This window comes from Sphingobium sufflavum, from assembly GCF_021403115.1.
Taxonomy (GTDB): Bacteria; Pseudomonadota; Alphaproteobacteria; order Sphingomonadales; family Sphingomonadaceae; genus Sphingobium; species Sphingobium sufflavum.
Genome location: NZ_JAJSSH010000003.1, coordinates 341,634 through 399,304 on the forward strand (window position 1 = coordinate 341,634; position 57,671 = coordinate 399,304).

General features: G+C 65.5%; 49 protein-coding genes (2 of these 49 cut by a window edge). 24 read left to right on the plus strand and 25 right to left on the minus strand.

The features are described from left to right. Both LWE61_RS07175 and LWE61_RS07180 read left to right on the plus strand, forming a co-directional pair. On the plus strand, positions 1-2,176 hold the 3' portion of the coding sequence (locus LWE61_RS07175) for a glycosyl hydrolase (RefSeq protein WP_234149355.1). The gene continues 1,223 nt to the left of window position 1, outside the view; the window shows 2,176 of its 3,399 coding nt (coding positions 1,224-3,399); its start codon lies beyond the left edge, outside the window; the stop codon is at positions 2,174-2,176. A gap of 371 nt (positions 2,177-2,547) precedes the next feature. Continuing rightward, entirely contained in the window at positions 2,548-4,143 is a 1,596-nt protein-coding gene (locus LWE61_RS07180; RefSeq protein WP_234149356.1) for a cytochrome P450, read from the plus strand. 22 nt (positions 4,144-4,165) lie between these two features. Here the strand turns inward: LWE61_RS07180 and LWE61_RS07185 are convergent, their stop codons facing one another. Next, positions 4,166-4,786, minus strand: a complete 621-nt coding sequence (locus LWE61_RS07185; RefSeq protein ID WP_234149357.1) for a hypothetical protein — start codon at positions 4,784-4,786, stop codon at positions 4,166-4,168. A gap of 243 nt (positions 4,787-5,029) precedes the next feature. Between LWE61_RS07185 and mtnB the strand changes: the two genes are divergently transcribed. From mtnB to mtnA, 6 genes are read left to right on the plus strand one after another with little or no spacing between them, the layout of a single operon-like run. Then, a complete protein-coding gene (gene mtnB, locus LWE61_RS07190) occupies positions 5,030-5,656 on the plus strand; it encodes a methylthioribulose 1-phosphate dehydratase (protein ID WP_234149358.1) in 627 nt (208 codons plus the stop codon). Then, on the plus strand, positions 5,653-6,204 hold the full coding sequence (locus LWE61_RS07195) for a 1,2-dihydroxy-3-keto-5-methylthiopentene dioxygenase (RefSeq protein WP_234149359.1): 552 nt from the start codon (positions 5,653-5,655) through the stop codon (positions 6,202-6,204). The genes mtnB and LWE61_RS07195 overlap by 4 nt, the downstream gene beginning before the upstream one ends. Then, complete coding sequence (locus LWE61_RS20785) at positions 6,201-6,383, plus strand: hypothetical protein (protein WP_326490615.1); 183 nt, start codon at positions 6,201-6,203, stop codon at positions 6,381-6,383. Before LWE61_RS07195 ends, LWE61_RS20785 begins: the two co-directional genes overlap by 4 nt. A gap of 12 nt (positions 6,384-6,395) precedes the next feature. Next, on the plus strand, positions 6,396-6,908 hold the full coding sequence (gene mtnC, locus LWE61_RS07200; RefSeq protein WP_326490616.1) for an acireductone synthase: 513 nt from the start codon (positions 6,396-6,398) through the stop codon (positions 6,906-6,908). Next, positions 6,905-8,146, plus strand: coding sequence for an S-methyl-5-thioribose kinase (gene mtnK / locus LWE61_RS07205; RefSeq protein WP_234149360.1), 1,242 nt, complete (start codon positions 6,905-6,907; stop codon positions 8,144-8,146). The genes mtnC and mtnK overlap by 4 nt, the downstream gene beginning before the upstream one ends. After that, a complete protein-coding gene (mtnA, locus tag LWE61_RS07210; RefSeq protein ID WP_234149361.1) occupies positions 8,143-9,228 on the plus strand; it encodes an S-methyl-5-thioribose-1-phosphate isomerase in 1,086 nt (361 codons plus the stop codon). Before mtnK ends, mtnA begins: the two co-directional genes overlap by 4 nt. Before the next feature lie 7 nt (positions 9,229-9,235). Here mtnA and LWE61_RS07215 read toward each other — a convergent pair whose 3' ends face one another. The 6 genes from LWE61_RS07215 to LWE61_RS07240 all read right to left on the minus strand — a co-directional run bounded on the left by LWE61_RS07215 (position 9,236) and on the right by LWE61_RS07240 (position 15,498). Continuing rightward, a complete protein-coding gene (locus LWE61_RS07215; RefSeq protein WP_234149362.1) occupies positions 9,236-10,642 on the minus strand; it encodes an efflux transporter outer membrane subunit in 1,407 nt (468 codons plus the stop codon). Next, complete coding sequence (locus tag LWE61_RS07220) at positions 10,635-11,528, minus strand: efflux RND transporter periplasmic adaptor subunit (RefSeq protein ID WP_234149363.1); 894 nt, start codon at positions 11,526-11,528, stop codon at positions 10,635-10,637. Before LWE61_RS07220 ends, LWE61_RS07215 begins: the two co-directional genes overlap by 8 nt. Then, on the minus strand, positions 11,525-11,740 hold the full coding sequence (locus tag LWE61_RS07225; protein ID WP_234149364.1) for a DUF1656 domain-containing protein: 216 nt from the start codon (positions 11,738-11,740) through the stop codon (positions 11,525-11,527). Before LWE61_RS07225 ends, LWE61_RS07220 begins: the two co-directional genes overlap by 4 nt. Next, entirely contained in the window at positions 11,737-13,782 is a 2,046-nt protein-coding gene (locus tag LWE61_RS07230; RefSeq protein WP_234149365.1) for an FUSC family protein, read from the minus strand. The genes LWE61_RS07225 and LWE61_RS07230 overlap by 4 nt, the downstream gene beginning before the upstream one ends. Before the next feature lies 1 nt (position 13,783). Beyond that, positions 13,784-14,227, minus strand: coding sequence for a MarR family winged helix-turn-helix transcriptional regulator (locus tag LWE61_RS07235; protein WP_234149366.1), 444 nt, complete (start codon positions 14,225-14,227; stop codon positions 13,784-13,786). Between the two features lie 137 nt (positions 14,228-14,364). Further along, positions 14,365-15,498: a GGDEF domain-containing protein gene (locus tag LWE61_RS07240; protein WP_234149367.1), complete on the minus strand. Its 1,134-nt coding sequence runs from the start codon at positions 15,496-15,498 to the stop codon at positions 14,365-14,367. Positions 15,499-15,687: 189 nt separating this feature from the next. Between LWE61_RS07240 and LWE61_RS07245 the strand changes: the two genes are divergently transcribed. Continuing rightward, entirely contained in the window at positions 15,688-16,101 is a 414-nt protein-coding gene (locus LWE61_RS07245; RefSeq protein WP_234149368.1) for an inhibitor of vertebrate lysozyme family protein, read from the plus strand. Positions 16,102-16,192: 91 nt separating this feature from the next. On the opposite strand, the gene LWE61_RS07250 is transcribed toward LWE61_RS07245, so the two are convergent. After that, positions 16,193-16,387 (minus strand): hypothetical protein, encoded by a 195-nt coding sequence (locus LWE61_RS07250; RefSeq protein ID WP_234149369.1) that lies wholly within the window; start codon positions 16,385-16,387, stop codon positions 16,193-16,195. A gap of 8 nt (positions 16,388-16,395) precedes the next feature. Beyond that, complete coding sequence (locus LWE61_RS07255) at positions 16,396-17,544, minus strand: glycosyltransferase family 4 protein (RefSeq protein ID WP_234149370.1); 1,149 nt, start codon at positions 17,542-17,544, stop codon at positions 16,396-16,398. 90 nt (positions 17,545-17,634) lie between these two features. On the opposite strand from LWE61_RS07255, the gene LWE61_RS07260 reads away from it, so the two are divergent. Further along, a complete protein-coding gene (locus LWE61_RS07260; RefSeq protein ID WP_234149371.1) occupies positions 17,635-17,853 on the plus strand; it encodes a hypervirulence associated TUDOR domain-containing protein in 219 nt (72 codons plus the stop codon). Between the two features lie 88 nt (positions 17,854-17,941). Next, positions 17,942-18,526 (plus strand): MOSC domain-containing protein, encoded by a 585-nt coding sequence (locus LWE61_RS07265; RefSeq protein WP_407696201.1) that lies wholly within the window; start codon positions 17,942-17,944, stop codon positions 18,524-18,526. A gap of 41 nt (positions 18,527-18,567) precedes the next feature. On the opposite strand, the gene LWE61_RS07270 is transcribed toward LWE61_RS07265, so the two are convergent. Both LWE61_RS07270 and LWE61_RS07275 read right to left on the minus strand, forming a co-directional pair. Then, the gene (locus LWE61_RS07270) at positions 18,568-19,221 is read right to left on the minus strand and encodes a TetR/AcrR family transcriptional regulator (protein ID WP_234149373.1); all 654 of its coding nucleotides are present in this window, start codon (positions 19,219-19,221) and stop codon (positions 18,568-18,570) included. Between the two features lie 302 nt (positions 19,222-19,523). Further along, on the minus strand, positions 19,524-19,748 hold the full coding sequence (locus LWE61_RS07275) for a hypothetical protein (RefSeq protein WP_234149374.1): 225 nt from the start codon (positions 19,746-19,748) through the stop codon (positions 19,524-19,526). 422 nt (positions 19,749-20,170) lie between these two features. Here LWE61_RS07275 and LWE61_RS07280 point away from each other — a divergent pair, with 422 nt between their 5' ends. From LWE61_RS07280 to LWE61_RS07290, 3 genes are read left to right on the plus strand one after another with little or no spacing between them, the layout of a single operon-like run. Next, positions 20,171-21,070, plus strand: a complete 900-nt coding sequence (locus LWE61_RS07280; protein ID WP_234149375.1) for an acyl-CoA dehydrogenase family protein — start codon at positions 20,171-20,173, stop codon at positions 21,068-21,070. A 17-nt stretch (positions 21,071-21,087) separates the two neighbouring features. Continuing rightward, positions 21,088-21,978, plus strand: coding sequence for an alpha/beta fold hydrolase (locus LWE61_RS07285; RefSeq protein ID WP_234149376.1), 891 nt, complete (start codon positions 21,088-21,090; stop codon positions 21,976-21,978). Next, positions 21,975-23,024, plus strand: a complete 1,050-nt coding sequence (locus tag LWE61_RS07290) for a 2-oxo acid dehydrogenase subunit E2 (RefSeq protein ID WP_234149377.1) — start codon at positions 21,975-21,977, stop codon at positions 23,022-23,024. The genes LWE61_RS07285 and LWE61_RS07290 overlap by 4 nt, the downstream gene beginning before the upstream one ends. Before the next feature lie 74 nt (positions 23,025-23,098). On the opposite strand, the gene LWE61_RS07295 is transcribed toward LWE61_RS07290, so the two are convergent. The 7 genes from LWE61_RS07295 to LWE61_RS07320 all read right to left on the minus strand — a co-directional run bounded on the left by LWE61_RS07295 (position 23,099) and on the right by LWE61_RS07320 (position 31,137). Then, on the minus strand, positions 23,099-24,415 hold the full coding sequence (locus tag LWE61_RS07295; RefSeq protein ID WP_234149378.1) for a hypothetical protein: 1,317 nt from the start codon (positions 24,413-24,415) through the stop codon (positions 23,099-23,101). A 23-nt stretch (positions 24,416-24,438) separates the two neighbouring features. Next, entirely contained in the window at positions 24,439-25,119 is a 681-nt protein-coding gene (locus LWE61_RS20915; RefSeq protein ID WP_407696202.1) for a class I SAM-dependent methyltransferase, read from the minus strand. 106 nt (positions 25,120-25,225) lie between these two features. Then, entirely contained in the window at positions 25,226-27,586 is a 2,361-nt protein-coding gene (locus LWE61_RS07300; RefSeq protein ID WP_234149379.1) for a TonB-dependent receptor, read from the minus strand. 133 nt (positions 27,587-27,719) lie between these two features. Beyond that, a complete protein-coding gene (locus tag LWE61_RS07305; RefSeq protein ID WP_234149380.1) occupies positions 27,720-28,724 on the minus strand; it encodes a FecR family protein in 1,005 nt (334 codons plus the stop codon). Next, positions 28,717-29,295, minus strand: coding sequence for an RNA polymerase sigma factor (locus tag LWE61_RS07310; RefSeq protein ID WP_234149381.1), 579 nt, complete (start codon positions 29,293-29,295; stop codon positions 28,717-28,719). Before LWE61_RS07310 ends, LWE61_RS07305 begins: the two co-directional genes overlap by 8 nt. Beyond that, a complete protein-coding gene (locus LWE61_RS07315; protein ID WP_234149382.1) occupies positions 29,292-30,239 on the minus strand; it encodes a ChbG/HpnK family deacetylase in 948 nt (315 codons plus the stop codon). Before LWE61_RS07315 ends, LWE61_RS07310 begins: the two co-directional genes overlap by 4 nt. Then, the gene (locus tag LWE61_RS07320; protein WP_234149383.1) at positions 30,205-31,137 is read right to left on the minus strand and encodes a glycosyltransferase; all 933 of its coding nucleotides are present in this window, start codon (positions 31,135-31,137) and stop codon (positions 30,205-30,207) included. Before LWE61_RS07320 ends, LWE61_RS07315 begins: the two co-directional genes overlap by 35 nt. A 503-nt stretch (positions 31,138-31,640) precedes the next feature. Between LWE61_RS07320 and LWE61_RS07325 the strand changes: the two genes are divergently transcribed. From LWE61_RS07325 to LWE61_RS07360, 8 genes are all read left to right on the plus strand, one after another. Beyond that, entirely contained in the window at positions 31,641-32,612 is a 972-nt protein-coding gene (locus LWE61_RS07325) for a hypothetical protein (protein ID WP_234149384.1), read from the plus strand. A gap of 139 nt (positions 32,613-32,751) precedes the next feature. Continuing rightward, on the plus strand, positions 32,752-34,272 hold the full coding sequence (locus LWE61_RS07330) for a patatin-like phospholipase family protein (protein ID WP_234149385.1): 1,521 nt from the start codon (positions 32,752-32,754) through the stop codon (positions 34,270-34,272). Between the two features lie 142 nt (positions 34,273-34,414). Continuing rightward, positions 34,415-36,253 (plus strand): di-heme-cytochrome C peroxidase, encoded by a 1,839-nt coding sequence (locus LWE61_RS07335; RefSeq protein WP_234149386.1) that lies wholly within the window; start codon positions 34,415-34,417, stop codon positions 36,251-36,253. Positions 36,254-36,265: 12 nt separating this feature from the next. Beyond that, on the plus strand, positions 36,266-37,498 hold the full coding sequence (locus LWE61_RS07340; protein ID WP_234149387.1) for a cytochrome P450: 1,233 nt from the start codon (positions 36,266-36,268) through the stop codon (positions 37,496-37,498). Positions 37,499-37,504: 6 nt separating this feature from the next. Further along, positions 37,505-39,274, plus strand: coding sequence for a trypsin-like serine peptidase (locus LWE61_RS07345; RefSeq protein WP_234149388.1), 1,770 nt, complete (start codon positions 37,505-37,507; stop codon positions 39,272-39,274). After that, positions 39,271-42,297: an ATP-binding protein gene (locus LWE61_RS07350; protein WP_234149389.1), complete on the plus strand. Its 3,027-nt coding sequence runs from the start codon at positions 39,271-39,273 to the stop codon at positions 42,295-42,297. The genes LWE61_RS07345 and LWE61_RS07350 overlap by 4 nt, the downstream gene beginning before the upstream one ends. Further along, positions 42,294-44,300 (plus strand): DNA/RNA non-specific endonuclease, encoded by a 2,007-nt coding sequence (locus LWE61_RS07355; protein WP_234149390.1) that lies wholly within the window; start codon positions 42,294-42,296, stop codon positions 44,298-44,300. Before LWE61_RS07350 ends, LWE61_RS07355 begins: the two co-directional genes overlap by 4 nt. Before the next feature lie 161 nt (positions 44,301-44,461). Beyond that, positions 44,462-44,905, plus strand: coding sequence for a hypothetical protein (locus LWE61_RS07360; RefSeq protein WP_234149391.1), 444 nt, complete (start codon positions 44,462-44,464; stop codon positions 44,903-44,905). A gap of 200 nt (positions 44,906-45,105) precedes the next feature. Here the strand turns inward: LWE61_RS07360 and LWE61_RS07365 are convergent, their stop codons facing one another. Further along, positions 45,106-46,563: a hypothetical protein gene (locus tag LWE61_RS07365; protein ID WP_234149392.1), complete on the minus strand. Its 1,458-nt coding sequence runs from the start codon at positions 46,561-46,563 to the stop codon at positions 45,106-45,108. Between the two features lie 763 nt (positions 46,564-47,326). Between LWE61_RS07365 and LWE61_RS07370 the strand changes: the two genes are divergently transcribed. Continuing rightward, positions 47,327-49,711, plus strand: coding sequence for a TonB-dependent receptor (locus LWE61_RS07370; RefSeq protein ID WP_234149393.1), 2,385 nt, complete (start codon positions 47,327-47,329; stop codon positions 49,709-49,711). Positions 49,712-50,221: 510 nt separating this feature from the next. Here LWE61_RS07370 and LWE61_RS07375 read toward each other — a convergent pair. The 6 genes from LWE61_RS07375 to LWE61_RS07400 form a co-directional block, all read right to left on the minus strand. Continuing rightward, positions 50,222-51,562 (minus strand): sensor histidine kinase, encoded by a 1,341-nt coding sequence (locus tag LWE61_RS07375; RefSeq protein WP_234149394.1) that lies wholly within the window; start codon positions 51,560-51,562, stop codon positions 50,222-50,224. Further along, the gene (locus LWE61_RS07380; RefSeq protein WP_326490617.1) at positions 51,559-52,239 is read right to left on the minus strand and encodes a response regulator transcription factor; all 681 of its coding nucleotides are present in this window, start codon (positions 52,237-52,239) and stop codon (positions 51,559-51,561) included. The genes LWE61_RS07375 and LWE61_RS07380 overlap by 4 nt, the downstream gene beginning before the upstream one ends. A gap of 421 nt (positions 52,240-52,660) precedes the next feature. Further along, positions 52,661-53,326, minus strand: a complete 666-nt coding sequence (locus LWE61_RS07385; protein WP_234149395.1) for an aquaporin — start codon at positions 53,324-53,326, stop codon at positions 52,661-52,663. Next, positions 53,323-53,754 (minus strand): arsenate reductase (glutaredoxin), encoded by a 432-nt coding sequence (gene arsC, locus LWE61_RS07390; protein WP_234149396.1) that lies wholly within the window; start codon positions 53,752-53,754, stop codon positions 53,323-53,325. Before arsC ends, LWE61_RS07385 begins: the two co-directional genes overlap by 4 nt. Positions 53,755-53,765: 11 nt before the next feature. Continuing rightward, positions 53,766-54,095 carry an ArsR/SmtB family transcription factor gene (locus LWE61_RS07395; protein ID WP_234149397.1) on the minus strand — a complete coding sequence of 110 codons (330 nt, stop codon included), beginning with the start codon at positions 54,093-54,095 and terminating at the stop codon, positions 53,766-53,768. An 89-nt stretch (positions 54,096-54,184) separates the two neighbouring features. Continuing rightward, complete coding sequence (locus LWE61_RS07400; RefSeq protein ID WP_234149398.1) at positions 54,185-57,160, minus strand: PAS domain-containing protein; 2,976 nt, start codon at positions 57,158-57,160, stop codon at positions 54,185-54,187. Positions 57,161-57,670: 510 nt separating this feature from the next. On the opposite strand from LWE61_RS07400, the gene LWE61_RS07405 reads away from it, so the two are divergent. After that, position 57,671, plus strand: a 1-nt sliver of a protein-coding gene (locus LWE61_RS07405) for a TonB-dependent receptor plug domain-containing protein (protein ID WP_234149399.1). 2,396 nt of this gene lie beyond the right edge of the window; only 1 of the gene's 2,397 nt is visible here; its start codon straddles the right edge of the window (only 1 of its three bases is visible, at position 57,671); its stop codon lies beyond the right edge, outside the window.

A 57,671-nucleotide genomic window follows, 5' to 3' on the forward strand; every position in this document is an offset into this window, starting at 1 on the left:
CAAGGTGGTCGACCTGACCGCGAAAATGCGCGCCGACGGCACGCTGGACTGGACTCCGCCCAAGGGCCGCTGGCGCGTGCTGCGACTGGGTTATTCGCTGCTGGGCACGGAGAATCATCCCGCGCCGCCAGAGGCGACGGGTCTGGAGGTCGACAAGTTCGACGGTGCTGCTGTGCGCCGCTACCTCGACCATTATATCGGCATGTACCGCGACGCAGCGGGCAAGGAGATGGTCGGCGCCAAGGGCGTGCAGGCGATCCTGACCGACAGTATTGAGGTGGGCGCGGCGAACTGGACCCCGCGCATGGTCGAGCAGTTCAAAGCACTGCGCGGTTATGACCCAACGCCCTGGATGCCCGCGCTGACCGGCGTGGTGATCGGGTCGCGCGCGGACAGCGACCGCTTCCTCTATGATTATCGCCGCACGTTGGCAGACCTGATGGCGTCGCAACATTATGGCACCGTCGCGGCGGTTGCGCATGAGAATGGCCTGAAGGTCTATGGCGAGGCGCTGGAGGATCATCGTCCCTCACTGGGCGACGATATGGCGATGCGCCGCTACACGGACATACCGATGGCGGCGATGTGGACCTATCGCAAGGAAACCGGGCCGAAGCTCTCCTATATCGCGGATATCAAGGGGGCGGCGTCGGTTGCCCATATCTATGGTCAAAATCTGGTGGCGGCTGAGTCGCTGACCTCCTCTCTCAGCTATTGGCGGCATGCGCCGGGCAACCTCAAGCCAGTGATCGACCTGGAGTTCGTGAATGGCGTCAACCGTCCGGTCATTCACACCAGCGTGCACCAGCCGGTGGACGACAAGGTGCCGGGACTCTCGCTGTTCATGTTCGGCCAATATTTTAACCGGCACGAAAGCTGGGCAGAAATGGCGAAGCCGTGGGTGGATTATATCAGCCGCAACTCACTGATGCTGCAACAGGGGCGCAATGTCGCGGACGTCGCCTATTTCTATGGCGAGGAAGCGCCGCTGACCGGCCTATATGGTGACAAGCTGGTGCCCGACGCGCCAAAGACCAGTGCCTATGACTTCATCAATGCCGATGCCTTGTCGGACGCAATCAGCAATGAGGGTGCGGAACTGGTCGCCAAGGGCGGTGCGCGGTATCGCCTGCTCTATCTGGGTGGGTCGTCGCATCGGATGACGCTGGCCACGTTGCGGCGGATCGCGGCGCTGGTAGAGGGCGGTGCGACCGTGGTGGGTAAGGCGCCGGAGGGTAATCCGGGGCTGGCGGGCGATGCGGCCGACTATGCGGCGCTGGTCAAGCGGCTGTGGTCTGGCGCAGCGGAGACGGTGGTCGGCAAGGGCCGGGTTATCGCCTCCAACGATGTCGAGGCGGCGCTGCGGAGCATTGGAATCGCGCCGGACTTCCGTTTCACTGGTGGGCAGGCGGACAGCGAGATTCCCTTCCTCCACCGCAAGCTGGCCGATGGCGACAGCTATTTCCTGGTCAACCGCAAGGAGCGAGCGGAGACGGTGGAGGCGCGTTTCCGTGTCACCGGCAAGGCGCCTGAACTGTGGCATGCGGAGACAGGCACATCCGAACCGGTCAGCTATCGCATCGAAAATGGCGAGACGATCGTGTCGTTGACGCTGGCGGCCGAGCAGTCAGTGCATGTCGTGTTCCGTAAGGCGGCCAAGGCGGAAGCACTGGCCATCAAGGCACTGGTTCCCGTTGAGCGTGGGCGGATCGAGAGTGCATGGACGGTGCATTTCCAGCCGGGCCGCAGTGCGCCGACCATTCCTGTCACCATGGCGACGCTGGCCCCTCTCAATGGGAATAAGGATCCGGCGATCAAATATTTCTCTGGCGTGGCGACCTATGCAAACAGCTTTGCAACCCCCGCAGGATGGAAGGCCGGGCAGCCGCTGTGGATTGATCTGGGCGCGGTGCATGAGCTGGCGGAAGTGTGGGTGAACGGCAAGTCGGCGGGAACGGTATGGCACGCGCCCTATCGCATCGACATCGGCGCGGTTGCCAAGGCCGGGCAGAATAAGATCGAGGTGAAGGTCGCCAATCTGTGGGTCAATCGCCTGATCGGCGATGCCCAGCCGGGTGCGAAGCCGGTGACATGGACTGCGCTGGCCAGCTACCGCAAGGATGCGCCGCTGGTGCCGTCGGGTCTCGTCGGTCCGGTGACGCTGCTGGGCCAGTAAGTCCGGCCCGGACGGCAAAAGCTGGTGGCGCTGGAAGCGGCGGGTCGGTGGGACGGCCCGCCGCTTTCTTTTTGCCTTGTGTGCGGAAGATACGAGATGGCTGGCGCAACAGGGATGGGTGTCTCACGCTGTCGCTTGACCGTCTGAACACTGCGTGCGAACTCACAGTGCATACATATGCGACAAAAAGTCGTTTATCGGAGGGATGTGAAAGCAATGCCTTTGCACCGTTACCGTACAGAGACGACCACGCAAGGCGGGTAGGCCAATGCGCCACGCCCCTTTCCCGATGCCTATCCGTCGTTTCATGCAACAGGATTATGCCTGACGAATGCCAGCCGTCGCAGAACGGACAACAGGAGAGAGTGAAGATGACCGCCCTTGTCGACCGCGATTATTTCAGCGACCATAGTATCCTGCGCGACCCCTATGCCTATTTCGAGGCGGTGCGGGAAAAGGGGCCGGTCTATCCCCTGCCCGGCCGGGACATCGTGATCGCCACCGGCTTTGAGGAATCGCTGGAGGTATTGCGGAATACGGAGGATTTCTCTTCTGTCATCGCACCGGGTGGACCGGCGGTGCCCTTGCCGTTTGAGCCGGTATCGGACGACCTCAGCGCACAGATAGAGGAATATCGCACGGCGTTTGTCGGCGGGGATCTGGTCGTGTCGCTCGACGGGGAAGCGCATGGCTTCTCCCGCTCCATCCTGAGCCGCCTGTTCACGCCCTCGCGTCTGAAGGCGAACGAGCAGTTCATCAGCGATTTCGCCGACCGGCTGGCGCGGGATGCGGTGGCGAAGGGCGGGTGCGAATTGATAAAGGAGATCGCCACACCGTTCGTCACGCTGGTCATTGCGGACCTGCTGGGCGTGCCGATTGACGACCGGCAAATCTTCATGGACGCAATCGAAGCCGGACCGCCGCCAGGCAGTCTGGACGCGGAGGATGCCTTTTCCGAACATCAGCCATTGGTGTTGATGGGGCTGTATTTCGCGCAATATGTGGTGGACCGCCGCGCCAATCCGCGCGACGATGTTTTGTCCGAACTATCCGCCAGCACCTTCCCGGACGGATCGACGCCGGATGCCATGGAGATCGTGCGCCTTGCGACATTCCTGTTCGGTGCGGGGCAGGATACCAGCGCCAAGCTGCTCGGCAACGCCATGCGGTTCATCGTCGACCGGCCGGATTTGCAACAGGTGTTGCGTGCCGATCCATCGCAGATTCCTGGCTTTCTGGAGGAGGTACTGCGCCTGGAGGGATCGACGAAGATGACCGCGCGGCTGGCCCGGCGGGATACGCAGGTCGCTGGAGTGCCGATCCCGATCGGTACGAAGGTCATGATCGCACTGGCTGCCGCCAACCGCGACCCGCGCCGTTGGGAAGCGCCGGACGAGTTCAGGATCGGTCGACCGAAGATCAAGGAGCATCTTGGCTTTGGCCGCGGCGCGCATGTTTGCATCGGCGCGCCTCTCGCCCGTGTCGAGGTGCAGGCGATATTGGAAAAGCTGCTGGCCTATACGGCGGACATCGACCTGGTCGGGGAAGAGCATGGCGAAAGGAGCGAGCGTCGCCTTGACTATGAGCCGAGCTTCATCATTCGTGGGTTGGCGAAGATGCATCTGAAGCTGACTCCGGCGGAGTCTTTCTCTCCTGCGTCCGATGCGCAGGTGGACGCGAAGGGCGGGCGAGGACTGTTCGGCTTCGGACGCAAAAAGGCAGGGGCGGTCCCGGCGGTTCCCTATGCGACTGCGCAGACCAAACTGGGCGTGCTGCTGGCAGACCCGGTGGCAAAGGCGTTGTTGGACAAGCATTTCCCCGGCGTCAGCGCGGACAAGCGCATCGGGTTGGGCAAGAGCATGACCCTGCGCGCGATACAGTCCTTCGCGGCGGACATGTTTACCGACGAGGCGCTGGATGCGCTGGACGCAGAGCTTACCGCGCTGGGGCCGCGCGGCGGGAGTTGAAGCGGTGACGCGGCGGCGGCGGTCAGCCGCTGGACGAGCCGTCGCCGGTGCGCTCGGCCCGTGCCTCCTCGATCAGGGCATAGGCACCACCCATCAGGCCTGTCACCTCTGCCTCGGCCAGCACATATTGCGGTTCATAGTGCAGGCCGCGTTGGCGCGACCGTTGCCACGCATCGACATATAGAGCCTGGTTCGGGCCAAAGAGCAAATCGATGTGCCGGGCAAGGCGGGGTGGACCGGCGGGGGAGTAGGCGGCGCGGAACAGCGCGATGTCGGCGACATAGGGGCCGACCATCACCCAGACATGGCCCTGCCAGGCTGGATGTGACTGGGCGAACGTCGCCGGGCCATCGAACGGGCGGTGGTCGCCAAGGACAGGCTCCCCCTCCATTGACAGCGTGCCCGCGACGACCTGAACCGGGGCGCTCAACACACGGTCGAGCTGTACGGCGAAGGCGGCGCTCATGAGGGCGCTGCTATCCGGTCGGGTGGGAAAGACGCGCAGCAGATCGACCGCGCAGGTGGCGAGAACTGCCCGGTCGGCGTCGCCCATTCGATAGGATTTGAACGCCTTTGCGGCGGCCCAGCCATGGGTTGCGGCGATTAGTTTGCCGAGGTGAACCAAGTCTTTTGCGGTCGTCATCGCGCCTCCTAGCGCCCGTCCGCCGGAGAGGCCAGAGCAATCCCTGTCAGAGAGCCACTGATATGGTTCCCTGCATCAAGGCGGTTGCGCCCGCCCGTCTCGCATCTATGGTCCCGTCCATCCCAAAGCCCGTTATCATCAAACCGTCATCAAACGCCGTCTAGGATGTAGGCACGTCCGACAAGGATGACCCGCCGTCCTGCGGCCCACTCTCCCCATTTCATATATGGATGAATTGCCCTCGTGCCCGACGCATCGACCGTTGCACTTTCGATCATCGAGACGGGTCGCCGCCTCGATTCCCGTGGGCTGGCACCTGCGACCGCCGGAAATTATTCGGCACGACTGGACAGCGGTGAGATACTCATCACCGCGTCTGGCACGCACAAGGGGCGGTTGACCGAGGCGCAACTGATGCGGGTCGCACCCGACGGCACGCCGATAGATGCTGGCAAGTCCTCCGCAGAGACGTTGCTGCACTGCCTCGTTTATGCGGTGGACGCGACGGTAGGCGCGGTGCTGCACACCCATTCGGTGGCCGGAACCGTGCTGACCCGCGCGCTGGCGGGTTCAGGCGGCATTGAATTGGAGGGTTATGAGCTGTTGAAGGTGTTTCCCGGTGTTGCCACGCATGATGCGCGGGTGGTCCTGCCGCTGGTCGACAATAGCCAGGACATGCTCGCGCTGGCGGCGGAATTGCGGCCGTTGCTGGAGGCGCAGGAACGCTTGCTGCCCGCCTTCTATATCGCGGGGCATGGCCTCTACGCCTGGGGACCAACCATCGAGGCGGCGGAGAATATCGTGGAAGGCTGCGAATTCCTGCTCGCCTGCGCCTGGGAGGAATGGAAGCTGAAAGGAGCGGGCCGATGACCGCGCTGGCCCTGTATGACGATCGGCCGCCCCATGCGCCGCACGGGACGATCATAGACCGGGATGCCATTGCCGTGGCTCTCGCCCCGGCGGGGGTACGGCTGGAGCAGTGGGACGCCTGCGCTATTCTGCCGTCGGACGCGGACGATGCCGCAATCTTGTCGGCCTATGGTGCTGATGTGGCGCGGCTGAAGGCGGCGGGCGGATACCAGAGCTGCGATGTCGTGCGTTTGACCCCCCACCATCCTCAACGAGTGGAAATGCGTGCCAAATTCCTCGCCGAGCATGTGCATGACGATGATGAAGTGCGCTTTTTTGTCGAGGGATCGGGTCTCTTCTACATCCGCGCGAACGGCGCGGTGATGGCGCTGGAATGTACCGCGGGCGACCTGATCGTGTTGCCAGCGGGCACGCATCACTGGTTCGATACGGGTGCAGAGCCGCATTTTACGGCCATCCGGCTGTTCACCACGCCCGATGGCTGGGTCGCGCGCTTCACCGGGGATGAGATCGCCAAGGCCATCCCCTTGTATGATGGCGCGCTGTGATCGCGCGCCGTACCCCGCCCTGGATGCCGCGCGCTATCGTCACTGACATTGAGGGGACGACGTCGAGCATCGCCTTTGTCCATGAGGTGCTGTTTCCCTATTCCCGTGAGCGGCTGGCGGACTTCGTAGCCGGGCATCCGCGCGAAGTTGCCCCGATACTGGATGCGGTACGGGTGTAAGCTGGCGAAAGGTTGGACGAGGCGGGTTGCATCGCGCGCCTGCTGGAATGGCATGACGCAGACCGCAAGATCGGCCCGCTCAAGCAGTTGCAGGGGCTGATCTGGGCGGAGGGTTATGCGAATCGCGCCTATACCGGTCATGTTTATGATGATGCGGCGGCGGGGTTGTGGCGCTGGCATGGAGCGGGCCTATCTCTCCATGTCTATTCCTCCGGCTCCGTGGCGGCGCAGAAGCTGTTGTTCGGCTGGAGCGATCATGGCGACCTGACCCCGTTATTCACTGGTCATTTCGACACGGCGATCGGCGGCAAGCGGGAGGAGCGCGCCTATCATGCCATCGCCGCCACGCTGGGCCTGCCGCCCCACGACATCCTGTTTTTGTCGGACACGCCGGAAGAACTGGCTGCGGCGCGCGGCGCTGGCCTGTCCGTGATCCTGCTGGCGCGGGATGGCCAGCCGGTGACCGATGCCTATCCGGTCGCGACCAGTTTTGACGACATCCTTCCTCTGGACATCGACGCATGAGCTATACCCCGCTGGACGAGGGGAGCGTTGCCTCCTTTCTCGCCACGATACCCACCATCGCCAAACGACTGGGCGGGTCGCCGGACCAGTGGACGGTGCGGGAAGTGGGTGACGGTAACCTCAACGTCGTCTTCCTCGTCACCGGGCAGGAGGGCGGCGTGGCGGCCAAGCAGGCGCTCCCCTATGTGCGGCTGGTCGGGGAAAGCTGGCCGCTGCCCCTGTCGCGCGCCTATTATGAGCGGCTGGCGCTGGCCGATCAGGCGCGGTGGGCGCCGGACCGCGTGCCCGCGCTGTTGCACCATGACGATGTCATGGCGCTGACCGTCATGGAACTGCTGCGGTCCCATCGCACTCTGCGCGGCGCGCTGGCCGAGGGGGAGCGATATCCGCTGCTTGCCGGGCATCTGGCGGAATTTCTGGCGGATACATTATTCTTTACATCGGACATCGCCATGCCGGTGGTCGAGAAGAAGGCGCGTATCGCCGCCTATCTGGGCAATACGGCGATGTGCCGGATCAGCGAAGACCTGATCTTCGACGAGCCTTTCTTCGATGCGCCAATGAACCATCATACGCCGGGACTGGAGGATGTGGTTGCGGCCTTTTGCGTGGACGTGCCGCTACGCTTGGCCGCGCAGGGGATGAAGGCACGCTTCCTCGCCGCGCCGGAAGCGTTGCTGCATGGCGACCTCCATACCGGTTCGGTCATGGTGACAGAAGCGGACACGAAGATTATTGACCCTGAGTTTGCCTTCTACGGTCCCATCGGTTTCGATGTCGGCATGCTATTGGCAAACCTGTGGATGGCCTGTCTCGCGCAACCCGGCCAACGGCCCGGCAGGAGCATGGATGGCTTGCTGCTCGATCAGGCAGCTACCCTTTGGAATGGTTTTGCGACCCGTTTTGCGGGGCATTGGCGCGCGTTGGAACGAGATGCGGATCATGGCTCGCTCCATGCGCTGGGCCGTGGGGACGCCGATCTGCGTGAAGCGGCGATAGCGGAGCGGCTGGCGGCGATCTGGCAGGATGCGCTGGGCTTTGCGGGGTGTGAGGTCATCCGCCGCATCCTCGGCCTTGCCCATGTTGCGGATTTCGAGACTATTGTGGACGAGGCAATGCGCGCAGTGTGCGAGCGGCGGGCGTTGCATCTTGGCTGGGCGCTGCTCGTCGAACGGGATGCCTTCCCGGACGCGGCGGCCGTGGCGCAGGCCATATTGCGGGAGTCGGCCGGCGCATGAAGATCGCGGGAGAAAGTAGCCGGTCGATCTGGCTGGAGGAGGACGGCTGGACAGTCGGAATCTTCGATCAGCGCCGCCTGCCCTGGGCGCTGGAAAGGATGTGCCTGCGCACCGCCGATGACGCTTTCTACGCCATTGCCGACATGGCGACGCGCGGGGCGCCGCTGATCGGGGCTGTGGCAGCCTATGGGCTGGCGCTGGCGTTGCGCGTGGACGGCGGCGATGCGGCGCTGGAGGCGGCCTTTGCACGGCTGGCGACGGCGCGGCCGACCGCTATCAATCTGTTCTGGGCGTTAGAGCGCGTGCGGCGCGTAGTCGCGCCTTTGGCGTCGGACGAACGCGCCGCCGCTGCCTACGCCGAAGCGGCGCGATTGTGCGATGAAGATGTGGCGGTCAACCGGGCCATCGGCGACGCGGGCCTGCCGCTGATCCGCGAGATTGCGCGAGCCAAGGGCGGTGCGCCCGTCAATATCCTGACCCATTGCAATGCGGGCTGGCTGGCGACGGTGGATTGGGGCACGGCGACCGCGCCCCTCTATCGCGCGCATGACGAGGGGATAGGCTTGCATGTGTGGGTGGATGAGACGCGCCCCCGAAATCAGGGCGCGCTGACCGCATTCGAACTGGCGGAGCATGGCGTGCCGCACAGTCTGATCGTGGATAATGCGGGCGGCCTGCTGATGCAGCAGGGACAGGTCGACATGGTGATTGTCGGCACCGACCGGGTGACCGCCAATGGCGATGTCTGCAACAAGATCGGCACCTATCTGAAGGCGCTGGCGGCACAGGCGCATGGCGTGCCTTTTTATGTTGCACTACCGTCCGGCACCTATGACCCCGCGACGCCGGATGGGGGGAGCGTGCCAATTGAGGAACGATCCGGCGACGAGGTGTGCTTCATCACCGGGCCGGACGATGCCGGTGTGCCAACGCGGGTCCGGGTGACGGGATCGCCTGCTCACAATCCGGCATTCGACATCACCCCGACTGCGCTGGTGACGGGTTATGTGACGGAGGCGGGCCTGCTGGCCGGACCGGCCGATCTGGCACGGATGTTTGCCCTGTCGACGGAAAAGGTCTGAACCTCGTTTAGCGTTGCCAGCCGCCGCCGAGCGCGAGGAAAAGGTTGATCTGGTCCTGCAAAAGCTGCGTCTTCGCGCCGGCGTTCTGCGCCTGTGCTGCGGCGAGGCTGCGTTGGGCGTCGAGCAGGGACAGGAAATCGCCGCGGCCGAAGCGGAACAGTCGCCCAGCCTGCGCGGCGGACAATGCGGCGCTGGTCTGCGCGCGCGAAAGGGCATCGGCGCGTTGGGCGTTGCGGCGATAGATTTCCAATGCGCTCTCCGTTTGGCGTAGCGCCTCCAGCACCGTGCCGTCGAAGGTGGCGAGATCGGCCTGTATCTGTGCATCGGCTCCGACGATTCGGGCGCGGACGATGGGGCGGTTGGGAAAGCTCCAGTTCAGCAAGGGACCGAAGCTGAACCCGACGGCGGTGCCCGAACCCAGTGTCCGTAGTGGTCCCGTCAACCCGACGGATCCGCCGATGCTGATTTGCGGATAAAGGTCTGCCATGGCGACGCCGAGCCGCGCGGTGTCCGCTGCGATGGCCCGCTCCGCTTGCCGGATGTCAGGACGGCGACGGATGAGCGCCGCGCCATCGCCCACCGGCAGCGGTTGCGCCAGCGACGGCAGGGTAGCGCAATCTGCGACGTCGGCGGGATAGTCAGCGGGAGGACGGCCAGTCAGTGTGGCGAGCAGGTATAGCCCGGTCTGTCGCTCCGTCGCGAAGGCGGGTAGGGTCGCCTCGCTGCTTTCCACTGCCGAGCGCGCGCGACTGACGTCGAAGGCGGTGCCGCGCCCGCCGTGTGCAAGGCGCTGCGTGGCGTCGAGCGTCCGGCGTTGCAGGGTGACGATCTGTCGGTTCACGCCCATCGCATAGTTGGCGGCGCAAACCTGCGCATAGGCTTTGGCGGTCGCGGCGGCGACGCCAACGCGCACATAGTCACGCGCTGCGACGCTGGCCTCCACATCCGCCGTGCTGGCCTGAATCGCGCGGCGGATACGGCCGTTGAGATCGAGCGGATAACTGGCGCCGAGGCCGAGATCATAGCCGACAGAGCCGGGCAAGGTCGCTCCGGTGGCGGAGGGACGGGCGAGGCTGACGTCGCCTTCGACAGACGTGTTGATCGTGCGGCCGGCTTCCGCCTCTCGAAGGATAGCCTGTGCGCGGACGATGGTGGCGTCGGCGACGCGCAGGTCGGTATTGGCGGAGAGTGCCTGCTCGACCAGCGCGTCAAGACGCGGGTCTTTATAGAGCCGCCACCAGTGGTCGGGGAGCGGTGCATCTATGGTAAGGGGTGATCCCTGCGCCGAGTGGAAAGCGTCCTGCGCTGCGGGCAGGGTGGCGGCAGACCGGGTCGACGGATGATAGTCCGGCCCCGCCGTCGCGCAGGCCGTGAGGGTCAGGGCGATCAGGGGTACGAGATGGCGGTTATGCATGGCGGCAGCGCCCCGCCGAGGTCATCGGTTCGACGCTGACCGTGGCTGTGCGGCCCGCGATCAGACGGATGTCCGATGGCACTGTGCCCAGCTTCACACGCACCGGGATACGCTGGGCCAGACGCACCCAGGAAAAGGTTGGCTCGACCGTCGGGAGCAGATTGCTGCTATCACTGCGGCTGCTGTCGTTGATGCCATAGGCGATGCTGTCCACCCGGCCATGCAGGTCCGTCGCCTCGCCCATCAGCCGCACCATTACCGGCGCGCCGATGCAGATGAGCGGCAGCTTCGTTTCCTCGAAATAGCCCTCGACGCGGAGGCTGTCCCGGTCGACCAGCGCCATTGCCTGCTTGCCCGCCGCGACATAGTCGCCGGGGTGGAGGTCGAGGTTGGTGACAGTGCCGTTCACGGAGGCAAGAACCCGCGTGCGGCGAAGGTCCAGCGCGGCACCCTCGCGAGCGGTGATGGCTTCGGCGAGGGCGGCCTGTGCGGTGGCGACGCGGGCGACATTCTGCTCATGCGCTTCCGCAGCGACCAGATCGCCCAGCGCGAGGTCGCGGGTCGCCTCCCGCCGTGCCTGGTTGAGCGTGGCGCGGGCGCTGGCAATGCGGGCGTTGGCCTGATCCAGAGCCAGCGCATAGCGGGGCCGGTCGATGATAAAGAGGAGATCGCCCGCCCGTACCGCCTGATTGTCCTGCACGGAGACGCTGGTGACGAGGCCGCCGATGTCGGGTGTCACCCGCACCACATCAGCGCGCACCCGGCCATCTCGCGTCCAGGGGCTTCGCTCATAATGGTTCCACATCCACAGCGCGACGAGGATGGCGAGGACCACGATCAGGATGGTGGCGGCGCTGCGGATCAGCGGGGCGATCAGGCGGTTCATAGACGATATCCCAGGAACGGAACGAGCCAGGCGAGGAGGCCAAAGACCAGAATGAACAGGCTGGGGTCGACCAGCGCGCGATAGGCGACGAAGCGGTAAAGGCCGAACGCGGCGACGATCCGCGTTAATCCGGCGGACAGGATCAGCGCCGCGATGGCGAGGAGGAGGAGGGTGGGCACGAAGACCCCACCGATAGCCGTTTCACCGATCATGCCGCCGCCTCCCGATAGCCCGGTGCAGCGGGGAAGAGGTTGCGGCGCAGGCTGACGAGGGCGAGGGTCGTCTCGCGCCGGATCGTGCCACGGGGGTTGAACGCGACATCGCGAATGGCGCTGTCGATATGGGCGAGAAGGGTGGGAGATGCGGGTGCCGGGTCTGCCGGATCGAGGCGGCCATAATGGAGGCCGACCTCGCGCAGAACGCCGGTCAGCGGCGCGGCTTGGTCCATCGGCATGGCGAGGCGAAGCTGGCGCAGTTCGCCGATGGCGACGCCGGTGCGCAGGTTACGCAACGCCTCATCAAGGATGTGGCCGCTGTCCTGCCCGGTCGCGGCGACACGCGGGGCGAGCAGCGCCACCCGATCCAGCATGCGATTGATCCAGCCGCGCACGTCGGGTGCACGCATCAGATTGCTGCGCGTGGCGATGTCACGCCAGCCCGCGCGCACCGTCCGCCGGATCGCCGCCTGCGCGCCCGCCGATTGCAGCAGTCCGACCATGACAAGGGCATACCAGATGCCGACGAGCTGTGCGATGGAGCCGTTGGCATAGGATGCAAAAGCGTTGATATAATGATCGGAGATCAGAGCGGGGCTGCCCAGCCCCAACATGGCGGCGAGGGCGATGCCGCCATAGCGGGGTGATGCGGATAGTGCCGCGCCAATCAGCACGACGGGTGCCATGACCGCGATGAACATCGCAAATCCATCGACTCTGGGCAGAATGGCGAAACCATAGAGAGCGCCGACAAGCACAGCAATCAATGTGCCGGTCATGAAGGCGCGTAGCGGTACGGCGGGGTTGTCGCTGGCCGAGAAAAGGGCCAGGAAGACGCCAGCCAGCATGACGGCGGTGCCGCCATCCTGCCAGCCGCTGTATATCCAGATGAGGCAGCCCAAAAACAGGGTGATGAAGGCACCGACCGCTCCACGCAGCGCGCCTGCATAATCGCGGTGCAATTCCCGGTTGCGGCGCCCCTCTAATAATTCGGCGACACGCATCGTCACGGGCTGGCGGCTATGGGTGACCATCTGGTCGTAAAGGTCACGGCAGTCGCGATGCGCGGCGATGAGCATGGCGAGGCGCGCGGTGAGACTGAGGCGCAGCATCTCCTGCCATGTTGTCGCAGGGCCAACCCTGGGTTCCAGGATAGTGCAGCGGGTGCGCAGATCCTCCGCCCTGGCGGTGCGCGCGGTAAGATCTTCTCCCGGCGTGGCGAGCCAGTCGCGCGTGTCGGCGATCAGCCCCGCGATCGCGGGGGGTACACCGCCATAATCGCGCAAGGAAGCGAGGCGATCCTGTAACGCTGCGCCCAAGGGTAGCAGCAGCGATACCTGGTCCTGCAAAGCTCGAACGGTGCGGACGCGCGGCGCGATCCGTGAAGTCTCGAAAGGAAGGTGGACGGAGAGTTGATGCAGTTCGGTCACGTCCTGCGCCAGCCGTCGCCGTTCAGCTTCTAGCCCCGCTGCCGGTTGCGGGGCAATGGCGTCGCGGGACCAGCGTTCCGCATCCAGCAACATGCCACGCACCCGGCCCAGCAGCATGTCGGTGATGGAGCCGGGCAGCACGAAGCCATGGACCAGCCCGGCGCAGGCGATGCCCACGCTGATTTCTTGCACGCGCAGCGCCGCGATGGTGAAGATCTGGTCGGGTGTGTCGACGCTCGGCAGGCCGATGATGCAGGCGCTATAGCCCGCAAGCACGAACATGTAGGAGCGTGGCGTGCGGTCGAGCAGCGAGACGAACACGCACAAGGCCAGCCAGAGGGCGAAGGCCAGTGAGAGCAACTCCGGCGCGTTGACCAGTGTCGGCACCATCGCCACCGCAGCGATGGCGCCCACGAATGTCCCAATGACGCGGAACATTGCCTTGGAGAGGACCGCGCTGGCCAACGGCTGTGCGACGATGAAGGATGTGAGGAACGCCCAATAGGGGCGCTCCAGCCCGATACTGAGCGAGACATAGAGGGCTAGCGCGGCAGCGGCCAGGCATTTGACCGCGAACAATGCTGTCGGGAGGCCGAACCGCGCGCCCATTTCAGGTCCGCCGTTCCGCGATGCGATCGGTCAGCAGGCTCATGACCCGCTGCACCGTTTCCAAGTCCCCGTCCGACAGGCCGTCTAGCAGACTGTGGCGCAATGTGCCCAGCTTTTCCTCTATCTGCCCCACCAGAGACTTGCCGGCAGGAGTCAGGATGAGCAGGTTGGAGCGACGGTCTTCTGGATGGGCTATGCGGTCGACAAGGCCCGCCGCCTCAAGCTGGTCGAGGGTGCGGACGAGCGAGGGCTGGCTGATGCCGATTTCGCGTGCAAGGTCGATCTGGCGCGCATCCGGGCCGAGTCGGTCGAGATAGATGAGGCACCAGCCGCTGGAGTTGGATACACGCAATTCCGCCAGCGCGGCATCGGCAAGCTGTCGCCACCCCTGCGCGACGGGAGCCATATAATGGGCAATCTGACGTTCGAGAAAAATGCGACTCATAATTATTAGATAGCTAACTAATTAATAATTCTCAAGTGAATCGAAGGGAGGGAGCCAAGGCTTGGAGAGACTAAGCGCATCGCTGGGCTGCCATCGTCAGCAAATGGGCTGGCGGTGGTTGGGCACCGTCCCGCCTGTCACCGCGCCATGATGAGCGCGCCAACGGGGCGTGGCTTGACCAGCCGGTGGCGTTGCTTGCCCAGATAGAGCGCCTCATCCGCCAGTCCGAGCAAATCCTCCAGTTCGGATCGGCGGTCGGTGACGACATAACCTACCGACGTCGAGATGGTGATCTGGTGTTCGCCGATCTCATAGGGAGTCGCAATGGCGTCCGTCAGTCGCTGCGCGAGCGCCTCTGCCTCATATTCCCGCGTGACGTCGAACTGGGCGACCACGAACTCGTCGCCGCCAAGACGGGCCGCAAGGTCGGTGTTGCGAATACAGGCCGATATACGCTGTGCGACTGCGACCAGCAGCGTGTCCCCGACGGGGTGACCATAATTGTCGTTGACCGGCTTGAAACCGTTGAGGTCCAGACAATGCAAGGCCGTCAGGTGTCGATCGTCGGTGCGGGCCATCCGTTCCTCGAAACATTCGCGCAGGGCGAGCCGGTTCGGCAGCTCGGTCAACACGTCCTGCCTTGCCATCTTCGCGCAACTGATCCGTAGGCTGACCTCCGCCGCGAATTTGGCGTGTCGACCTTTCAGGCTGTTGATCCCGCCGGCGAGGAAGGCTGTGGTGAGGCCCGCGAGCGCCCAGTAGATATGGTCATGGTAGGTAATGGCAGTAGCGATGGCGGGCGCTATGGCGACGATCATCGCGGGCACCGCTATCCACGGGCGTAGTCCCACGGTGGCCGCCACCCCGGCACCATAGCCGACCAGCAGGCAGATGGTGAGCATATGGACGTCAGAGGAGGACAGCATGAAGGCCCGTGCACCGAAAAGCCCAAGGCAAGTGGCAAAGGCCAGATAGGCAGCGGCAAACCGCTTCTCCAGCAACCGAGCCTTTTCGATGGTGAGATGGGCGTCAGACCCGGCCCCGGCAGCATGGATGGTCACCACCAGCCGCACCACCGACGCGCAGCAGCCCAGGATGAGGATGGTCATCAGGGGCAGGTCGCTATGGTGGGCGACGATCGTAATGCCGACAAGCGCAAAACCTGCCGACATGATGATCGTTGGGACTACCGCATCGAACAGGCTGCGGATCAACTCTATGTTCGTGGAATCGGAGATCGCGATGCGACCCTTCCGTGCGCCAAATTTCATCTACTCTCTAACCCTCGCCCGACGAAGGCGATGCGACCCGCCTTGGCATCGCTCTTAACCGTGCCCTGTATAAATCCCGTAAAACATGGTTGCACGGACGTACCGATCTCGAGGCGAACCGCATGAGACATCGCGTTTTTGTGCAAATTCTGGCATGATAATCGCTTCGTTCGTGACAGGGAGACCGCCATGGAATTCGCCCGGATGATCGCAATCGCCACCTGCCTTTCGGTAACGGGAGCGGCACAGGCCACAGGGCCTGCCACCCCCTTTCCGCCGGGTTATGAGAAAGCTTATGCCGCCTATATTGCCAGTCTGCCCACAGAGGCGCGCAAGCTGGTCTGGCTGGTGAAGCTTAACCAGGTGTCTAGCCAGCCCCGTTCGCTGAAGTTGGGCGCCACGACCGTCGTGTATCTGTTCGGATGCAAGAGTCATTATTGCGACACGGATCAGGCGAATGTCTTTCTGCTGCCCGACAGGAAGAGTGCCCTTGCGGTTATCAAGGTTAACGGTGTGCAACGGCTGGTCGGCGGTGCTGGTTCGCGAGAGGCTGCCTGTGTCGTCAAGCTGGATGCATCGGACGGTGTCGCTTCGGCCTGCTAGGCTGTCGATATGCATGACTCCGACCAGGTCCGGGTGGCGAGAGAATCTATCTTTTTGAAGGGTGGCTTTTCGTCATATGGATCTCTGGCCCCTACGCATCATTCCTGCCCCCAGTCGTCACTGGCAGTCGCCGTTTGCCCTTCGTGCGGCTGGTCAGGTGGAACTGTCGACAACGGTCGCAGCGATAGGGACGCAGGATGAGGCCGGATCGCTGGATCGCAGCCAATGCCTCCGCCGCCGATGCGTAGCGTGCCTTGCGCAGGCAGATACTCAGCCGGGTCCGCATGGGCGGCCCTACCGATTGCGGGCGGCGATCAGGCGGAGATAGGCGTCGACCACCGCCTGGTTGATCGGATCCCATTCATAACGGGACGCTTCCTGTGCTGCCGCTGTCGCATGGGAGGCACGTAAGGCGGGATCACGGACATAGGATTCCAGCCGGTTGGTAAATTCGGTGATCGAGCCTGGCTCGCACAGAAAGCCGGTGGTACCATGGTGGATGATGCTGGCGCTGCCTGTTGCCCGCGCACCCAGCGCGGGCACGGCGCAAGCCATCGCCTCCAGCGTGACATTGCCGAACGTTTCTGTTTCCGAAGGGTTGAACAACACGTCCATCGCCGCCACCGCGCGGGCGAGGTCGGCCCCCGCCTGAAATCCGGTGAAGACCGCGCCCGGCAGCCGCCGTTCGAACCACTCGCGGGCCGGACCATCGCCGACCACCAATATGCGATGGGGAACGCCCCGGCGGCGGAGTGCGTCGATGGTGTCGGAGAAGACGTCCAGCCCCTTCTCCATCACCAGTCGGCCGAGGAAGCCGACTACGACCTCCTCGTCGCCAAAACCCTGCGCGCTGCGCCATTCCGCGTCGCGGCGATCGGGATTGAAGACGGCCCGGTCGATGCCGCGCGACCAGATGGAGATGTCATAGTTCATCCGCTGTTCGCGCAGCACTTGCGCAAAACTCTCCGACGGAGCGACCAGCGCGTCGCAGCGGCGATAAAGGCGGCGCAGGATCGCCGCCATCACCGGCTCCAGGAAGGAGAGGTTGTAATAGCGGAAATAGGTTTCGAAATGGGTGTGGACCGACGCCAGGACCGGCAGGTCGCGGTCGCGCGCCCATGTTACGGCGCGATGTGCGGCAGGGTCCGGGCTTGAGATATGCACGATATTGGGCGCAAGGGCGCGAAGATCGCGGCGCACGCGTGGAGAGAGGCCCATAGGGATGCGATATTCGGCCCGACCGGGAATGGAAATACTGGGCAGGCCGATGAGGTCGCCCGTCGCCACAAAGGCCGGCTCTGCCACCACGGGCGAATAGATGCGTACCTGTGCCCCCTGTCGCAGCAGGTAGCCCACCAGCGAATTGAGCGCGCGATTGGCGCCGTCGCGAACATAATTATAGTTGCCGCTGAACAGGGCGATGCGAAGGTCTTTAACGTCCATCGCGACCCTATAGCGGCGGGGCGCCTCAAGTCCAAAGCGGAACCGCATGACGTGACAGAACGTCCATCCGGTGTGACAGGAGGGACGCATATGGCAAAGGAATTTCCTGAGGGCGCAAAGGTTACATGGCATTGGGGCGCGGGCACCGGCGAAGGTGTGGTATGCGAAAGATTTGAGCGAAGGGTGCAGCGCACGATCAAAGGCACGCGCATCGTGCGCAACGGCACGGGAGACAATCCCGCCTATCTGGTCGAGACGGACGATGGTGGGCATGTCCTGAAACGTGGATCGGAATTGTCGGCGAGCTGAGACGACGCTATGGCCGGTCATGGCCTCTCTCGATCTTCGCGTCGACGCATTGTTGACCGGTACGCCTCGCCCGATTGGCGGAGGTGTGATGAGCGCGATGGGCAAAGTGCCGGTGGCGGGGCCTGTGCGGATCGACTGGTTTGGACTGGCGGGAGATGCGGTCGCCGATCCGATCCATCATGGTGGGCATGACAAAGCCATCCACCTGTACCCTACGGACCATTATGGCTGGTGGCGCGAGCGGTTGGGCGATCATCCGCTGCTGGATACGCCGGGGGCGTTCGGAGAGAATATCGCGGTGTCAGGTGCGCTGGATGCGGACTTTTGCCTGGGCGATCGTTTTGCGCTGGGCAGCGCTCTGCTGGAAGTCAGCCACGGTCGCCAGCCCTGTTCCAAGCTCAACCACCGCTTTGGCAAGCAGGATATATTGGCAACAGTAGTCAAGACGGCGCGGGCAGGATTTTATCTGCGCGTGATCCGCACGGGGGAAGCCAAGGCAGGCGACCGGATGACCCTGACCGAGCGCCCCTTGCCGGACTGGCCGATGACCCGCCTGTTCGACCTGCTGATCGCGGGCGGGCACAAACGCGACCCACGAGGCGTTGCGGCACTGGCGCGGATGGCGGTGCTGGCGGAAGCCTGGGCGAGCCGGGCACGGCAATTGGCGGGGTAGGAAACGATTCGGCCATAGTAATGGCTGCTTGCACGGGTGATTTACTGTTCGGCGGTTTTTTTCCTGCGCGGTTTTGGTGCGGGCGCGCTGCTTTCAACGATTTCCGGCTTGTCGATAAGCAGGTGCGCGCGCCCCATGGCTTCGTGGAAGAGTTCCACGCAGACGCTGATGACGCCTTCTTCAGAGACTTCGGGATTCTCGATCCATGCGAGGATCAACTCATCCATGAGGTCCAGCCATGCTCGGCAAACGAGTTTGTGGACGGAGGGTGGCGGAGACGATGAGAAAAAGCTGAGGATCAGCAGCACGCCGTCGAGCCGTGATTCTTCGGAAACCGCGACGATCCTGGCATGCAGGCCGCCCCTTGCATGATTGGTGTGCGCTTCGCCGCGCTGTCGGAACACCTGCATATGCACTTTTATAAACTTGCGCAGTCGCTGCTCCGGAGAGCCGGAAGCCGTCGCGGCAACCCGTTGCTCGTGCAATTCCGCGACGAACCGCGAATATACTTCGACGTAAAAGTCGAGCTTCGTGTTGAAGTAATGAAACAGAAGCCCGCGAGCTACCCCCGCCAGGTTGCTGATCTCATCGACCGAAACGCTATCAAAACTATGGTCGAAAAACAGCGAGGCGCCTGCTTCCAGAAGTTTGGTGCGCGCTATGACGGATTTTGAGCTGCTGGCTTTTTTTGACATGACCAAGGGTCAATAAACAAGCCTTTGGCTGGTGGCTAGATAAAAGTCACGATCAGTGACCTGTACCAGATGACGCTTGCTGATGGGCGAGATGCAGGAATGGCGAGCTGCGTGGAGGGCAGGCGCATCCGCAGCACAGGATTTTATTTGTTAACTGATAGTCAATTTATAGATAGCAGGGATCAACAACTGGATTGGATCCTGACGCAAATGCTCCCGGATAGCGGAGAAGACAGGCCAAGGCTGGAAAGAGTTTTAAGAAAGGAGAATCGCGGCTCGCAAGTAAACGTCTCCTAGAATTTCTAGAAGGCTCGGCCTCCAAGGAATTCCATCGGGTTGAAAGCGAAGGCTGCCTTCTCTCGGGCGATGATGGAGAGGAAAATGATGTTGCTGACGACAGTGGCCCACTGATTTCCTGTCCTGCGGCCTCGACCGTTTGACAGCTTCTCCAGCGTGCTGACCTGCCAGAATTCATCTTCGCGAAGTGGTGGCCTTTCGAGGCGTCGCCGGTTGCCGGGCTTGTCCATGCTGCCGGTCCTGATCTTTCAAAACGCATCATCCGCGACTGGCCTCGGCGGAGCCTTCGGTCTCGCCTGTCTGCGGCGTGCCGGCACGCCTGCAAGGGATATAATGACATGGAGAGAAACGGAATGAACATTATCCACGTACCGCAAAGTTCGGCGACGAGCTTTGTTGACGTGGCACGTTCGCTGCAACCCTTGCTTGCAGAGCATGCTGCCCAGACAGAGCGCGACCCCAAGGTGCCGAATCTCGTAATAGACGCCATCGCTGATGCGGGGCTTTTTCAGATGGTAAAGCCCCGGCGATCCGGCGGTGTGCGGCAACGCAGATCGAAATGTTGGAAGTGCTGGCTGAACTCGCGAAGGGTTGCATGTCGACGGCGTGGGTCGTGGGCCTGATCGCTGGTGTAACAGGGCTGGCAGGAAGCATGCCGCCGGCCATCCGCGATACGATCTTCGTCACCGGGAACGAGCGGGTTTTCGGCGTCACCACTCCGACTGGCATCGCGACGCCCGTTGATGGCGGTTATCGGGTGTCCGGGCAATGGGGTTACGCCTCCGGTTGCCTTCACGCTGATTGGGGCGTCCTGGGCGTACGCTTTGCAGAGGGTAGTGAAGGAACGCCGAAGGCGGCGTTCATCTTCTTCCCGCTGGATGCGGAGGGCGTGTCCATCATCGACACCTGGTATGTCGCCGGTGTTCAGGGGTCGGGCAGCAATACTGTGCGGCTGGACGATGTCTTCATCCCTGCCCACATGATCTTCGATCCGACGGATGAGGCGCGCAACGATTGGCTTGGCGCCGATCTTATCGAGCCGCGCGACCGCTGGATTGACGAGGTGCTCGTCCCGCTCGGTGTGATCGGTCCCTCCATCGGTGCAGTCGAGGCGATGGCTGACATCGTCACGGCTAATATCAACCGCAAGAATGTGACGCATTGGAAATATCCGATGCAGAGCGACTCTGAGGTTCTGTTGGAACAGCTGGGCTTGGCGCGCATGGAGGTGGAGGCGGCCTGGCTTCACTTGGGACGTGCTGCGGCGATCAACGACGTCGTGGCGCAGGAGCGCGCGGTGACGGGGCATGAAAAGGCCCGTGCGCAGGCGGACTGCGGCTATGCGACGATCCTCATGCGGTCCGCAGCGGACCGGCTGATGGACATTGCGGGGTCGTCCGCCTTTGCCTCAGCCAGCCCGCTTCAGCGTTTCTGGCGGGATGTCAGCGTTGGTACGCGCCATGCATTCCTGAACGCCCATGCATCGCTGGAACTCTATGGCCGGATCCACGCCGGAAAAGAATCGAACAACATTCAGTTCAATTACGCATAAGCAATAAAGGATAACTTATGTCTTCCGCGCATTGGCATTCCAAGGACAATTACCGCAGCATCTGGATGTATCTCTACGATGTTCCGCATGAGATAGCCTATGTCGATGCGGGCGGCATCCGTACCCGTTATCTCACCGCAGGCGACAAAGGCGCGCCCCCGCTGATCCTGCTGCACGGCACCGCGTCGAGCTTCGAGACCTTCTGTGCGAATATTGAGGCGCATGCGAAGCATTTCCGGGTTTATGCGGTGGACATGATCGGTAACGGTTTCACCGACAAGCCGGATCATCTCAATTTCGCGCCGGTCTATGTCCAGCACGTCAAGGACTTCATGGCCGCGGTGGGGATCGCCCGCGCCTCGTTCTTGGGCGTCTCGCTCGGCTCGTTCGTCGCTGCGAAGCTGGCACTCGATACGCCGGCTCTGGTCGATAAGATCGTCATGGCCTCACCCTTCGGCCGCACGCTGCCCGAACCCACCGGGGAACCGACCAAGCTCGACGAGATGCGCGCCGCGCGTATGCGGATCGTCGACAATCCGACGTTCAAGGACGTCAAAGCATTGCTGATTCCGCTGATCGAAGACGAGATCGACCGCATCAACGATCTCGCTGCCATCCGGCAGGCAATATATCTGCAGCCCAACATCGCCAAGGCCATGGCGAATATCTGGGACACGTATGAGCCTACGGTATTTAATCGCCATGCGCTCGACGAGGTGTCGTTGCGCGCGATCCAGGCGGAAACGCTGATCATCTCGTGCAGCGACAGTGCCGACGAGTTCCTCGTCAATTCCGCGCTCTATGACGAACTGATCCCCAATTCTCACTTGGTCGACATCAAGAAGGCATCGCACTGGCCGCATTGGGAGCAGTCCGGCGAGTTCAATGCGATTCCCTGCCCGACGTGATCCAGCGCGAGGAGGGGCAGAAGGTCGTTGCCGTGACGGTCGCGGCGCCAACTCCTGCGCAGGATGTTGCGCCTATCATCGTATCCGTTCCGCCGCCGGCCAGCGATCCGGTCCAGGTGGCGTCAGTCGCGGCTCCCGCGCCATGGGGACGTCTGGAGGATAAGATCAAGATCAGTCCCCTCGCCGCACGGATCGCCAGGACCAGAAATATCGACCTTGGCCCGAGCAAGGGGACTGGCCCGGCAGCAGGCCGGATCGTTCGCGCGGATCTGGGCATAACGCCGCGCACAACGGTAGCTCCGGTGACGATCGCTGCACCCGTGGAAGCCGTTGCGGTGGTCGAGCCGGTTGCGGATGTACCGCACGAAATGCTCAAACTGTCGGGCATGCGCAAGACTATTGCCCGGCGGCTGACGCAGTCGAAGCAGCAGGTGCCGCATATCTATCTGAGTGTCGATGTTCGTATCGAGGCCCTGCTCCCGCTGCGTGCCGATATCAACGCTGGGCTGGCCGCGCGGGAGATAAATGTGTCGGTCAACGACATGGTGATAAAGGCGCTGGCCCTCTCCCTGATCGAAGTGCCTGCCTGTAATGTGCAGTTTGCGGGCGACCAGATGGCCCAGTTCAAGCGGGCCGATATTTCAGTCGCCGTTTCCATTCCCAACGGCTTGATAACCCCGATCGTCAAGGGTGCGGACACGAGAAGCATCTCCGGCATCGCCAGCGAGATGAAGGATCTGGCCGCGCGCGCCCGCGACGGTAAACTCCAGCCACAGGAATATCAGGGCGGCACAGCCTCCCTGTCCAGTCTGGGCATGTTCGGCATCAAACAGTGCCAGGCCGTGATCAATCCGCCGCAGGCCATGATCATGGTGGTGGGCAGTGGAGAACTTCGCCCGATGGTCACCGCAGGTGGCAGCGAGAACCAGACGATATTGGCCGCCACGGGCAACTTCGATCACCGTGCGATCATTGGAGCGTATGCCGCGCGCCTGATGCAGGCGTTCCGTCAATTCATCGAGGAGCCTCTCACTCTTGTGGCATGATTGTGGTCGGTGGGAGGTGGCCACTGGGCTGGCATCGCCGGGAGTTTATCATCCGGCGATGCCAGCCGCTGGCTTTACCACAAAGGGCGTTGCTGGAGTGCCGCCCGCCGGTCCCGCAACAGCCGGTCCCGTTCCTGCGCGGTGATGGTCGGTGTATCCTTGGGTAGGGATTTGCGCACGTCGGCGACCTTGACCTTGCGCACGGTCGGCACCGGCTGGCTGGAGCAATCCGTCCATCGCCCCTGAATGGCGCCGGTGGCGAAACCGGCCGTGTCGAGCCAGTTGGGCACGCCCGGATCGCGTGCGGACACGATGATGCGCAATATGCCGTCCTTGTCGGCGGGGGCCTGCGCTGCATTCAGGCTGCTATGGTTGTTGTACCAATCGGTTGTCTCGTAAATATCGTTGGTCAGAATCAGCGAGCGGTAGCCGCACCGTTCCGGCAGCGGGGCTTCCACGATCAGCGCCTCATCATCCTTCAGCGCATAGGCGCCTTCATAATAAAACTGCCCTTTCAGGCCGCCGAGTTGCGTCATGTCCGCGCCGCGCAAGCTGTTGACGATGCCGTCGGCGCGCAATTTCTCGACCCGGTCCACCAGCAGGGGAGCGATAAAGCCTGCCGATACGGGAATGGAACGTAGCTTCTCCTCCAGCACTGCCGCAGACGGGCGGGGACGCGGTGCGGGAATGTCCAGCCTCTCAATGGAAAGTGTCGGCTCGATCTCCTTGCCCCATTCGGATCCTACCATGCGGACCAGCAGCATGGTGGATGAGGGGTCGAGTTGCCACCAATCCCCCTTATAGCCTTCCGGCTTGGTCGGGCTGAGGATCACGTTATAGCGCCCCTCTGCATCGACGGGCAGCGCATTGAGGTCATGGACCGGCCGGATGCCACCCAGATTGACCTGTCCCGCGACCTGCTTGGGGCGCGGGCCGCCCTCCGCAATGCGAACCAGGTTCATCGACCCGCGCCGCCCACGCAGGCGATAGGTGCCGCCGGGTGCGATCTTGGCGGAGCGGTAATTGGTGTCGGCATTGGGCTGGCCGGTCGTGATATAATTGCTGATCTGCGGAATGAAGACCGGATGGTTGGGGTCCGCCGCGAGTGCGTCGATGCTGGCCGCCGCGACCGCGGACAGGGCGAGGCGGCCCACCTCCTGCCGGATTTGCGGATCATTGCGCTGTTCGACCGGCAGGCGGGCGAGGATTGCGTCTGGCAAGCCGCGCAGGCCATCAAGGAAATCGGTCCAGCCCGGCACGGAAGCGGTGGATGATGGGATGGGAGCGGGAGATGGCGGAGTTGCGCGCGCGCTCCAACTGGCGGGGAGAAGAACGGCGCCAAGCGCCATCAGGGCCGCGCCCTTGAGGACAGGACGGATATGCATCGTCATTCTCTCCCATCAATTTCTGGCGATCATGCGGTAGCTGCCATGACCCTACGCCGGATACCCATTAAAGACCTTGTGGGCGTGAGGTTTATTGCTTTGACTACTCTATCGGTTGAGATTGACAAGGTGACACTGGAACGCGGGATGTGAGAGTGGCTGGACGCTCGGAAAATTGCCTGATGTCGATAATTTTGCGGGAGAGTGCGGGTCAGCCTTGGGGGCCTGTAGCTTGCGGTCCAGTGATAGACTCTCCAGCGTTTCGAACGGACGGCGATGACGGGTAATTCCCGCCATCCCTGAACGGCGAACGGGGGTGCCAGCCGTGCGGCCTGCGGTTCGTAGATGGTGACGACCACAGTGTCGGCGCAATCCTGCGCCTGAGCGAGGGTGGTGGCGGGATCGTCGAGATAATAGAGCATTTCGCACAGGGTGGCGACGTCATAGCGAGGCAGGGGAAGCGCGGTGCGAAGGCGGGTGAGGTCGCCCTCCCGATAGGTTGCGCCGGGCGCCTGGATCGCGGCGCGGCGCAGGGCGTTGGCGGATATGTCGATGCCGGTGACATGGCGAGCGAGGGTGAGGAAATGGCGGTCTGGTGGCCCTCGCCGCAGCCGATTTCCAGCAGCGTGTCGATGGCGGGGCAGTGGGTGGCGATGATGGCGTTGGTCGCGGTGAAGCGGATCTGTTCCGTTTCGCCTGCCAGATTCCACGGGTCCGCTTCATTATAAAGAGCGTCCAGAACCGCCGCGCCGCCGCGATATTGGCGGTGGCGGAGGGACCAGCGGCGGAGTTTCTGGAGAATCGTTTTTTTCAACATTACCAACCAAAACCGATGGCGGCGCGCAGGGTCAGGGGGCGCAGGGGGACGGCCTGGTCGCGGTTGGCGAAGCTGATCGGATTGCCGAAGGCGAAGCGATTGGCGCGGGTGTTCAGCACATTCTCCACCGACAGGGACAGGTCAAGTCGTTGAAAACGAACGCCCCCCTGAATATCCGCCACCATATAGTCGCCCTGTTCCACGTCGATCAGCATACCGGGGCCAAGGGTCGAGCGGCCCACATAGCGGACAAGCCCGCCAACGCGATGCCGCACGCGATCGCTGTCCCCCCAGCCATAATCGGCGTGAATCGTGCCCGACCAGAGCGGCGTATCGGGCAAACGACGGTCAGGAAGCGCCGAAACCGCCGTCAACGGACCCGAAAGACGGCTGTCGGTGTAGAGCAGCATCCCACCCAGCGTCAGGCCGGACAGCGGCACCCAGTCCGCCGTCGCCTCCACCGCCAGAATATGCGCGTTGCCGATGTTGGCGGTGTAGGGCAGGCCGCGCCGGGTGAGCAGGTCCGCCTGAATATCCGACCAGTCGGTGTAGGACACGGCGGCGGAAGCGGACAGGCCCCGCGCGCCCGACCGCAGGCGGCGCACGCCCACTTCCCCCATGACCACCGAATCGGAATCGAAATTGGCGACCCGGCCCACGCCCCGCGCGACCGCCATGCCGCCGTTGCGATAGCCGGTCTGGGCGCGGCCATAAAGCAGGGTGCGCGGCGCGACACGCCATGCCAGCGCGACGGTGGGATCGGTCCGCCGCGCCTCCACGCCGCGGATGAGGGGGCTGCGGTTGCGCGACGGCTCGCTGTCCGTGCGCGCCGCCGTCCAGCGCAGGCCCAGCGTCATGTCGAAACGGGAGGCCAGCGCAACGGTCGCCTGCCCGAAGGCGGACGCCGCATAGGTGGTGTTGGTGACTTCATCCAGCTCCGCCGGGGCATCGGGCACGCCCAGCGAGCGGGTCAAGCCATCGCGGATACTCTGGTAGGTCGCGCCGACCACCCAGGACAGGCCATGGTCGCTGCGCCGCGCCAGCCGGGCTTCCTGGGCGAAGAGGCGGGATGACCGGTCGATCTGATAGGCCAGCGGCGGGGCGGTGGGGCGCGGGGTGGAATCGAAAGAGTCGAAGGAGGAGCGGTTGCCCAGACTGGTCACGCTGGTCAGTTGCAGGCCGCCCGCCCATGATTTTTCCAGCACCAGATAACCGAGCAAAAGGTCGCTGGCATAGGGTTCCTCGATCCGCGCGCGCCGTTGCAAGGCACCGTCCTGCGCCCGTGCATAGGGCGCGTCATGGCCGTCGGTCGCCTGATACACGAGGCCGAGATTGAGGCGGAGCCCGGCGACATCGGCGGCCATCATCAGCCGGCCACCGCTGACGTTCACGCTGTTATTGTCGCGGCCCGCCGCCGGATTGTCGATATAGCCGCCCTGATGCTCATGATAGCCCACGACGCGCAGGCCGACGCGGGAGGCGACCAGCGGGACATTGACCATGCCGCTGAGATCCCACCCCGGCTGGCCACCGACGGTCGCGCTGGCGCCCAGCGCGGTGGAGGCGGCCACCCGGTCCAGATCGACCGCATTGGGCGAGATATGGATGACGCCGCCCAGCGACCCCGATCCATACAGCGTGCCCTGCGGCCCCTCCAGCACCTCCACATTCGCTATGTCATAGAGTTTCAGGCTGGGGCTGGGGCTGCCGAAGCCGAGCAGGGCGTCACCGAAATAGATGCTGGCGGTGGATTGGGTCGAGCCGTTGAAGCTGCTGTCCGCGATGCCCCGGATGAAGGTCTTGTTGCGCCCCTCGCCCAGTTCGGTGCGTTGCAGGACGGGCAGGCGGGCGGCGACCGTATCCATGGAACCGCCGCGCGTGGAGGGCGGGGCGTCGTTCGCGCCGATCATCTGCACCACGCTGCCCGGATAGCGGGCGAGGGGGACGGGAAATTTGCTGGCGGTGACGATGATGTCGGCGGCGGGCGGCGGGGCCGGGGGCTGGCGACGGACGCGGCCGGGCGATCCGTGCCGCTCGACCCGGAAACTGTCGGCGGCGATGCGGACCGCGCGAAAACCGGTGCCGCGCAGCAACCGGTCCAGCATGGCCTGCCCGTCGCCGGTCAGGCGCTGCGCCGGGAGGGCGATGGCGGACAGGCCGGGTTCCAGGCTGATGATTTCGGTGCCGCGATCCGCCGCGATCCGGCGCAGCCCCTCCGGCAGCGATCCAGCGGGCAGGGTCAGCGCCCCGGACGCCCGCGACGCCGTTCGCGCCATGGCGGGCGCGGCGGGCAAGGCCATGCCCAGCAGGGCGATGGTGAGCAGGCCGCTCGTGCGGGACGGGGCGGGTCGCATCGCCATTCAGCCCTGACGGCCTGCATGGGGCGCGTTGCCGGGTTTGCTGTGCCCGCCTGTCTTCGGCACGCTTTGGAAAATCGCCCGTCCTGTCACGCCATTTGGGGCCGTCACGCCATCCGGGGGCTGTCGAGATGGGTCAGGGCGTGCCGGGTGGCGAAGACAATAACCATTTTTCGCCGTCACGATGCACATCCGCCCCAACCAGATCGGCCAGATGCCGCGCATCCGCCCCGGCCTTCCCCGAAACATGGATGTTGCCGGTAAATGGCGTCCGCGACAAGGGGGCGGCGATGACGATCCGTGTCCCCGTGGCACGATGGATAGCGGAGGCGACATCGGCCAGCGGCACGTCGGTGAACTCCATGTCGCCGCTCTGCCAGCCGCCGACCCGTTTTGCGATGCTGCGCGTCACCATATTCTGCGCCTCGTCCACCGTCACGGCGTCGCCGGGGCCGAGGGTCAGCCGCGCGCCGTCCGGGTCGAACAGCACGCGCCCCTCCGCCACGGAAACGGACAGGCGGCCCCGGTCGCGCACGATGTTGAAGACGGTGCCCAGATCCTCCACCCGGAAGCGGCCGACCATGACGGTAAAGGGGCGGGCGGCGTCATGGCGCACGGTGAACAGCGCCTCGCCCTGTTCCAGCCGGGCGAGGCGGGGATTGTCGCGGTCGAGGGCGATGCGGGTCGCGCCGTTCAGCGCGACCGTGCTGCCGTCGTCCATGGCGATGGTGCGCGATGTCCCGGCGGGCGTGGCGACGGCGTAGCGGGCGTCCGGCGCGCCATGGGGCAGGGTGGTGACGAGGAGCAGCGCGGCGATGGAGGCGGCGCAGGCCGCGCCGATCCACAGTGGCCGCCGGGCGAGACGGGCGAAGCGCGCGCGTGCGAAGGCGGGGTGCCTCTCGTTCCCGATGTGTCGACCGGGTGCGGGGCTGGCCGCGACGGATGCGAGGCGCGGGGCGGCCTGCGCAAGGCGGCGGTCGGCCAGCGCCACGGCGTCATAGGCCGCGGCATGGGCCGGGTCGGCCTCCAGCCATGTCGTGAACGCCAGCCAGCGTTCGGCATCCATCGTCGCGGCGGCGAGATGCCATGCGACGGCGTCGTCCCGCAGATCGGGGCGCGGATCGGGTCTGGCGTCAGTCATCGGGCAAGCTCCCTTCATCATCCAGACGACACGGCGACGCCCTATCCGCACTGCCGTCCGCCATGCGGTCGACAAGCTGGCGATAGCCGCGGCGCAGCAGCTTCTCCACCCCGCTGACGGTGATGCCGAACGTCTCCGCAATGGTGCGGTGCGGCTGTTGCTCCACGCGGAAGAGGATGAGCGCGCGGCGCATACGGTCGGGCATGTCGTGCAGGATCGTCTCCACCCGGCGCAATTCGTCGGCGGCGAGCAGTTGGCGCTCGCTGTCGGGATAGTCGTGGTCGCCCGGCTGCATCTCCATCCACGCGCCCTCCCGCCGGTCGCGGCGCAGGGCGGACAGGCGGCGGTCGGTGGCGAGGTTGGCGGCCATGCGGAACAGATAGGCCCCCGGATCGGCGATGGGGCCGGTGGGGGTGCGCTCCAGCTTGAACCACATGTCCTGCACCACGTCCTCCGCCTCGTCCGCATGGCCCAGCCGGGCGGTGAGCAGGCGGATGAGGGCGGGGCGATGCGCCAGGAAATGGGCGGCGAGACCGGAGGGCGGGCCGGGGGGTAGGGGCGATGCGGTCATGGGGCGGGTGGTGTGGGGGCGTGGCGAGGGGCGGGGTGGCGGGCGCGGTGGGCGTCCGGCGTGCGGCCGGGCTTGAGACCGGGCGTGCGGCCGGGCGTCAGGGTGAGGGCGGCGATCCGCTCCGCCAGCGGCATTGCGCCCAGCACCGCCGCCTCCACGATGCGGGCGTCCGCGATGGAATCGTCGGCCAGCCGCCCGTCGCCGGGATGGCACATGATGAGGTGGCGCCGCCCCGCCGCCCGGAAGAAGGCCGGCAATAGCGCCTCATAATCGCCGCGATAGTCGTAATGGCCCGCGAAACTGTCGTTGGAGGCGATGCCATGGCGGGCGAAGGCGCGGGCGAGACCGATGGCGTGGAGGTTGGAGCCGATCGCCTTGCCCGCGAAGGGACGGCGCAGCGCCGCCGCCAGCCGGTCCGCCGGGTTGCGCATCCAGGCGCCGGGCGCATGACGCAGCGTTGCGGCGATCACCCGTTCGCGGACGCCGGGGAAGACATGCATATGCTGGTGCGCGTCCACGAAATCCGGTGCGCGGCCCATGGCGGTGGCAAAGGCCGCGAACTGCGCGTCGACCTCCGCCGACAATTCGTCGAGGTCGAGGCGACGGGCATGGGCGAGGAGCATGGTGGCGTCCGCGCTGGGCAATCGCCCGTCCGCCCCCTGCCGCGCCATGCGGGTGATCGGCCGCTCCCCCGCCAGGACGAGATGGAGGCCGACCTGCACGTTAGCGGGATCGCCACCACCACCACCACCACCGCCAGCATCACCCGTTCCCGCACCGCCAAGAGGCGTGAGCAGCCGGGCGTCGCGCCGCCAGCCGGGAAAAACCGCCATGCAACTGATCGCGTTGATGCAGCCCCTGCGCGCTAGATCGGCGATCGTCTCGCTGATCTGCGGCGACAGGGCGAAATCATCCGCGCACAGGGTATAGGATGGCAGGGTCATGCGGTTCCGGGCGATGACGGGCCTCTCTTCTCAAACATGCGCTGGTCAGCGCCCTTTCGCGCAGGCGCGGCGCCAGAAATTCCCGAAAGAAGGCGATGCGACTGGCGGGCGTGGAGGCATGATAGCGCAATTGTTCGGTCAGCTTCCACCCCACCGTGCTGACGGTGCGCGGACGGGTGATGGGCAGGCAGAGGAAGTCCCGGTCATAGGCGATGCGGCCCTGCTGCTCCACACGGGCCATGATCTCATGATCCTCCAGTACCCAGTTCCACAACCGGGGGTCGAATCCGCCCGCGTCGCGCAGGGCGCGGGTGCGAAAGACCTGTCCCGCGCCGCCGTTCAGACACTGTTGCGGCAGCAGGCGCGCGGTGAGGGCGAGACGCAGGCCCGCGACTTTCCGGGCGAAGGTGGAGGATTCGGGCGGCGCGGTGGCCGCCACCGCCGCGACCGCATCCGCCCCGTCGAGCAGGGCGGCGGCGCGCGCCAGATAATCATGGGGATAGATGGTGTCCGCATCGCAGGTTGCGACCAGTTCGGTCGCAACTCTCCCCACCCCCGCGTGCAATGCGGACACCTTGCCGGGCCTGCGTTCGTTCAGCAGCGTCGCCGCCAGTCCGATCGTCCTGCACAGACCCATGGCAATCTCTGCGCTGCCGTCGGTCGAGCCATTGTCGACCAGAATCAGCCGGAAGGGCACCGACTGCACCGCCAGGCACCCCAGCGTGATGGGCAGATAATCCCGTTCATTGTGGAAGGGCAGGACGACCGTCCAGCGGGGCAGCGGGGCCGAGCGCCCGCGCACGGAAGCGTGATGGTCCTGTTCCTGATCCTGTCCCTGGTCCGGGCCGTCGTCCCGGCCATCGCCATCCACGCTATAATCGCCCCGGTCCAGCAACATGCCGACATCCTCCCAGCCCACTGCCCACAGACGGTGCAGGAGCGCGCGACCCGCACCCGGTTCCGGCCAACACGATAAATATTTTTCAAGGACGTGCGGATTGCCAGCGACCGCGTGGTCTGGGAGGGACGTGTGCGGGCCTGTCACGGTCGGCGCATGGCGGCAGGGATGGTGCGCGCAGGCAGGTCGGGCAGGCAGGTAGGCGGATGGCATGGGTGCGAAAGGCCCGTGCCCCGGCAAAGCGTTGGCGGGTCGCGGAACGACGGGCTGCCGTCATGGTTGGGCAGGTCGGGTGTGGGTCGCTCGGAACTGGGCCATTCGGGAGTGCGGTGGTTCGCGGCCTGGGCCATTGGGGCTGGGCATTGGGACCGGGGTTACGTCGGGACGGTGCAGGCCGGGCGGAACAGAGCCGGGCTGTGCCGGCGGCTCGCAGGACATGCGCCGCGCAGGGCCTGTGCGTTGAACAAGACACAAGCCGGGCGGCACAGGTCGGGCAGGAACGGATGAACGTACGGATGGCGGGTATCGACAGCATGGCCATGGCGGGGTTCGGGCGGCGCGCGTTCGCCCGGCTGCACGCGATGCAATCGGTCATCGTCCTGATATTGGGCGTGGGCGGCACGTTGCTGGCGCTGGGCCTGGTCGTCCATGAGTTGTGGGACCGGGAACTGACGCCGCTGGTCGCGCTGGCGCGCAGTGGCATGGCCTTCTGGGCCGCGTTCATCGCCATGCTGCTGATCGAGCCGGTCTGCGACTATGCCATATTGCGCCGCCTGCTGGGCACGGGGGCGGAGACGCTGGCGCCGCTGGTGCGCAAGCAGTCGCTCAACGCGCTGCTGTTCGGCTATGCCGGGGACACCTATTTCCTGACATGGTTGCAGAAGCGCACCGGCGATGCCCGCGCGGCCTTTGCACTGGTGTGCGACATGACCATCGGGTCGGCGCTGGTCAACAACCTCGCCACGCTGGTCATGCTGGTGGTGATGTGGCGGCCGGTCACGGCGCTGGCCGGGGGGCGGATCGACGGGTGGACGCTGGCGGTGGCGGTCGCGCTGGTCGGCGTGCCGATCCTGCTGATCGGGGTGCGGCGCAGGGCGTTGCCCAGCGAAGGGCTGCCCACCATCCTGGCGTTCCAGACGCTGCGCACGGTGCTGGCCACGGTGCTGGCGGCGGCGACATGGCATTTCGCGCTGCCCAGCGTGCCGATGCTGTCCTGGCTGTTGCTGCTGACCGGGCGCATGATCGTGTCGCGCCTGCCGATCATCCCGAACAAGGATCTGGCGTTCGCGGGCATCGTCGCGATCATGCTCGGCCCCAATGAGCAGGTGGTGCCGGTGATCGCGGGCGTCGCGCTGATGACGCTGGTGGCGCAGGCGGTCATGATCGCCGTCGCGGCGTTGCCGGGTGTCGGCGGGTCGTGGGGTGCGCGCGGCGCGGTGGCCAAGGCGGATGGCGCGCCGCGCACGGAACCCTGATCGTCCGTTGCGCGGGCGCGGCGCTTCTCCCGCCGGTCGAAGCATGATATGCCGCGCGTAACGACCAGAAAACAAAGGGGTCGCTCCCATGTCTGTCCGGTAAACGGGGGAGCGAATGATGCTATTTCGGAACGTAGTCATGGCCACGTCGGCCCTGATGCTGGTGAGTGCGTGCCAGACGCCCCATTCGATCCGATGCGATCCGAGGAAGGTCGTCGCCTATCGGCTGGATGTGCCGACGCCGGTCTCCGATGGCTATCGGTCCGGGGCGGCGGGGGCGCAGGGCGGGGCGCCGGGTGAACCGGGGCAGGCCCCATCGGAACAGGCCCCATCGGAACAGGACCGCCCGGCCCAGGCCCGCCTGTCGGATGTCATCCGCGACGCGGTGCGGATCGCGGCCAATCGTGCCGCGCCGGGGACGCGCACGCCCGCCAGCCTGCTGATGATGTCCGGCGGCAGCCAGAATGGCGCGTTCAGCGCGGGGCTGCTGGATGAATGGCGGCACCGGTCGGTCGCGGGCAAGCTGCCCGACTTTGCGGTGGTGACGGGGGTGTCGACGGGGTCGTTGCTGGCCACCTTTGCCTTTACCGGGCGGACCGAGGGGCTGATCGACGCCTATTCGCCCAGGGATGAGCGGGACGTGCTGACCCCGCTGGCGCGCGGCAATTCGATCGGCGCCTATGTCAATCTGGTGCGCAAGGGCGCGCGCGGCGACCTGTCGCCGTTGCGGGGCAAGCTGGACCGGCTGCTGACCCCGGAGATTTTGACGGCGGTGGCGGACCGATATGACGATGGCGCGCGCATGGTGGTGGGCGTGGTCGATATCGACGATGGCAACGCCTATGCCTATGACCTGTCGCAGGTGGCGGCGCACTGGCGCGATGCGTGGGTGGCGGAGGGGGGCGCTGGTGCGGCTCCTGTCAGTTCGGGCGTCAGTCCGGGGCCAAAGCCAGGTCCGGGCGCGAGTGCGGCGGAGTTGAAGGCCTGCTATGTCGAGCTGCTGGTCGCCTCCTCCTCCGCGCCGCTGTCCGCCCGTCCGGTGTTCATCAACGATCATATGCTGGTCGATGGCGGCGCGCGCTTCGGCATGTTCTTCGTCGCGGCGGACGAGGCGCTGAAGCCCGCGACGGTGGAGGCGGTGCCGACGCCCGTGCCGCCCGCGCAAACCTATCTGATCGTCAACGGCACGCTGGAGATTGCCAAGGAGTGCCCGCGCGCGGAGGCGGCGGACGGCCATTGCCCGGCGAGCGGGGCGCACAAGAAATGGAACCTGCTGGAACTGGGCATCCGCACGTCCGACCTGCTCCAGAACCAGGGCTATCGCTACTCCGCCGACTATATCGAGCGGCGCAACGCGGAGGTGGTGCCGGAGGGCGGGATGACGCCGCTGCCCTTTCGCTTTGCCCGGATCGAGCCGGACCTGTGGACGCATGAGGCCAGCATCCAGCGGCTGGATAACGGCGCGGTGGAAAAGCATAGCTGCCGCGAATGGCAGAAGCGGGACATCGACCCTAAAGCCTATGGCCTGCCGGGCAAGCCGCCGGTGCAGTTCCAGAAATATTATATGCGCTGCCTGATCGATTATGGCCGCGCCCGCGCCCGGTTGCTGGGCCGCACGTCGGATCAGGCGCCGGACGGCAAATGGTATGACGCGCGCTGACCGGAGGGGGCGGACAGCGGCGCGCGGGCCGTCATGAAGTTGGTACAAGTTAATGCATTTGCAAAATGCTGTTTTACAAGCATAGTCAGGAACAAAGAACACAGAGTCGCATCAGTCTTGAACTAAAAAAGGGGTTCGGACCATGTCGACATCCAGTGTCTCCGTGCGTCAATTATTGTCCGCCAGCGTCGCGATACTGACGCTATCCCTGACGGCCTGCCTTGGCGGGAAGTCGGAGGAGCCTGCGCTTGGCTGGCAGGGGTGGAGCGCCACACAGCAGGACGAATGGTATGCGGGGACGCAGGGGTCGCGGCTGATGCCGCTGGCCTGGCTGCGCGCGCTGGAGCAGGCGGACGCCGCAAAGCCCTTTACCGACCCCGATCATCTGAGCCGTTTCCGGCTGCTGCTGCGCCCCGGCGGCGCGTTGCCGGTGGGGTTCGCCATCGACGATAATGACGACACCGACCTGAGCGTATCGAAGTTGCGCTGGTTCGACGGGCAGGGATCGAAGGAGCAGTGGGTCGGCCTGAACTGTTCCGCCTGCCATACCGGCGAGATCCGCTATCAGGGTGAGACGCTGCGCGTGGACGGCGGGCCGGCGCTGTTCGACTATCAAATATTCGTGGAGGCGGTCGACGCCGCGCTGAAGGCGACGGCGGCCAGCGGAAAGGCGGGGGACGCGGCGGGGCAGGCGAAATGGCGGCGCTTTGCGGCGCGGGCGCTGGCCTGCACCGACGACCGGCATGAGGGCTGCACCCAGTTGCCGGACAAGAGCTGGACACGGGACACGGCGGTGAACCGGGGCCGGTTGCTGGACGCGCTGGGCCGGCTGATCGCGTGGGAGGACCGGGTCGAGGATCTGAACAAGACGCCGCTGCGCTATGGCTATGGCCGGGTCGATGCGTTCGGCCATATCTTCAACAAGGTGTCGCTGTTCACTGGAGCGGCGAACCCGACGCCCAATCCGGCGGATGCGCCGGTCAGCTATCCCTTCCTGTGGGACATATACCGGCACGACAAGCTGCAATGGAACGGCATCGTCGAAAGCGCGCGGGTCAAGCTGGGCGGCGGTTATCTCGACGTGGGCGCGCTGGGGCGCAACAGCGGTGAGGTGATCGGTGTGTTCGGCGACGTGGTGGTGCGCAAGGACGCGGGGCTGGGCGGATACAAGTCCAGCATCTGGGCCGATAATCTCGACAATCTGGAGCATCAGTTGCGCAGCCTGAAGGCCCCGGCCTGGCCCGCGACGCTGTTTGGCAAGGTCGGGGACACCAGCGCGGGGCAGAAGGTCTTTGCCGCCCATTGCGCGTCCTGCCACCAGCCGCAGCCGGGAACCCAGCCCTATAAGGTGCATATGGAGCCGCAGACGCGCGGTAACGCCAACAACACCGACCCGTGGATGGCGTGCAACGCGATCACCTTCCAGAGTTCGCCGGGCAATCTGGCGGGGACGCGGATCGACTATTTCAGCGGGACGGCCCGGTACACGCAGGAGCCGGCGCCGATCGCCAAGATGCTGGCCACCACCGTCAAGGGCGCCATGGCGGCCAAGAAGGGCCAGATCGTCCAGCAGGCGGGCAAGATCTTCCTCGGCCTCGACCAGTCGCCGCGCGTGGTGACGCAGGAGGCGCCGGACCTGCGCCCGCTGATCCTGAACGCCTGCTATGACGCGAAAAGCCCGTTGATGGCATACAAGGCGCGGCCGCTGGACGGCATATGGGCGACCGGTCCCTACCTCCACAACGGGTCGGTGCCGACGTTGCGCGCCCTGTTGCTGCCCGCGGCGCAGCGGCCGACCAGCTTTCTGGTGGGGACGCGCGAATATGACCCGGCCAATGTCGGATATTCGACCAGCGCGACCGCGCCGGGCAACAGTTTCCGCTACGACACCAGCCTGCCCGGCAACAGCAACCGGGGGCATGAATATGGCGTGAAGCCGGAAGATGTGCCCGCGCTGCTGGACTATCTGAAGACGCTGTAGGGGAGATAGGCGGTGACGGACTATCTCGAACGGGTCGATGCGGCGCCGGATGCGGAGAAATGGGCGCTGGTGCAGGGCTTCATGCGGGACGCGCCGCAGCCCTTCTTTGCCGAGATGCGCGAACGGCGGCCCGTGCTGCCCCTGCCGGAAGTGACGCTGGCGTTCCGCTTTGCCGACTGCGCGATGATCCTGCGGCGGCATGAGGATTTCGGCGTCGACCTCTACAAGCCCAAGCAGGGCGATTATTTCATGGCGCAGGACGACACCGCCGACCATTGGCGCGACAAGTCGATCATGCGCGCCATCCTGGATTTCGAGCGCATCCCGGAGATACGGACGTTCGTCGCGGAGCGGGCGGCCGACATACTGGACGGGGCGGGGGGTGAGATCGACCTGCCCGCAAAGCTGACCCGCGCGGTGCCGGTGGCGGTGGTGCAGCGGTTTTTCGGCCTGAACCAGCGCGACCCGGATGCGCTGGTCGAATGGTCCTACTGGAACCAGCAGGACGCCTTTCACAACCAGCCGTTCCAGCATCGGCCCGATGCGGACGAGGTGGTGCGGCAGCGCAACCGGGCCAATATCCGGCTGGCGCTGTATATCGGGCGGCTGGTGCTGCAACGGTCGATCGCCACGAAACTGGGCGCGAAGGGGGACGATCCCATCTCCCGCCTGCTGCGCATCAGCTTTTCCAAGGGGGTGAAATTCCCGCTGAAGAAGGTGCTGTCCAATGCGGGCGGATTGTTGATCGGGGCGGTGGAGACGACATCCCATTGCGCCAATAATGTGCTGGCCGAACTGTTCGCCCGGCCCGATGCCCTGGCCGAGGCGGTGGCGCTGGGCGCGGGCGCGGCGCCGGAGCGGTTCGACGCCATCGCGCTGGAGGCGCTGCGCTTTCGCCCGGCCTTCCCCTATTATTTCCGCACCTGCCACCGCACGACGCAGATCGCGGGCGGCACAGCCTTTGCGCGGGATGTGCAGCCGGGGACGACGGTGCTGGCCATCACGCACAGCGCGATGCTGGACCCCGCCAATTTCCCCGACCCGGAGCGGTTCGACCCCACCCGGTCGCAGGCGGACAATTTCACGTTCGGGCAGGGGCTGCACGAATGTCTGGGCGTGCATGTGGCCCGGCCCATGCTGGGCGAGATCGTGCGGCAACTGCTGCTGCGCCCCGGCCTGCGTCCGCTGTCGCCGGTCCGGCTGCGCCATGGCGTGCCGGAGGAGTATCGGGTCGGTTGGGGCTGATGCGCGATGTGGACGCCGGACGATATTGCCAACGCCATCGTCGACCATCCGCAGGAGGCGACCGACGTGCTGGCCGCGCTGCAACTGGAGGATCATGGCCCGCCGCTGGAGGCGGAGGGGCTGAACGCCGCCGCGCGGATGCTGGGCCGGGAGGTCGGGCAATTCTGGGTCGAGCAGATCGAGGGACGCGGCGCGCTGGCCGGGTTCGCGGCGGGGCTGGCGACGCGGGGCGTGGCGATCGATTTCGGGCAGGTGGACCTGGAGGCGACGCATGTGAACAGCGGCGGCCTGAACGCCTTTACGGAGCGGGCGCGCGGTTTTCGCTGCCGGATCATCCGGGACAGCGAGGTGGCGGGGTCGGGCGTGCTGATCGGGCCGACGACGGTGCTGACCGCCTGGCATGTCGTCTCCCCGCGCGAACCGGGGCAGCCGCCCGACCCCCGGCCGCGCATCATGGTATCGCTGTCGGACGGGCGGACGGTGGGGGCGTTGCCGATGCCCCTGTTCGAATCCCCCTGCTCCCCGCGCGAATTCGCGGGCTTTGCGCCGAAGGATGACGCCGAGACGGCCAATGCCTGCGACGTGGCGGTGATCCGGCTGGAACGGCCGGTCGGCGCGCTGCTGGGCGCGGCGGCGCTGCCGGGCACGCCCGCGTCCTATCGCCCCAATGCGTCGATGTTCCTGATCCATTATCCCGACGGGGCGGAGGCGGGTGCGGCGGCGGACGACGGCGTGGGGGTGGGCGCCATATCGCGCCTGCGCCGGGTCCGGTCGCGCTGGTCGCACAGCATCGGCACGCGCAAGGGATCGTCGGGCGGCGGCTGCTTCGACGCCAGCTTCACCATCGCGGGCGTGCATCAGGGCAAGGACAACCAGGTGCAGGGCCGCCTGATCCCCACCGCGCAATTCCATGCGCAGGTGCGCGAGGTGATGGTGCAGGATCAGGCGCCCGACCGCATGTGGTCGCTGGACGGCACGGCGGAGGGGGAGTTCGTCATCAACCGGCAAGCCTTTTTCGAAGGCTTTGCGGCGGCGCGCAGGCCGGGGCGGGTGCGGGGCATCTGGATACGGCGGGCCAATGCCGCGGGCGACCTGAGCGGCCTGCCCTTCTCCTTTCGTATGCTCGACCGGATGGTCGCGCGCTCGCCCGACACGCGCCAGTGCCGGATCAGTTTCGAGGCGCTGGTCCCCGACATCGCGGACGAGATCGCCCGGCGGGTGCATGACAGCGGCATCGCGGTGGAGCCGATCGCGCCGCGCGCGGGTGTGTCGACGGGCGAGTCCGCGCCGGAGGCGGTGGGCGCGGATCGCGGGCGGCGGGTGGCGGAGATGATCGACCGCAGCGCCGCCGCGCTGGGCGTGCAACTGTGGCTGTTCATCGACCATCCCATGGTGGCGTTCGGCGACGATGCCCGTGCCGCGCTGGAGGGGTTCATCGACCAGGCGATGCGGTTGCCCAACCTGCGGCTGGTGATTGCGGGGTTCGAGGCGGTGAGCCTGCCCGGACTGGGCTTTACCAGCGCGCCCTTTCCCATCGACGTGGGCGCGCCGGGCCTGATGCTGGACATTATCGCGGGCTTTACCGCCAACAGCGTGCGCCTGTTCCTGTTGGATGCGGCGGCGGCGGCGGGCAAGGCGCTGTCCACCACGGAGGTCGACGGCCTGATCGCGCAGGCGCTGGACGGACTGCCGCAGGTGAACGGCGTGTATGAACCATGGCTGGCGGCGGATGTGGGCGTCCGGTTGCGGCCCGCCATCCGGGGCTGGTTCACATGATGCCCGACGCCGCCCCGCCGCTGGTCGCGCAGGCCAAGCGGTTCGCGGCATTGTCCGCCATATTCGATCCGGTGGACGCGGTGCCAGAGGCGGCGCGGGAGAGCGCGGAACTGGCGTCCGTCGTCGCGTCCGCGCTGGCGGTGGCGAGCGACACCAATCCCCGGCAGGGCACCGGATGGCTGATCCGCATGGCGGAGCGGCGCTATATTCTCGACGACCTGTATGCCCATGGCGCGCTGGACGCGGCAATTGCGGAGCGGCGGGCGCTGGCGATGGACCAGCCCGCCCACGACCTGCTCGACGCGCTGTCGGCCAGGGCGCCGTTCGAGGCGGAGGGGGTACGCGCCGCCATCGAACATCCCGATACGCCGCAGGAGATGATCGAGCGGATCGTGACGGCGCTGGACCGGGCGGGGCCGATCGCGGCGGCGCATCCGCATATCGTCGCCGCGCGGCTGCGGCTGGCGCAGTTCGGGGACAGCGCGCGCTGGGCGGCGGTGCGGGCGCGGGGTTTCGTGGGCCGGGCGCGGGAAACGGCGGAACTGCGCGACTGGTTGCAATCGCCCGTCACCGCGCCGCCGTCGCGCGCCGCGCTGCTGACCGGATGCCCCGGCATCGGCAAGTCGGCGCTGCTGGACGCGATGACGCAGGTGGCCGTCGCGGATTATGGCGCGCTGGTCATCCGGCTGGATTTCGACCGGGCGGGGCTGGACGTGCTGGACCAGACCGGCCTGACGATGGAGGTGGCGCGGCAACTGGTCGACCGGATCGGGGATGCGGCGACGTCGCTGCTGGATGCGCGGCTGGAGGCGGCGAAGAGCGAGGGCGGGCCGTCCGGCACCACCCGGTCGCTGCGGTCCGACCTGCCGGGCGCGCTGGCCGACAGTATCGGCATGGCGGTGGCCAAGGCGAACCGGCCGGTGCTGCTGATCCTCGACACGATGGAGGTGTTGCGCGCGCGCGGGGAAACGCACCCGGCCATGCTGTTCGACTGGATCGACCGGCTGGTGACGCGGGGCCTGCAACCGTTGTGGATCATGGCGGCGGGGCGGGGCGACGTGCTGGACCGCATCCCCGACCGGCGCGGGCCGCATATTCCGCTGGAGGGGCTGGACGGGGCGGCGGCGGCCTCCCTGCTGAAAGACAGCGGTTTGACGGAGGCGGCGCAGGCGGCGGTGCTGGCCATTGCGGGGGGCAATCCGCTGGTCCTGCGGCTGGCGGCGAAGGTGGTGGCGGCGCATGGCACGGCGGCGCTGCCGCAGGCGCAACTGACCGGGGACGTGACCGCCGGTTTCCTCTATCGCTTCCTGCTGTCGCGTATCAACGATCCCGACCTGCGGCGGCTGGCTCATCCCGGCATGATCGCCCGGCGGCTGAGCGCCGATTTCCTGCGTGAGGTGCTGGCCCCCGAACTGGGGCTGGCGGGGATGAGCGAGGCGCGGGCGGAGGCGCTGTTCGCCATATTGGCCAGCGAGCACTGGCTGGTGGAGCGCGACCCCGGCGACCCGGCGTTCGTGCGGCACCGGGGGGATATGCGGGCGCTGCTGCTGCCCATGCTCTACGCCGATCAGCCGGTGCAATGCGCGCGCATCGACGCGGCGGCGGTGCGCTGGTTCGGGCGGCGCGGGGACGATGCGTCGCAGTTCGACGCGGCTTATCACCGGTTGCAATTGCTGCGCCGACGGCCGGCGCGGCCGATGATCGGGGCGGACATCGCGCGGCGGTTCGACCCCGCCACCATCACCGAACTGCCACCGCAAGCGCAGAAGCTGGTCGCGCAGGCGGCGGGGCGGCGCAGCGAGCATTTTCGCGGCGGCGACACGGCGGGCGCGGCACCATCGGCCAGCGATGCGGACGCGACCCATGAACTGCTGCGCCTGATCGAGGCGAACGACTGGGTGGAGGGTGCGTTCGTCGTCGACCAGATCGAGCAGGCGGGCGGCATCGACCCGCGCAGTTTGCAGGCGGACGCGATCCGCACCTATCACTGGCGGGCGGGCCGTTGGTCGACCGTGCGGCGGTTGCTGGCGGAGCGGGACCAGTTTAGCGAGGCGGAGGGCGACCTGACCGCCCTGCCGCCGCAGATCGCGCTGGCCCGGCTGGAGATGCGGGCGGAGTTCATGCCCGAACGTCTGACCGCCGACTGGTTGCGCATGGCGCTGTCCCATGTCGGCGGTGCGCCGCAATCGCTGACCGACATGCCGGCGCGCATGGGGGCGCTGGGGGTTCGGCTGACGGCGGCGGGGTTGCTGGCGCGGCAGCCCTGGTCGCGGGCGGGCGATCCGGTGGCGGCGGCGCTGGCCCTGTGGAGCGGGGACGCACAGGATGCGGTGGTCGATTCCACCTTTGGCGTGGCGCGCGACCGGCTGCGCGCGCGGGGCGCCAGCGCGGAGATGGCGGGATGGAACAACCCGCAGTTGCTGGCCGCGCTGACCCCCTATGCGGCGGTCGCGCTCAACCTCTCCCGGCGGCCGGACCGGCAGGAGCTGGCGGCCATTGCCCATCTGGCCGACAGCCGCCTGTCGGAGGCGGGGGCGCTGCTGGACAACAGGCCGCTGCTGGCGCTGGCGAGCGATCCGGTGACGGGCATCGGGGAACTGGGCCTGTTCGCGGAATGGGCGGGCGCGGCGGCGTGGCTGACCGGGGACCGCGACTTGGCGGAGATCGGCCGGGCGGCGGAACGGTGGCGGCGCACGGTCGCGGGGCAATGGTCCTACGCCGGGCGGCCCGCGACGTGGCGGGAGGCGGGGCCGCTGGACGCGGTGCTGACCCGGCGGATCGAGGCGCTGCTGGGCGAATATGATCCGCCGGGCGCGGCGATGGCGCAACTGGGCCTGTGGTCGGCGGAGGGGGGCGAGGCGATCTGGACGCGGATCGAGCGGCGCTTTGCGACCAGCCTGCGCGCGGCGGCGCAAGTGGCCGACACGCGGGCGCGGGCCGCCCTGCTGGCGCGGCGGATGCCGGCGGCGTTCGTGCCCGCCGCGACGATACTCACCCTTTCACAGGCAGGAGACGCATCATGACGGACAGTGCTGAAAAAACGAGGCCCGCCGACAATGTCGAACGGCGTTCCACGCTGGAGACGCAGGTCGCCACCAATCCCAAATTGCTGGACACCATCACCGCCCGCATCGCGGCGGGCGACTATCCCAAGGCGCTGCTGGGCGCCTTGCCCGATGCGGCGCTGGACAACGCCCATGCCGCCCGGTCGCCACTGGAAAGCCTCGTCTCCACCGCGCCCATCGCCGCGCTGGAGGCGATCGTGAAGCTGACCGGACGCCCGCCGATGCTGGTGCGCGACGATGCGGTGGTGATGGAGCCATTGCCCGACTTCCAGCCGGGCACCGACCTGAAGATCGTCAGCGTCCAGAAATGGCTGCCGTCGGTCGGGCGGATCGAATTCCTCAACGCCGACAGCAGCTGGGGCGGGACGGGCAGCGTGGTGGACAAGCGAGGCGCGGACCTGCTGGTGCTGACCAACCGCCACGTCGCCAAGCTGGTGGCGCAGCGGGCGGCGGACGGGCGCGGGGTGTTCATCCGCAACTGGCAGGGCGTCCGCATGGGGGCGGAGGTCGATTTCCGGGAGGAGGCGGACAGCCGGGCGGGCGACCGCAGCCGCACCGCGACGGTGACGGCCATCGACTATCTGGCCGACGATCTGGCCGCCGACATCGCGCTGCTGCGGATCGCGCCGGGGGCCTATGCGCCGCCCGCCGTGTTCAATATGGCGGCGAAGGATGCGGGGTTCAACGATCTGGTCGCGCTGGTCGGCTATCCCGCGTTCGACCCGCGCAACAATGCCGGGGCGCAGGCCAAATATTTCCACGACATCTATAATGTGAAACGCTTTGCGCCGGGGTTCGTGACGCAGGTCACATCGGGCGCCAGCTACCTCTCGCACGACTGCACCAGCCTGGGCGGCAACAGTGGATCGCCGCTCATCAACCTGGACACGGGGCAGTTGATCGGCCTGCATTATGCGGGGGAATATCTGAAGGCGAACAGCGCGGTGAGCATCACCACCATCAAGAAGGTGCTGAGCGGCGCCTTTACGACGGTGCAGGTGCCGGGCGGCGTGCCGGGACGGGAAGGCGTGGCGGAGCGCCGGCGCGACGAGAGCCATGACGCCGCCCATTTCACGGGGCGCGAGGGCTTTGCCACCGCCTTCCTCAAGAAGGGGACGGTCGCCACGCCCTGGCCGGGGCTGAACGCTGCGCTGGACGCGACGCTGGCGCTGCCGTCCGACACTCCGGCGGAGCGGGGCGAACTGCGCTACACCCATTTCGGCGTCAAATATTCGGCCACGGACAAGGTGCCGCTGATGACCGCCGTCAACATCGACGGGGGGCGGTCGAAGCGGATCAAGCGGGGCGACGACCAGTGGTTCTTTGACGGGCGCATCCCGCGCGCCATCCAGCTCGACGCGGCGAACTTTGCCGACCCGGAGATCGACCGGGGCCATATGGTCCGGCGCGAAGACCCCAATTGGGGCACGGCGGAGGAAGCGGAGCAGGCCAATGCCGACACCTTCCATTATGTCAATGCGGCGGCCCAGCATGCCCGGCTGAACCAGAGCCAGCACCTGTGGCAGGGGCTGGAGAACTACATCCTCGACAGCAGCCGGACCGGGGGCTTTCGCGCGTCGGTGTTCACGGGGCCGGTGATCGGGCCGGACGATCCGGTGATCGACGGGGCGCGGGTGCCGCTGGAATATTGGAAGCTGGTGGCGACGCTGGACGAGAGCAAGCAGCATCTGCGCGCGACCGCCTATCTGCTGAGTCAGGGGCAGATGATCCGCGACCTGCTGGAACGGCGCAGCCGGGTGGAGGCGCTGGAGGGGATCACGCTGGGCGCGTACCGCACGTTCCAGATCGCCATCGCGGATCTGGCGGAGGCGACCGGCTATGATTTTTCCGCCTATCTCGCCGCCGACCCGCTGCGCCGGACCGACGAAAGCGTGGCGGGCGCGGCGCAGGCGGAACCACGATTTATCGCCATCGAAAACCTGTCGAGCATCGTCCTGTAGCGTGGGAGATATTATCCATAAACATCGGGAATGAGTAGGCTTTTTCAAGGTCTGGATGGAGGGTCAGGAGCGCGCGGCGGCGATGGGCCGACCCCCTATCCGACCGAAAGATCATCCTGCAAGATATTGATATTAAGACTATTTCAGGGAAGGATCAGACAATGTCGCTTCGCATCGTTCCAGTCACCAACCTGGAGACGGTTGGTGGGTCCGACCCGTCCGACGGATGGAGCACCCGCATCGCCAAGCTGATCCCGGCGGAGGCGCTGGGCCTGTATGGCACGGCGGTCGCGATGGTGCATGAGACGCCCTATCGCGTCGCGGCGCTGTGGGTCATCGCTCTCTTCTGCATCCTGCTGGTCTTCCTGATCCGGTCGCAGGCCACGCGCGACCCCCGGACCGGCAAGCCGCAATATCGGGCGGTGTTGATCGCCATCCTGTCCTTCGTCATCTGGCTGGTCGCGCTGGGGTCCGCGACGGGGACGGAGCCGGGCGCGCTGCCCGTGTCGCCCATCCCCACGCTGCCGGGGCTGGAGTTCGTGGGGCCGCTGGCGGCGCTGCTGTGGGGGACGATCGTTCCCTATGTCTATACCGGCGAGAGATGAGTGGCGGCGGCGTGGAGGGCAAAGCATTTTCAGGCTGACCGGTTATGGCTGACGGTCCGGACAACAGGGAATTAGAATGGCGAGAGCGTTTTCGCCCAAGGGGCAAACGCTCTCGCCTTTTGAGTTAACGCCGTTTCCGGGTCAGTGGATGGTTCCCTCTGCTTCCCAAAGGCTTTGGCCGTGCTGCCCCGTCCGGGGGGTCAGAATGTCACGTCGCCCTTCGCCACCAGCGCCTTCAGCATCATGGCGGTGCCGCATTGTTTCGAGATGGCGTTGGGGTCGTAATGGCCGTCGGCGACGAACTTGCCCTTTTTGTGATGGTTGGAGAAGGACCAGAGATAGGGGGAGGGGATGCCGACGCCCGCGCGGCGATAGCCCCAGCCATTATACGCCTCCCAACTGTAGAGCGCGCGGGCCACGCCCCAGTCCCGGATACCCGCGAACCCTTCGATCTGGAGCGCGTCGAGCGCGCTGGAGATCCAGTCGCTGGGCGGGTTCCACACCGGCGGGCGACCGCGCGGCACCTGCACCGTGCGGCGGGCGAGGGGATCGCCATTGTGGAGATGGCCCTGAAAGTTGAAGCTGGCCTCCATACCGTGGATGATCGCGATGAACCACCAGGGCACGCCGGATTTGGCGGCGGCTTCCTCATAACGGGGCCGACCGCGCAGCAGCATGGTGCGATACCAGGCGACCTCCCCCGCCCGCGCGGGATTGACGGTGCAGGAGGCGAACAGCGCCTCATACTGGCCGCGCACATTTTCGAAGGCGGGCCTGACCGCCTCGAATGTGTCGTCCGGGTCGGTGGCGGGGGCGCGCACGGCCTCCGCATAGCGGGTGAGGAGGATTTCGGCGGCGTCGCGCACGGCGGTCAGGCGGACGAGGAGAGGGACGCCATCCCCCGATGCCTCCCGTGCGCCATCCTGCTCCAGCGCGCCGAGCGCCTTCAGCGCCGCCTCGATCCCGGCAAAGGCGTCCGCTTCGCCCCCGGCCGACTCCGGCGCGGGGCCAAAGGCGGCGTCGATCTGCCAGGGGGCTTTGGAGTCGAACTGGGCCGCTGCCGGGTTGATGGAGATATGGCAATGCTTGTTGTGCGGGTTGCTGCCCGTATAGGCGCGCCATGTCCAGCCGGGCACGCCGCCCTTTGGCGCGGCGCTGGCGATGCGTTTGTTGGAGATGATATATTTGATGCGGGGGTCGCGGGACGCCCGCAGCGCCTCCGCCAGCCGCCCCGCATCGCAGCCGCCCGCCGGATCATGGGTGATGTCGACGGCGGTCACGATGCCCAGCCCGCCGGACACCAGCCAGGGATTATGGTCAGAATTGCGGGTGGCGTGCGCGGCGTCGCCGATGGCCCCGTCGCTGGTCTTGCTGCGGTTCGGGGCTTTGGCGTTCACCTGCTCACGCAGTTTCAGCAACCCTTCCGCAATGCGCCAGCGGCGGACGGCGGGCGCCTCCAGCGTGGCGGAGTCGCGGGAATCGGCCCAGTCGGCGTCGATATCGCCATGCAGGTCGGCGCAAGGGTCCGCGTCGATGGCGTGGGTAACCTCCTCCCCCGCATAGCCCTGAATATCATAGGCCTGAATGTCATAGGCCTGAATGTCATAGGTTGGTGCGGTGTCCGCGCCGGTGCGTTCGTCGTCCTGAACATGGTCCATTCCATATCTCCCGATTCAGCGTTGCGTTCGTGACATGAAGAGAGGGTTGTAGGGCGACCATGTTTTTTCGAAGTCTTTATGTCTGTCGTCAGTCCTTGTGGGGAAGTTGCCTTTCATGAGGATTGTAAACGCCATGATTAGGATAAATCGGACATGGAGTACAATCTTGCAGTCCACAAAATATATCGATGGATTCGGCCTGAGTCTATTGTGAATGTCCGTGGTATATTGGTGGAATGGGGTGGGGATTACAGATGCACCCCTTTGGACGGGCCGGATACCGGAGCCTCCGCTCCGAGGCCGGGACGAGGGTGTGAACGGAAAGCGGCCGCCATCGGATAGATTTCGCCCTGGTCCGCGCCCGGAAGGGGCGAGACTGGATGTGCTATTCGCCGCCCGCTTCTGCCCCTGTCCCCTATCCTGAATTTGTTCCTGCTTTCTCTTCGACGAGAATTTCGTGGAATGTTTCCAGATATGTCTTGAAGGAAATATTTCTTATTATGGGCGTGCTCGGACAATCCGAAATTTTACTGATCCTGTTCTTCCATGGTCATCAAAGTGAAACCTGAATGAATGGATGAAGTCACTTCCATGACAGCCCTGTAATATTTCTGACCAGACCGACGCCTAACTGCCCCCTCGCAACAAGACGAAAGGGGCGGCATCCAGGCCATCGGGACGCGCGGAGCAGAGTGCTTCGCGGGGTGACGGTGTGTGCGCAAAGCCCCTCGACGACATCCATCCTCAAGGGGGAAACCCGATCATGAAGCGTTCCATCGTTGCCCTTCCGCTCGTAGCCATCGCCATAATGCAGGCCGGTGCCGCCTATGCCGACACCACCGCCGCCGCAGCCAGCGACGTCACGGACTCGACCGGCCTGACTGACATCGTCGTCACCGCGACCAAGCGCGAGACGAACCTCCAGCAGACCCCGATCTCCATGGCCGTCATGGGCAATGAGCAGATCCAGCAGCGCCATGTGCAGAGCCTGATCGACCTGGCCGACGGTGCGATCCCGTCGCTGCGCGTCGCTACGTTCGAAGCGCGCCAGTCCGCGCTGACCATCGGCATCCGCGGCATCGTGCCGCTCGACGCCAACCAGCCCGCACGCGAACAGGGCGTCGGCGTCTATATCGACGGCGTATACCTCGGCCGCCAGCACGGCCTGAACGCCGGCCTGCTCGACGTGGAGCGGGTCGAAGTCCTCAAGGGTCCGCAGGGCACGCTGTTCGGTCGCAACACCGAAGGCGGCGCGCTGAGCATCGTCAGCCGCGCACCGACCGGCAAGTTCGGCGGCCGCATGACGCTGGGCGCGGGCAATTTCGGGTCGTACAACGGCTCGCTCCACATGGACCTGCCCGAATATCATAATGTGTCGGTCAAGGTGGACGCGAACATCCAGCATCAGGATGCGACGACCACCAACCCGCTGGCGGGTCAGGCCGGTTTCAACCAGTTCCACCGCTATGGCGGCCGCCTCGCCGCGCGCTGGACCCCGTCGTCCGACTTCACCGCCGACTTCGCGTTCGACAAGGGCCGCGACGAGAACACGCCGTTCTACAGCCAGCTCATCAATTTCAACCCCAATGGCACGGCGACCGCCGCGCTGCCGCCCGCCGTCAAGGTGCAGGCCGACCGCGCCCGTTCCGCCGACATCGGCGTGCCGCAGCAGGTCAGCATCGACAAGACGCAGGGCTTCAGCGCCATCCTGAAATATAAGCTGGCCGACAGCCTGGAACTGCGCTCCATCACCGCATGGCGCACGGTCAGCGACGACCAGTGGGACAATTCGGGCGGCGCGCACCGCACCCCCGTCTATGCCCCGAACAGCACGTTCAGCCGCTACAGCCTCGCCACGCTGGACCAGCGCCAGTTCAGCCAGGAAATCCAGGCGGTCGGCAGCCTGCCGCAGATCGACTATGTGCTGGGCCTCTATTATTTCAACGAGCGGGCCAATGACTCGGCGCGCACGCCCAACTCCAACCGCTGGAACGTCGATGCGGTGAACAACAGCACCGGCGCGGCGGGTGCGGACGGCCAGCCCGACATCATCAACGGCCTGCCCTATACGATCGTCGATCCGGCCACCTATGCGTCCGCGACCATCGCCCGCGCCAGCATCGCCTATTCCAAGAGCTATGCCGCCTATGGCCAGCTGACCTTCTCCCCCGAAGCTCTGGAGGGTGTCCACCTGACCGTCGGCGGCCGCTATACCCGCGACGAGAAGAATGGTTCGCTCTACATCGTGAACGGTGCGGCGACCAACTTCACCTTCAACCAGAAGAACAACCGGTTCGACCCGATGGTGACGCTGGCCTGGGATGCGACGCGCGACATCAACCTGTACGCCAAATATTCGACCGGCTATCGCGCCGGTGGCGCCAGCTCGCGCTCGCTGACGTACCGGGCGTTCGCGCCGGAAACCGTCAAATCCTATGAAATCGGTGCGAAGACCGAATTCTTCGACCGCAAGGTGCGCCTGAACGTCGCCGGGTACATGATGGACCGCGACAACAGCCAGGTCGATTTCAACTTCTTTACCCCGACCGTCGCGGGCTGCACCGTGAACTGCACCATCCGCAACACGCTGGAGACGGTGAACGCGCAGGGCACGACCCGCATCCGCGGCGTGGAAGCCGACCTGACCGTCCGTCCGGTCGACAATCTGTCGCTGGGCCTGTCCTATGCCTATACCTACACCAAGATCCCGCCCGCGCGGAACACGGTGCAGGAGGCGCAGAACATCGCCGCCAACCCGCTGAACAACGGAGCGGTCTTCCAGGACGTGTACATCGTGTTCACGCCCAAGAACGCCCTGTCCGGTTCGGTCGACTATAGCCTGCCGCTGGCGGGTGGCGACACGGCGGTCAAGCTGCATCTCGACGGCAACTACTCCAGCTCCGCCTATACGTTCGACAACGAAGCGGTGAAGGCGGATGCCAGCTTCATCGTCAATGGCCGCATCTCCATCGCGGACATCGACATGGGTTCGGGCGGGCAGAAGCTGACCGTGTCGGCCTGGGCGCGCAACCTGTTCAACGAACAGCATATCTATCGCCGTTCGAACGCGAACCGTGCGGTGCTGGGCGACTATGCCAACTTCAACGCGCCGCGCACCTGGGGCATCGACGCGACCGTGAACTTCTAAGCCGGTCCTCCCCCTACCGGACGAGCCGGGGGCGTGGTGAAAGCCACGCCCCCTTTTTCGTGCGTGCGGGAGGAGGGGGGGCGGGACGTGGTGGATGGTGTGGCGGGGAGAGGTAGGTTTCGGTGCAAGGGCGCGTGCCGGAAGAAGTGCCGTCGTTGGAATTCGTCCGCCCTTCGGGTCGACAGCCTCAGGACGAACGGAGGGCTATTCTTTGCCTCGTTACCCTAGACATGACCGGTAATTATCCCACGTGAACCTGCAAGATAGAAACACCGTTCGCCCTTGAGCGTGTCGAAGGGCTGTACTGTCCCTGAAGCGCGGTGCCACAGAAGAACAGCCCTTCGACACGCTCAGGGCGAACGGGTGGAGGATATGCGCCTGCCGCCGAGGGATCGCCCTCTTCTGCGGGTGGCGGAAAGGGGAAAGTGGGATCCCGGATCGGGTCCGCGGTGACAGGGCATGGGGGGTGGCCGGGGCAATGGCGGGATGTCCTCTCCGCCGCTGCGGCCGTCATTCCATCGGCAGGATGATGCTGATCCGTAACCCTTGGCCCGGACTGTCCAGCCGGACCTCGCCGCCATGTAGGCGGGCAATGGCGTCGACCAGCGCCAGCCCCAGCCCATGGCCCGCCGCGCCGCCATGGCCCAGCCGACCGAAGCGACGCAGGGCGACCGCGCGCTGCGCCGGGGGGATGCCGGGTCCGGTGTCCGTCACGGTGATTTCCGCATGGCCGCCCGTCCGCGTCACGGTCGCCGCGATGGCGGTGCCGGGGGGCGTATGGCGCAGGGCATTTTCGACAAGGTTCAAAAGGAGTTGGGCCAGCAGCTTGCGATCGCCTATGATCGTCGCCGGGGTCCAGTTGACCAGTGTCAGGTCATGGCCGCTGTCCTCCGCCACCGGTTCCATCATAGCGACGATCTCGCTCGCCAGTTCGGCCAGATCCACGGGCGCAAAGCCGCGCCGCCGCTCCCCGCTCTCTATTTCCGAGATGCGCAGGATGGCGGTGAACATGCCGAGCAGGTCGTCGGCATCTTCGAGTGCCGCGCCGATCCCCTCCCGCGCGCCGTCCGATTCCGCTTGCTTGTGGAGCAGGGCCAGCCTGCCGCGCAACCGCGTCAACGGGGTGCGAAGTTCGTGCGATATATCATTGGAGACATTACTGATTTCGGCCATCAACACCTGGATTCGGTCCAGCATCCGGTTGAAGGCGGCGGCTTGCAGGTCGAACTCGCTGCCGTCGCCGGTGACGGGTACGCGCTGGCTCATGTCGCCCTCTATGATGGTCGCGACCGTGTCGCGCATCGCGGTGATCCGGCGGCTGACCATGCGGCTGAACAGGATCAGCCCGCCCAGCACGATGGCGAGGATCGACCCGAAACCGCCCATATAGATGCGGATGCGGGCGCGGTCATACTGGTCGAACGGCTCCGTCTCCGCCACGACGATCAGGCGCAGGCCATCGGGCAGGTCGCGCACCAGCGCCCGGCCCTTGCTCAGCCCCTTGATATTGTCGCCAAGGTCGACGGAGGCGAGGCCGGGCGGCAGATCGCGCGAGAGGCGGACATTGCCCGCGAGCTGGCGATGGCCCGGCGCGACGAGGATGATGCCCAGATCGCCGGTGTCGCGCTGCCGGTTCATCTCCGCGATGCGGCGGATCAGTTCGGCCCGGTCGTGCGGCTCCCCATCGGGCGCGAGGGTGACGCTGATCTGGCGGATGCGCGTGTCGACCAGCTGGCGGATGGTGCGCACCGTCACGGAATAGATGCCGACGCCGGTCGCGACCGTGGACAGCAGGAGAAGCGACAGGAAGGCCAGTGTCAGGCGACGCAACGAGAAACCGGAAAGCCTCATTTGCGCAGCATATAGCCTACGCCGCGCAGGGTGCTAATGGGATCGTCGCCGCCGCCCTCGGTCAGTTTCTTGCGCAGGCGCTTGATATAGGTGTCGACGATGTTGGTCGTCGGTTCGAAATCATAGTTCCACACCCGTTCCAGCAACATCGGCCGGGTCAGGACGGAGCCGGCGTGGCGCACCAGTTCGAGCAGTAGCTTGAACTCCGTGCCGGGCAGGTCGATGGCGATGTCGTTGCGCCAGGCGCGGAACTTGGTGGGGCTGACCATGATGTCGCCCGCGCGCATCGTGTCGCTTTCCTTGCCCGACCATTGGCGCGCGCGGACGAGGGCGTGGAGGCGGGCGTTCAGCTCCAATGGGTCGATGGGCTTGACCACATAGTCATCCGCCCCGGCCTCCAGCCCCTCCACCTTCTGGCTGGCCTTGCCGAAGGCGGTCAGGATCAGCACGGGGACATTGATATTCGCCTGCCGCACATGCTGGAGGAAGGTGAGGCCGTCCATCAGCGGCATGACCCGGTCGAGGATCACCGCATCGAACGCCCCGTTGACGATGGTGGCCAGCGCCTTGTGCCCGTTGCCCGCGATGGTGGTGTCATGGTCGAAATCGGCCATCTGCGCGGCGAGCGTCTCCGCAAGTTCGGCGTCATCCTCCACGATGAGTATGTTCAGGGACACAGGCTATTCCCGATACTGGCCGCGCGGCCGTTTGATATGCGCACAATAGCTGTGGTCATTTTCATGACACTATGACGACAAAGAAGGGACAATCGCGCCTTTTTGAGACGAAATCGGGGGAGCGGCCCGATCGCACGCCGGGGTGGGATCAATAGTCGGCCCGACCATATCCGTGCAGTCGCGGACGCGGCGCTCAGGTGTCTCCGCACGGACCTTTTCCGTCGGCATCGTGTCGGTCCCGGCGGTTTGATCGAAAAGGTCGCCGGTGCGATGCAGGAACGGATCGCCGCGCCATGGCATGAGGGGGGCGCCTGTTTCGTGCGGCAGGCTGTTGGCGTCAGCCAGATGCGGCAGGCTGTTGCCGGTGGATGCACATTGGCGGTTGAAGGGCCATCATGGGTCAAGCCCAAGAGGGCCGCGGCTATGCGGTTTCCTGTCTTGGAGAGAAGAGGCGCTCGCTGACCAGATGGGCGGCCACTGCGCCGGCGAGTTGCGCTGCGATGAACGCCGGTACACCGGGTGGCGCGATTCCGGCGAAGCTGTCGCTCAGGGATCGGGCGATGGTGATGGCGGGGTTAGCGAAGCTGGTGGACGAGGTGAACCAGTAGGCGGCAGTGATATAGAGAGCGACGCTGGCCGGGAGGCTGGCGCGGCGCGCCTGGGCCGTCCCGACGATCGTCAGGATCAGCCCGAAGGTGGCGATTGCTTCGCCCATCCACTGGCCGGGACCGCTGCGGACATGCCGTGACAGCTGGAGGATCGGCATATCGAACATCATATGCGCGACCCAGACGCCGAGTATGCCGCCCGTAATCTGCGCCACGATATAGAGGGACGCGGTGCCTGTCCCGATCTGTCCGCGCAGCCGCATCACCAGCGTCACGGCAGGGTTGAAATGCGCATCTGACACCGGCCCCAGCATCGTGATCAGCACGAAGAGCATCGCGCCGGTCGCCAGCGTGTTGCCGAGGAGGGCGATGGCGACATTGCCGCCCGCCAGTCGCTCGGCCATGATGCCGGAGCCGATGACGGTCGCGAACAGCATCAGGCTGCCCAGCGCCTCCGCAAGGATCGCTCGGTGGTTCATGGGGAAGGGATGCGGTTGCCGTCTGCGCCCACCACCCGCTCGCCGTCTTCCTTGGCGAAAGCGCCCTGTTGCGGGGTCGGCAGGATGTCGAGCACAGCCTCCGACGGCCGACAGAGCCGCACGCCGAGCGGCGTGACGACCAGAGGCCGGTTGATGAGGATCGGATGCGCCATCATCGCATCGACCAGCGCCGTGTCGGTCAGCCTCTCGTCGCCAAGACCCCGTTGGGCATAGGGCGTACCCTTTTCACGCAGGAGCTGGCGCGGTGTGATCCCGGCTCTTTCGATCAGGTGCATCAACAGGGGGCGTGAAGGCGGCGTCTTCAGATATTCGACCACATGCGGCTCGACCCCGGCATTGCGGATCATCGCGAGGGTGTTGCGCGACGTCTCGCAGTCCGGGTTGTGATAGATGATGATGTCGGTCACGGGCTGATCCTTCAGCAGCAGGCAAGTTCGGCGAGCAGCGGTTCGCACAGCTCGGCGCGGCCCTGACAGCAGTCCTTCGCGAGGAAGAGCAGCAGGCCGCGCAGGGCATCCAGGCTGACGCGCTGAATCTGCTGACGCCCGCGCTTTTCGGGGATGACCAGCCCCGCTTTCACCAGGACGGCGAGGTGGGTGGAGAAGCTACTCTGGCCAAGTCCGCTGGCGGCGACCAGTTGCCCCGTCGACAGCCCATCAGGCTCATGACGGACGAGCCGCCGGAAGGTTTCCAGACGGGTGGGGTGCGCCAGAGCGCCAAGCGATGCGAGGGCGGTTGTCGAATCCATGTATCGGGAATAAACGATGTAAATTCGGACGGTCAAGAAATATCGGCATTACCCGATGGATATGGTGCCACGTCCGTTCCGTTGCCCGTTCACTCGAACGTCCCGGCCTGCAACGTCAGCAAGGTTTCGGCCAGTTCCGCATTACGGAACGGCTTGGTCAACCGGGCGACATCGGGATCGATACCCTCGGCTTCGGCGTAGCCGGAAACGATCAGCACGGGCAGGCCCGGTCGCTCGGCCTTCAACGTACGCGCCAGTTGAGCGCCGCTCATGCCCGGCATGAGATGATCGGTTACGACGAGATTTGCCTCCAGTCCCCCGCCCAGAAGCGCCAGCCCTTCCTCCGCCGAATTCACCTCCACCACCTCATAACCGAGGTCGGCCAGCATGTCGGCGGTGACCATCCGCACAAGTTCCTCATCGTCGATCAGGAGGGCAATGCCACGGGCCTGCACGTCGGCCGTCTGCGCATCGCCCTGATCGTCGCTTTCATATTGCGTCATGCTGACCGGCAGCCACAGTTCGATGGTCGTGCCCCGGCCGGGGGCACTGTCGATAGCCAGTCCACCGCCAAGCTGGGCGGCAAGGCCATGCACCATCGACAGACCGAGGCCCGTGCCCTTGCCCACCCCCTTCGTGGAGAAAAACGGCTCTGTCGCGCGGCGGAGGGTCGCCTCGTCCATGCCCGCGCCCGTGTCATGGATACACAGGTGCACATAATGACCGGGCCGAGCGCCCGACGGATGGTGCCCGCGAATAGTTTCGCGCCGGGCCACAATGGTCAGTTCGCCGCCATCCGGCATGGCGTCGCGGGCATTCACCGCAAGGTTCAGAAGGGCCATTTCTAGCTGGTTCTGATCGGCGCTGGCGGGCGGCAGGTCGCCCGACACGTCCACGCGCAGGTCGATGGTCGGACCCAGTGTCGAGTCAAGCAGGCCGACCATGCCATCGACAAGGCGCGCCACGTCGACCGCTGTCGCCTGAAGCGGTTGCCTGCGCGCAAAGGCGAGCAGCCGCTGCACAAGCGTCTTCGCCCGATCCGCCGACTGAAGCGCGCCGCCGATGAGCCGCCGTTCGCGTTCGCTGCCGACGCCCTTACGCATGAGGAGGTCGAGCGAACCAATGATGGGCGTGAGGAGATTGTTGAAATCATGCGCGACGCCGCCGGTCAGGCTGCCCATCGCCTCCATCTTCTGGCTCTGGCGCAAGGCTTCCTGCGCGCGTTCCAGCTCTGCCTCGCGCGCCTTGACATGGCTGAGGTCGCGGCCGACCGCGATGAAGTTCACGCCGTCAGGTTCCGGCGCGACGGTCCATTCGATGGATTTCCAGCCGCCGTCGCGGGTGCTGATCCGATTTTCGAAGCGGGTCGGCAGGCCCGTCTCCGCCATGCGCGCGATCGCCTCAAGCGTCGGCGGTTCATCCTCCACATGCATGAACGTGGCATAGCCCCGCGAGAGGAGTTCGCGTTCCGTCCAGCCGAGAACCTGCGTCCAGGCGGGACTGACCGCGGACATCATGCCCGTATAATCAGCCCGTGCCAGCATGTCTTGCGACAGGTTCCACAATCGATCCCGTTCCGCCGAGCGCGCCTCGACCTGGGCCTCCAGCGTTTCGTTCAGTTCGCGCAGTCGCGCCTCGCTGTCCCGCAGCGCATGTTCGCCGCGTGCGCGCTCCACGGCGGTGCGCGTGCGGTCGGCAAATTCCCGGATCAAGGTGAGGTCGGCCTCGCTCCATTTGCGCTTTGCGCCATGGTTGACGAAGAAAACGGCTACAAGCCGTCCCTGTTCCAGGACCGGTGCATTGACAAACGCGAAGCTGCTCTTGCCCTCCAGTGCGGCAGCGGCCGGGCCTGCGGTCCGAGGGTCGGCCTGAACATCGTCGATGACCGTGAACTCGCCGCGTTTGAGGCTCTCGATGAAGGAGCCATAGTCCCGCAAGGCCAATACGCCGGCCAGCGTCTCCACCCCCGGTGCGGTCCAGTCGCGATCGACGTGCAGCGTTTCGGCATCATGATCGATGGCGGCATATCCGACTCGGCTGTTGCCCAGTGTTCGCCCCAGGACTTCGGCGGCGGCGTAGGCAATGTCAGCCGGATCATCCAGATCGCGCAGGGCCTGCGTCAGCTCGACAAGGGCGTTACGGCGGACCTCGGCGGCCTTTCGCGCGGTAATTTCGAGCGCCGTCCCCGTCACCCGCACACAGCGTCCAGCGACGTCGAATATACCGCGCCCCTTGGCCGCCACCCACCGCTCGACACCATCCTCCTTGCCGATCGTGCGATATTCCACATCGTAGAGCGCCCTGAGGTCAGGATCGGCGGCGGCGAGGTAGGTCGCGGTCGTCGTTTCGCGATCGTCAGGATGGAGGCCCTTGTAGAAATCGTCCATTGTCACGGGGACATCGGCGGAAATGCCGAACATAGCCTTGGTACGGGCGGGCCAAGTCAGCCTGTTGTTGATGACATCGACGTCCCAGAGGCCGACGTCCGCATTGTCGACGGCAAGACGCAGAAGCTCCTCGCTCATGGCGAGTGCGGATTGCTCTCTGGTAAGATGGCGCTCCAGGAGGACGCGTTCGGTCGTTTCCGGCGTGATGTTGAGGACGGCCGCGACATGGCCGTCTTCGTCGCGGAGGGCAGACAGGGAATAATTGAACCAGGCGGTTTCCGTGCCGCCGCCTTCGAGCCGGGCCATGACGAAGGGGGCGTCCTCGAAATAGATCGGGGCGCCACCGGATCGCACGCCATCGAACTGCGGCTGAAGCTCCTCCCAGATTTCGGCCCACACGATGGAGCCGGGCTGACCCAGCGCGGCCGGGTGTTTGGCGGCCAATATCCGGCGATAGGGGTCATTATAGATGAGGGCAAAGTGCGGACCCGACCAGAGGCAGATCGGGAACGGAGAGTCGAACATGGACCGGGCCATGATCCGCAGCGCGGGCGACCAATCGGTGGTCGGCCCAAGGGGGGTAGCCGACCAGTCCAATGTCCGCGCGAGCGAGCGGACCTCGCCATCGCCTTCAAAGAGCGCCGCTGCGTCGATCAGGGCATCAGTTCTGGAGATCAAGGAACACCTACGGTCGCAGTATTTGTCGGCATCACAGTCTCGCTTGGGCGTTAACGACGCAATTGGCGTATTACAACGAAGGGCAGGGTGCTTTAACCGCCTTCAGGATCAAATTGCGAAGGCTTAAACGGCGAATCCGATCGACTGTTCCATACGCGCCAAAGGCCGGGAAGCTCGCGCCGGCATATGTCTGGCGAGGGGCAAGGACTTCCGGCCCTGTGCGTTATGCAATGCCCATAAGAGCTATTATCCGGCCCGTTGGATGATCCCTTTGGCACATTGGCGGAAGCCTGTGCGGTTGCCATGCTGGGCATGGCGTGGCCGGAAAGCCACAGGGCGCGCGCCAAGTCATGGTCGCGGTGCCGATAGAATTGTCTATTCATTCGGTTGAATATATATCCGGGGAGCGACGCCGCCGCCCGTGCAGGACATGCATCCTTTTGGGCGATGCGGCGTTGTCGCGGAGCGAGAATGCCGGCCGAAGAGCCGCGCCACAATAAGGGGACTATCA

What these genes read in the sequence shown, in the direction of transcription:
- LWE61_RS07250 (WP_234149369.1), bottom strand. Translation starts at nt 16,387, where the DNA reads ATGCGGACCCGGCTGAGTATCTGCCTGCGCAAGGCACGCTACGCATCG.
- LWE61_RS07215 (WP_234149362.1), bottom strand. Translation starts at nt 10,642, where the DNA reads ATGCATAACCGCCATCTCGTACCCCTGATCGCCCTGACCCTCACGGCC.
- LWE61_RS07325 (WP_234149384.1), top strand. Translation starts at nt 31,641, where the DNA reads ATGAACGTACGGATGGCGGGTATCGACAGCATGGCCATGGCGGGGTTC.
- LWE61_RS07235 (WP_234149366.1), bottom strand. Translation starts at nt 14,227, where the DNA reads ATGAGTCGCATTTTTCTCGAACGTCAGATTGCCCATTATATGGCTCCC.
- LWE61_RS07240 (WP_234149367.1), bottom strand. Translation starts at nt 15,498, where the DNA reads ATGAAATTTGGCGCACGGAAGGGTCGCATCGCGATCTCCGATTCCACG.
- LWE61_RS07345 (WP_234149388.1), top strand. Translation starts at nt 37,505, where the DNA reads ATGTGGACGCCGGACGATATTGCCAACGCCATCGTCGACCATCCGCAG.
- LWE61_RS07245 (WP_234149368.1), top strand. Translation starts at nt 15,688, where the DNA reads ATGGAATTCGCCCGGATGATCGCAATCGCCACCTGCCTTTCGGTAACG.
- LWE61_RS07330 (WP_234149385.1), top strand. Translation starts at nt 32,752, where the DNA reads ATGGCCACGTCGGCCCTGATGCTGGTGAGTGCGTGCCAGACGCCCCAT.
- LWE61_RS07285 (WP_234149376.1), top strand. Translation starts at nt 21,088, where the DNA reads ATGTCTTCCGCGCATTGGCATTCCAAGGACAATTACCGCAGCATCTGG.
- mtnK (WP_234149360.1), top strand. Translation starts at nt 6,905, where the DNA reads ATGAGCTATACCCCGCTGGACGAGGGGAGCGTTGCCTCCTTTCTCGCC.
- LWE61_RS07185 (WP_234149357.1), bottom strand. Translation starts at nt 4,786, where the DNA reads ATGACGACCGCAAAAGACTTGGTTCACCTCGGCAAACTAATCGCCGCA.
- LWE61_RS07305 (WP_234149380.1), bottom strand. Translation starts at nt 28,724, where the DNA reads ATGACTGACGCCAGACCCGATCCGCGCCCCGATCTGCGGGACGACGCC.
- LWE61_RS07385 (WP_234149395.1), bottom strand. Translation starts at nt 53,326, where the DNA reads ATGAACCACCGAGCGATCCTTGCGGAGGCGCTGGGCAGCCTGATGCTG.
- LWE61_RS07310 (WP_234149381.1), bottom strand. Translation starts at nt 29,295, where the DNA reads ATGACCGCATCGCCCCTACCCCCCGGCCCGCCCTCCGGTCTCGCCGCC.
- LWE61_RS07295 (WP_234149378.1), bottom strand. Translation starts at nt 24,415, where the DNA reads ATGACGATGCATATCCGTCCTGTCCTCAAGGGCGCGGCCCTGATGGCG.
- LWE61_RS07315 (WP_234149382.1), bottom strand. Translation starts at nt 30,239, where the DNA reads ATGACCCTGCCATCCTATACCCTGTGCGCGGATGATTTCGCCCTGTCG.
- LWE61_RS07230 (WP_234149365.1), bottom strand. Translation starts at nt 13,782, where the DNA reads ATGGGCGCGCGGTTCGGCCTCCCGACAGCATTGTTCGCGGTCAAATGC.
- LWE61_RS07355 (WP_234149390.1), top strand. Translation starts at nt 42,294, where the DNA reads ATGACGGACAGTGCTGAAAAAACGAGGCCCGCCGACAATGTCGAACGG.
- LWE61_RS07195 (WP_234149359.1), top strand. Translation starts at nt 5,653, where the DNA reads ATGACCGCGCTGGCCCTGTATGACGATCGGCCGCCCCATGCGCCGCAC.
- LWE61_RS07375 (WP_234149394.1), bottom strand. Translation starts at nt 51,562, where the DNA reads ATGAGGCTTTCCGGTTTCTCGTTGCGTCGCCTGACACTGGCCTTCCTG.
- LWE61_RS07300 (WP_234149379.1), bottom strand. Translation starts at nt 27,586, where the DNA reads ATGGCGATGCGACCCGCCCCGTCCCGCACGAGCGGCCTGCTCACCATC.
- LWE61_RS07395 (WP_234149397.1), bottom strand. Translation starts at nt 54,095, where the DNA reads ATGGATTCGACAACCGCCCTCGCATCGCTTGGCGCTCTGGCGCACCCC.
- LWE61_RS07260 (WP_234149371.1), top strand. Translation starts at nt 17,635, where the DNA reads ATGGCAAAGGAATTTCCTGAGGGCGCAAAGGTTACATGGCATTGGGGC.
- mtnA (WP_234149361.1), top strand. Translation starts at nt 8,143, where the DNA reads ATGAAGATCGCGGGAGAAAGTAGCCGGTCGATCTGGCTGGAGGAGGAC.
- LWE61_RS07220 (WP_234149363.1), bottom strand. Translation starts at nt 11,528, where the DNA reads ATGAACCGCCTGATCGCCCCGCTGATCCGCAGCGCCGCCACCATCCTG.
- LWE61_RS07225 (WP_234149364.1), bottom strand. Translation starts at nt 11,740, where the DNA reads ATGATCGGTGAAACGGCTATCGGTGGGGTCTTCGTGCCCACCCTCCTC.
- LWE61_RS07360 (WP_234149391.1), top strand. Translation starts at nt 44,462, where the DNA reads ATGTCGCTTCGCATCGTTCCAGTCACCAACCTGGAGACGGTTGGTGGG.
- LWE61_RS07270 (WP_234149373.1), bottom strand. Translation starts at nt 19,221, where the DNA reads ATGTCAAAAAAAGCCAGCAGCTCAAAATCCGTCATAGCGCGCACCAAA.
- LWE61_RS07365 (WP_234149392.1), bottom strand. Translation starts at nt 46,563, where the DNA reads ATGGACCATGTTCAGGACGACGAACGCACCGGCGCGGACACCGCACCA.
- LWE61_RS07335 (WP_234149386.1), top strand. Translation starts at nt 34,415, where the DNA reads ATGTCGACATCCAGTGTCTCCGTGCGTCAATTATTGTCCGCCAGCGTC.
- LWE61_RS07280 (WP_234149375.1), top strand. Translation starts at nt 20,171, where the DNA reads ATGCCGCCGGCCATCCGCGATACGATCTTCGTCACCGGGAACGAGCGG.
- LWE61_RS07275 (WP_234149374.1), bottom strand. Translation starts at nt 19,748, where the DNA reads ATGGACAAGCCCGGCAACCGGCGACGCCTCGAAAGGCCACCACTTCGC.
- LWE61_RS07370 (WP_234149393.1), top strand. Translation starts at nt 47,327, where the DNA reads ATGAAGCGTTCCATCGTTGCCCTTCCGCTCGTAGCCATCGCCATAATG.
- LWE61_RS07255 (WP_234149370.1), bottom strand. Translation starts at nt 17,544, where the DNA reads ATGGACGTTAAAGACCTTCGCATCGCCCTGTTCAGCGGCAACTATAAT.
- LWE61_RS07350 (WP_234149389.1), top strand. Translation starts at nt 39,271, where the DNA reads ATGATGCCCGACGCCGCCCCGCCGCTGGTCGCGCAGGCCAAGCGGTTC.
- LWE61_RS07180 (WP_234149356.1), top strand. Translation starts at nt 2,548, where the DNA reads ATGACCGCCCTTGTCGACCGCGATTATTTCAGCGACCATAGTATCCTG.
- LWE61_RS07320 (WP_234149383.1), bottom strand. Translation starts at nt 31,137, where the DNA reads ATGTTGCTGGACCGGGGCGATTATAGCGTGGATGGCGATGGCCGGGAC.
- LWE61_RS07265 (WP_407696201.1), top strand. Translation starts at nt 17,942, where the DNA reads ATGAGCGCGATGGGCAAAGTGCCGGTGGCGGGGCCTGTGCGGATCGAC.